At 73.2% G+C, this 56648-nt stretch carries 46 protein-coding genes (1 of these 46 running past the window's edge); 20 read left to right on the forward strand and 26 right to left on the reverse strand.

From position 1 onward, the window contains the following. Window positions 1-503 precede the first annotated feature (503 nt). Both ACFVGW_RS21400 and ptsP read left to right on the forward strand, forming a co-directional pair. A complete protein-coding gene (locus tag ACFVGW_RS21400) occupies window positions 504-953 on the forward strand; it encodes a PTS glucose transporter subunit IIA (protein ID WP_352191523.1) in 450 nt (149 codons plus the stop codon). 83 nt (window positions 954-1036) lie between these two features. Next, entirely contained in the window at window positions 1037-2707 is a 1671-nt protein-coding gene (ptsP, locus tag ACFVGW_RS21405; RefSeq protein WP_385853129.1) for a phosphoenolpyruvate--protein phosphotransferase, read from the forward strand. Between the two features lie 70 nt (window positions 2708-2777). Here ptsP and ACFVGW_RS21410 read toward each other — a convergent pair whose 3' ends face one another. Together ACFVGW_RS21410 and ACFVGW_RS21415 are read right to left on the reverse strand one after the other, a co-directional pair. Further along, entirely contained in the window at window positions 2778-3674 is an 897-nt protein-coding gene (locus ACFVGW_RS21410; RefSeq protein ID WP_385853130.1) for a hypothetical protein, read from the reverse strand. A 22-nt stretch (window positions 3675-3696) separates the two neighbouring features. Next, window positions 3697-4980, reverse strand: coding sequence for an MFS transporter (locus ACFVGW_RS21415; RefSeq protein WP_385853131.1), 1284 nt, complete (start codon window positions 4978-4980; stop codon window positions 3697-3699). Between the two features lie 47 nt (window positions 4981-5027). On the opposite strand from ACFVGW_RS21415, the gene ACFVGW_RS21420 reads away from it, so the two are divergent. Continuing rightward, the gene (locus ACFVGW_RS21420; protein ID WP_385853132.1) at window positions 5028-6347 is read left to right on the forward strand and encodes an aminotransferase class I/II-fold pyridoxal phosphate-dependent enzyme; all 1320 of its coding nucleotides are present in this window, start codon (window positions 5028-5030) and stop codon (window positions 6345-6347) included. A 73-nt stretch (window positions 6348-6420) separates the two neighbouring features. Here ACFVGW_RS21420 and ACFVGW_RS21425 read toward each other — a convergent pair whose 3' ends face one another. Next, on the reverse strand, window positions 6421-8394 hold the full coding sequence (locus tag ACFVGW_RS21425) for an acetoacetate--CoA ligase (protein WP_385853133.1): 1974 nt from the start codon (window positions 8392-8394) through the stop codon (window positions 6421-6423). A 217-nt stretch (window positions 8395-8611) separates the two neighbouring features. On the opposite strand from ACFVGW_RS21425, the gene ACFVGW_RS21430 reads away from it, so the two are divergent. Further along, window positions 8612-10966, forward strand: coding sequence for a TIM-barrel domain-containing protein (locus ACFVGW_RS21430; RefSeq protein ID WP_385853134.1), 2355 nt, complete (start codon window positions 8612-8614; stop codon window positions 10964-10966). A 132-nt stretch (window positions 10967-11098) separates the two neighbouring features. Here the strand turns inward: ACFVGW_RS21430 and ACFVGW_RS21435 are convergent, their stop codons facing one another. Beyond that, window positions 11099-11659: an NUDIX domain-containing protein gene (locus tag ACFVGW_RS21435; protein ID WP_385853135.1), complete on the reverse strand. Its 561-nt coding sequence runs from the start codon at window positions 11657-11659 to the stop codon at window positions 11099-11101. Between ACFVGW_RS21435 and ACFVGW_RS21440 the strand changes: the two genes are divergently transcribed. From ACFVGW_RS21440 to ACFVGW_RS21450, 3 genes are all read left to right on the forward strand, one after another. After that, window positions 11658-12467 carry a M15 family metallopeptidase gene (locus ACFVGW_RS21440; protein ID WP_385853136.1) on the forward strand — a complete coding sequence of 270 codons (810 nt, stop codon included), beginning with the start codon at window positions 11658-11660 and terminating at the stop codon, window positions 12465-12467. The genes ACFVGW_RS21435 and ACFVGW_RS21440 overlap by 2 nt on opposite strands. Before the next feature lie 167 nt (window positions 12468-12634). After that, on the forward strand, window positions 12635-13165 hold the full coding sequence (locus tag ACFVGW_RS21445; RefSeq protein ID WP_385853137.1) for a Zn-ribbon domain-containing OB-fold protein: 531 nt from the start codon (window positions 12635-12637) through the stop codon (window positions 13163-13165). Next, window positions 13162-14349 (forward strand): lipid-transfer protein, encoded by a 1188-nt coding sequence (locus ACFVGW_RS21450; protein ID WP_383225885.1) that lies wholly within the window; start codon window positions 13162-13164, stop codon window positions 14347-14349. The genes ACFVGW_RS21445 and ACFVGW_RS21450 overlap by 4 nt, the downstream gene beginning before the upstream one ends. A gap of 77 nt (window positions 14350-14426) precedes the next feature. Here the strand turns inward: ACFVGW_RS21450 and ACFVGW_RS21455 are convergent, their stop codons facing one another. Genes ACFVGW_RS21455 through ACFVGW_RS21470 form a run of 4 tightly spaced genes read right to left on the reverse strand, consistent with a single transcriptional unit; the run spans window position 14427 to window position 18900 of the window. Next, window positions 14427-15029, reverse strand: coding sequence for an ATP/GTP-binding protein (locus ACFVGW_RS21455; protein WP_352191512.1), 603 nt, complete (start codon window positions 15027-15029; stop codon window positions 14427-14429). After that, window positions 15010-15552: a DUF742 domain-containing protein gene (locus tag ACFVGW_RS21460; protein WP_385853138.1), complete on the reverse strand. Its 543-nt coding sequence runs from the start codon at window positions 15550-15552 to the stop codon at window positions 15010-15012. Before ACFVGW_RS21460 ends, ACFVGW_RS21455 begins: the two co-directional genes overlap by 20 nt. A 13-nt stretch (window positions 15553-15565) precedes the next feature. Next, the gene (locus ACFVGW_RS21465) at window positions 15566-16006 is read right to left on the reverse strand and encodes a roadblock/LC7 domain-containing protein (protein ID WP_383291348.1); all 441 of its coding nucleotides are present in this window, start codon (window positions 16004-16006) and stop codon (window positions 15566-15568) included. After that, on the reverse strand, window positions 16003-18900 hold the full coding sequence (locus ACFVGW_RS21470) for a nitrate- and nitrite sensing domain-containing protein (RefSeq protein ID WP_385853139.1): 2898 nt from the start codon (window positions 18898-18900) through the stop codon (window positions 16003-16005). Before ACFVGW_RS21470 ends, ACFVGW_RS21465 begins: the two co-directional genes overlap by 4 nt. 430 nt (window positions 18901-19330) lie before the next feature. Here ACFVGW_RS21470 and ACFVGW_RS21475 point away from each other — a divergent pair, with 430 nt between their 5' ends. After that, window positions 19331-19753, forward strand: a complete 423-nt coding sequence (locus ACFVGW_RS21475) for a hypothetical protein (RefSeq protein ID WP_352191524.1) — start codon at window positions 19331-19333, stop codon at window positions 19751-19753. A gap of 109 nt (window positions 19754-19862) precedes the next feature. Here the strand turns inward: ACFVGW_RS21475 and ACFVGW_RS21480 are convergent, their stop codons facing one another. The 5 genes from ACFVGW_RS21480 to ACFVGW_RS21500 form a co-directional block, all read right to left on the reverse strand. Next, window positions 19863-24635 carry a hypothetical protein gene (locus tag ACFVGW_RS21480; RefSeq protein ID WP_385853140.1) on the reverse strand — a complete coding sequence of 1591 codons (4773 nt, stop codon included), beginning with the start codon at window positions 24633-24635 and terminating at the stop codon, window positions 19863-19865. 45 nt (window positions 24636-24680) lie between these two features. After that, complete coding sequence (locus tag ACFVGW_RS21485; protein WP_385853141.1) at window positions 24681-25613, reverse strand: hypothetical protein; 933 nt, start codon at window positions 25611-25613, stop codon at window positions 24681-24683. Next, window positions 25610-26212, reverse strand: a complete 603-nt coding sequence (locus ACFVGW_RS21490; RefSeq protein WP_385853142.1) for a hypothetical protein — start codon at window positions 26210-26212, stop codon at window positions 25610-25612. Before ACFVGW_RS21490 ends, ACFVGW_RS21485 begins: the two co-directional genes overlap by 4 nt. Next, on the reverse strand, window positions 26209-27735 hold the full coding sequence (locus ACFVGW_RS21495; RefSeq protein ID WP_385853143.1) for a hypothetical protein: 1527 nt from the start codon (window positions 27733-27735) through the stop codon (window positions 26209-26211). Before ACFVGW_RS21495 ends, ACFVGW_RS21490 begins: the two co-directional genes overlap by 4 nt. A 110-nt stretch (window positions 27736-27845) precedes the next feature. Then, entirely contained in the window at window positions 27846-28550 is a 705-nt protein-coding gene (locus tag ACFVGW_RS21500; protein WP_385853144.1) for a GntR family transcriptional regulator, read from the reverse strand. Window positions 28551-28723: 173 nt separating this feature from the next. Here ACFVGW_RS21500 and ACFVGW_RS21505 point away from each other — a divergent pair, with 173 nt between their 5' ends. From ACFVGW_RS21505 to ACFVGW_RS21525, 5 genes are all read left to right on the forward strand, one after another. After that, window positions 28724-30004 (forward strand): MFS transporter, encoded by a 1281-nt coding sequence (locus ACFVGW_RS21505; protein ID WP_383225870.1) that lies wholly within the window; start codon window positions 28724-28726, stop codon window positions 30002-30004. Then, window positions 30001-30171, forward strand: a complete 171-nt coding sequence (locus ACFVGW_RS21510; protein ID WP_385853145.1) for a hypothetical protein — start codon at window positions 30001-30003, stop codon at window positions 30169-30171. The genes ACFVGW_RS21505 and ACFVGW_RS21510 overlap by 4 nt, the downstream gene beginning before the upstream one ends. A 79-nt stretch (window positions 30172-30250) precedes the next feature. Next, window positions 30251-31015: a LamB/YcsF family protein gene (locus ACFVGW_RS21515; protein ID WP_383291332.1), complete on the forward strand. Its 765-nt coding sequence runs from the start codon at window positions 30251-30253 to the stop codon at window positions 31013-31015. Further along, entirely contained in the window at window positions 31012-31638 is a 627-nt protein-coding gene (locus ACFVGW_RS21520; protein WP_352191501.1) for an allophanate hydrolase subunit 1, read from the forward strand. Before ACFVGW_RS21515 ends, ACFVGW_RS21520 begins: the two co-directional genes overlap by 4 nt. After that, window positions 31635-32498: a biotin-dependent carboxyltransferase family protein gene (locus tag ACFVGW_RS21525; protein ID WP_385853146.1), complete on the forward strand. Its 864-nt coding sequence runs from the start codon at window positions 31635-31637 to the stop codon at window positions 32496-32498. Before ACFVGW_RS21520 ends, ACFVGW_RS21525 begins: the two co-directional genes overlap by 4 nt. Window positions 32499-32515: 17 nt before the next feature. Here ACFVGW_RS21525 and ACFVGW_RS21530 read toward each other — a convergent pair whose 3' ends face one another. The 6 genes from ACFVGW_RS21530 to ACFVGW_RS21555 all read right to left on the reverse strand — a co-directional run bounded on the left by ACFVGW_RS21530 (window position 32516) and on the right by ACFVGW_RS21555 (window position 42181). Continuing rightward, complete coding sequence (locus ACFVGW_RS21530) at window positions 32516-36118, reverse strand: hydantoinase B/oxoprolinase family protein (RefSeq protein WP_385853147.1); 3603 nt, start codon at window positions 36116-36118, stop codon at window positions 32516-32518. Continuing rightward, window positions 36115-37074 carry an SGNH/GDSL hydrolase family protein gene (locus tag ACFVGW_RS21535; RefSeq protein ID WP_385853148.1) on the reverse strand — a complete coding sequence of 320 codons (960 nt, stop codon included), beginning with the start codon at window positions 37072-37074 and terminating at the stop codon, window positions 36115-36117. Before ACFVGW_RS21535 ends, ACFVGW_RS21530 begins: the two co-directional genes overlap by 4 nt. Before the next feature lie 254 nt (window positions 37075-37328). Next, window positions 37329-38507 carry a glycosyltransferase gene (locus tag ACFVGW_RS21540; protein WP_385853149.1) on the reverse strand — a complete coding sequence of 393 codons (1179 nt, stop codon included), beginning with the start codon at window positions 38505-38507 and terminating at the stop codon, window positions 37329-37331. Then, window positions 38504-39631 carry a glycosyltransferase family 4 protein gene (locus ACFVGW_RS21545; RefSeq protein ID WP_385853150.1) on the reverse strand — a complete coding sequence of 376 codons (1128 nt, stop codon included), beginning with the start codon at window positions 39629-39631 and terminating at the stop codon, window positions 38504-38506. Before ACFVGW_RS21545 ends, ACFVGW_RS21540 begins: the two co-directional genes overlap by 4 nt. 477 nt (window positions 39632-40108) lie before the next feature. Beyond that, window positions 40109-41524, reverse strand: a complete 1416-nt coding sequence (locus ACFVGW_RS21550; protein ID WP_385853151.1) for a HEAT repeat domain-containing protein — start codon at window positions 41522-41524, stop codon at window positions 40109-40111. A 264-nt stretch (window positions 41525-41788) separates the two neighbouring features. Then, a complete protein-coding gene (locus tag ACFVGW_RS21555) occupies window positions 41789-42181 on the reverse strand; it encodes an ankyrin repeat domain-containing protein (RefSeq protein ID WP_383573369.1) in 393 nt (130 codons plus the stop codon). A 320-nt stretch (window positions 42182-42501) separates the two neighbouring features. Between ACFVGW_RS21555 and ACFVGW_RS21560 the strand changes: the two genes are divergently transcribed. Continuing rightward, window positions 42502-42696, forward strand: a complete 195-nt coding sequence (locus tag ACFVGW_RS21560) for a hypothetical protein (RefSeq protein WP_046907412.1) — start codon at window positions 42502-42504, stop codon at window positions 42694-42696. Between the two features lie 37 nt (window positions 42697-42733). After that, entirely contained in the window at window positions 42734-44398 is a 1665-nt protein-coding gene (locus ACFVGW_RS21565; RefSeq protein ID WP_385853152.1) for a hypothetical protein, read from the forward strand. A gap of 141 nt (window positions 44399-44539) precedes the next feature. Here ACFVGW_RS21565 and ACFVGW_RS21570 read toward each other — a convergent pair whose 3' ends face one another. After that, the gene (locus ACFVGW_RS21570) at window positions 44540-46039 is read right to left on the reverse strand and encodes a PLP-dependent aminotransferase family protein (protein WP_383291316.1); all 1500 of its coding nucleotides are present in this window, start codon (window positions 46037-46039) and stop codon (window positions 44540-44542) included. Between the two features lie 101 nt (window positions 46040-46140). On the opposite strand from ACFVGW_RS21570, the gene ACFVGW_RS21575 reads away from it, so the two are divergent. The 4 genes from ACFVGW_RS21575 to ACFVGW_RS21590 all read left to right on the forward strand — a co-directional run bounded on the left by ACFVGW_RS21575 (window position 46141) and on the right by ACFVGW_RS21590 (window position 49609). Further along, window positions 46141-46821 (forward strand): YitT family protein, encoded by a 681-nt coding sequence (locus ACFVGW_RS21575; protein ID WP_385853153.1) that lies wholly within the window; start codon window positions 46141-46143, stop codon window positions 46819-46821. Next, window positions 46818-47582, forward strand: a complete 765-nt coding sequence (locus ACFVGW_RS21580; RefSeq protein WP_352186615.1) for a glycerophosphodiester phosphodiesterase family protein — start codon at window positions 46818-46820, stop codon at window positions 47580-47582. The genes ACFVGW_RS21575 and ACFVGW_RS21580 overlap by 4 nt, the downstream gene beginning before the upstream one ends. Window positions 47583-47623: 41 nt before the next feature. Beyond that, window positions 47624-48979, forward strand: coding sequence for an MFS transporter (locus ACFVGW_RS21585; RefSeq protein ID WP_383225846.1), 1356 nt, complete (start codon window positions 47624-47626; stop codon window positions 48977-48979). A gap of 255 nt (window positions 48980-49234) precedes the next feature. After that, window positions 49235-49609 carry an RNA polymerase-binding protein RbpA gene (locus ACFVGW_RS21590; protein WP_026278069.1) on the forward strand — a complete coding sequence of 125 codons (375 nt, stop codon included), beginning with the start codon at window positions 49235-49237 and terminating at the stop codon, window positions 49607-49609. A gap of 214 nt (window positions 49610-49823) precedes the next feature. Here ACFVGW_RS21590 and fxsA read toward each other — a convergent pair whose 3' ends face one another. The 4 genes from fxsA to ACFVGW_RS21610 form a co-directional block, all read right to left on the reverse strand. Continuing rightward, on the reverse strand, window positions 49824-50417 hold the full coding sequence (fxsA, locus tag ACFVGW_RS21595) for an FxsA family membrane protein (RefSeq protein ID WP_385853154.1): 594 nt from the start codon (window positions 50415-50417) through the stop codon (window positions 49824-49826). 67 nt (window positions 50418-50484) lie between these two features. Then, window positions 50485-51264: a polyprenol monophosphomannose synthase gene (locus ACFVGW_RS21600; protein WP_383225840.1), complete on the reverse strand. Its 780-nt coding sequence runs from the start codon at window positions 51262-51264 to the stop codon at window positions 50485-50487. A 452-nt stretch (window positions 51265-51716) separates the two neighbouring features. After that, entirely contained in the window at window positions 51717-53339 is a 1623-nt protein-coding gene (locus ACFVGW_RS21605) for an amidohydrolase (RefSeq protein WP_385853155.1), read from the reverse strand. A gap of 10 nt (window positions 53340-53349) precedes the next feature. After that, on the reverse strand, window positions 53350-53790 hold the full coding sequence (locus ACFVGW_RS21610) for an Lrp/AsnC family transcriptional regulator (RefSeq protein ID WP_260231077.1): 441 nt from the start codon (window positions 53788-53790) through the stop codon (window positions 53350-53352). A 227-nt stretch (window positions 53791-54017) separates the two neighbouring features. Between ACFVGW_RS21610 and ACFVGW_RS21615 the strand changes: the two genes are divergently transcribed. Next, window positions 54018-54386 (forward strand): hypothetical protein, encoded by a 369-nt coding sequence (locus tag ACFVGW_RS21615; RefSeq protein ID WP_352186610.1) that lies wholly within the window; start codon window positions 54018-54020, stop codon window positions 54384-54386. Between the two features lie 6 nt (window positions 54387-54392). Here ACFVGW_RS21615 and ACFVGW_RS21620 read toward each other — a convergent pair whose 3' ends face one another. Both ACFVGW_RS21620 and ACFVGW_RS21625 read right to left on the reverse strand, forming a co-directional pair. Beyond that, complete coding sequence (locus ACFVGW_RS21620; protein ID WP_385853156.1) at window positions 54393-55493, reverse strand: phosphotransferase family protein; 1101 nt, start codon at window positions 55491-55493, stop codon at window positions 54393-54395. A gap of 75 nt (window positions 55494-55568) precedes the next feature. Further along, a protein-coding gene (locus ACFVGW_RS21625; protein WP_385853157.1) for a hypothetical protein crosses the window boundary here: on the reverse strand, window positions 55569-56648 show its 3' portion. Its footprint extends 42 nt past the window's final position; the window shows 1080 of its 1122 coding nt (coding positions 43-1122); its start codon lies off the right edge, out of view; it ends in the stop codon at window positions 55569-55571.

A 56648-nucleotide genomic window follows, 5' to 3' on the forward strand; every position in this document is an offset into this window, starting at 1 on the left:
TTTGGCACGCTGTTGAGTTCTCAAGGAACGGACGCTTCCTTCGTACTCACCCTCTCGGGCTTTCCTCCGGGCTTTTCCCTTCGGTCTTTCGTGTTCCCAGCTTAGCAGATCCGTTTTCCGTTTCTGCCACCCGCTGGAGCGGGCTGCCGTTTCGGGAATTTGCTTTTCGCGCTTTCCCTTGCGGCGGGGTCAAACACTACCAGGCTTTTTCGCTCCCCCTGACCACTCCCCTGCGGGCATGCAGAGGTGTAGACCACTGGGGTTAGGATCTGGCTTGATAGGTGCTGCCGACCCACGACTCAAAGTCGCGTTGGGGTCAGGCAGGAGTACGACAGTACATCCCACCGTCAGTAGAGGCAAATCGTTTCCGGCTAGTCCTAGGTCCGCCAACTGGTACGTCTCGTGCGGAACCTGGACTTCTCATGACATACGCTTCTGAACAGTACGCCGTCCAGGACAGGCAGTGACGGCGCCACACCATCTCCGCCCCTGGGAGGCTTCCCATGACAACCGTGACGTCGCCGCTTGCTGGACGCGCCATCGGTCTCGCCGCAGTACCCGACCCCGTCTTCTCCGGCGCGATGGTCGGTCCCGGCACCGCCATCGACCCCGTACGTGAGCCGTCCGAAGCCGTGTCGCCGGTCGACGGCGTCATCGTCTCTCTGCACCCGCACGCGTTCGTCGTCGTCGACAGCGAGGGACACGGGGTGCTGACGCACCTCGGCATCGACACCGTTCAGCTCAACGGGCAGGGCTTCGAGCTGCTCGTGAGCAAGGGCGACACCGTGACGCGGGGACAGGCCGTCGTCCGTTGGAACCCCGCCGAGGTCGAGGCCGCCGGCAAGTCCCCGATCTGCCCCGTCGTGGCCCTGGAGGCCACGGCCGACTCCCTCTCCGATGTCGTCGACAGCGGCGACGTGAAGGCCGACGACCAGCTCTTCGGCTGGAACTGAGGTCGGCGTCGTCCTCGTGACGACCACGAGTTCGACATTCATCGCGGCGGCCGGGTGCCGCCGCTCTATCGGAGACGGGTGAGATGGAGACAACGCTGCGAGGCGTCGGCGTCAGCCACGGAGTGGCGATCGGCGAGGTCCGGCACATGGGTACGGCGGTTCTCGAGCCGCCGGCCAAGCAGATTTCCGCCGGGGAGGCGGAGCGCGAACAGGGGCGCGCCCGCCAGGCCGTGGAGGCTGTGGCCGCCGACCTCATCGCGCGCGGCAATCTGGCCGGCGGTGAGGCTCAGCATGTGCTGGAGGCCCAGGCGATGATCGCCCAGGACCCCGAGCTCATCGCCGACGTCGACCGCCGGATCGCGGTCGGCAGCACCGCGGAGCGCGGTATCTACGACGCGTTCTCCCACTACCGCGAGCTGCTCGCGGGTGCGGGTGAGTACATGGCCGGGCGTGTGGCCGACCTGGACGACGTGCGGAACCGTATCGTCGCGCGTCTGCTCGGTGTGCCGATGCCGGGTGTGCCGGACAGCGACGAGCCGTACGTGCTGATCGCGCGGGACCTGGCTCCCGCGGACACGGCGCTGCTCGACCCGGCGCTCGTGCTCGGCTTCGTGACCGAGGAGGGCGGGCCGACCAGCCACAGCGCGATCCTCGCGCGGGCGCTCGGTGTGCCGGCCGTGGTGGCCCTGCCGGGTGCGGGCGAGATCGGTGAGGGCACGGTCATCGCGGTGGACGGTTCCACCGGTGAGCTCTTCGTGGACCCCACGGAGGAGCGGAAGGCGCGGCTGACCGAGGCTGCCGCGGCGCGCAAGGCCGCGCTGGCCGCGTCCAGTGGTCCGGGCGCGACCTCGGACGGGCACAAGGTGCCGCTTCTCGCCAACGTCGGTGGTCCCGCGGACGTACCGGCCGCGGTGGAGGCCGGTGCGGAGGGTGTCGGTCTGTTCCGTACGGAGTTCCTCTTCCTGGATGACAGCAAGAAGGCTCCTTCGGAGGAGAAGCAGGTCGAGGCGTACCGCAAGGTGCTCGAGGCCTTCCCCGAGGGCCGGGTCGTCGTGCGGGTGCTGGACGCCGGTGCGGACAAGCCGCTCGACTTCCTGACGCCGGCGGACGAGCCGAACCCGGCGCTGGGCGTGCGGGGTCTGCGGTCGCTGCTGGACCACCCGGAGGTGCTGCGGACGCAGCTGACCGCGCTGGCGAAGGCCGTCGAGGGTCTGCCGGTGTACCTCGAGGTCATGGCGCCGATGGTGGCCGACCGTACGGATGCGAAGGCGTTCGCCGACGCGTGCCGTGAGGCGGGGCTGCAGGCGAAGTTCGGTGCGATGGTGGAGATCCCCTCCGCCGCTCTGCGGGCTCGTTCGATCCTGCAGGAGGTGGAGTTCCTGTCGCTCGGTACCAACGACCTGGCGCAGTACACCTTCGCCGCCGACCGTCAGGTCGGTGCGGTGTCGCGGCTGCAGGATCCGTGGCAGCCGGCGCTGCTCGACCTGGTGGCGCTGTCCGCCGAGGCGGCCAAGGCCGAGGGCAAGAGCTGTGGTGTCTGTGGTGAGGCCGCTTCGGATCCGCTGCTGGCCTGTGTGCTGACGGGTCTGGGTGTCACCTCTCTGTCGATGGGTGCCGCGTCCATCCCCTATGTGCGGGCGACGCTCGCGAAGTACACGCTGGCTCAGTGCGAGCGGGCCGCTGCCGCGGCTCGGGCCGCCGACACGGCCGAGGAGGCCCGGGTGGCCGCGCAGGCGGTGCTGTCCGGGGAGTGATCCCGGTTCGTTCGTAGGCAGCTGTTGGAGGGGCTTCCCGTCACGGATGTGGCGGGGAGCCCCTTCCGCGTCAGTGGTGGGAGGGCCAGTCGTCCTCGTCGGGGGTGAGGGCGAAGCCGGCTCGGTAGTCGACGCCGGGCTCCGGGGCGATCGGCTCCCCGGTGAGGGCGTCGGTGCAGTAGGCGCTGAAGACCTCGGCTTCGGTGAGGGGTTGGAGGCTCCCTGCGGTGAGGCGCCAGCCGTGAAGGCGGTCGGGCGTTCCCGGGCTCGTGGTGCGCAGGACCACTCCCCCGGAGCTGTCGAGGGCGATGCCGGCGGCGAGGACGGTGGCGAACTCGGCTGCTTCCCCGCTGTCGAGGTGGGCGGGTCCGTCTCCGTCGCGGGTCGCATGGACCACGGCGAGGAGGTGTTCGTCGTCCGCGGGAACGCTGCAGACGATGTGGTGGCTGCCGGGCCCTGCGGCGTCGAGGAGCCGGGTGAGGAGGCGTGCGGCGTGGGAGAACGCGGCACGGCCGATGTCCTTTCCGCAGGTGGCGCAGTCTCCGGCGTCGGCGAGGAGTGTGGAGGCGTACTCCCATGTGGCGTGGCGGAGGGTGGTGTCGATGAGGGTGGGGACGAGGGTGGTCATGGGTTGTCCGGTGTAGGCGACAAGGGCGCCTGCGGCGGCCAGTCCGGCGGTGTAGCGGCTGCGGCTGGCGGGGCGGTCGGGGTCGATGCCGGTGTCCTCGCAGTAGGCCGCGTACTCCTCGGGGTCGAAGAGGGCGACCGTGGTGTGTCCGCCCTGGGTGGCGAGGGCTTTGAGGAGGCCTTCGACCTGGCGGAGGTAGGCCGCGTGGTCGTCGAAGGCGAAGGTGGCGTACCGGCGCATGGCGGTGAAGTCGTCGGCGTCGGCGAGGAGGCCGACAGTGCTGGGGACTTCGCGGCGCAGGGCGCGGCGCATGGATGTGGTGGTGCCGAGTTTGGTCATGTCTCCCCCTGGGCGCTGTCGATCAGTGCTCACTCACCGTAGTCGTCGGCACTGACAGTGACGGCTTGGCGAGGCGTCGGCGGGTGACGCGGTGCTGTGCGGCGCCCGCGGCGACGAGGCCGAGGCCGAGGAGCGGCCAGGCGAGGGCGCCGACGGAGATGACGCCGGCGACGAGGAGGGGACCGGCGAAGCGCTGGCTGGACTGGGCGAGCCCGTGGACGCCGAGGTAGGCGCCCTGCGCTTCTGCCGGAGCGAGGGCGACGGAGAGTTCCCAGGAGGCGGTCGCGTGGATGATCTCGGCGAAGGTGAAGGCGATGACGGCGGCGACGAGTGCCGTGATGGCGAGGGCGCTGCCGCCGGCGGCCGAGGCGGCGAGGGCGAGGGTGCCGGCGAAGAGAAGGCCGGCGAGGGGGACGAGGAGGCGCCGGGCGGCCGGGGTGGTGGCGCCGAAGCGGGCGAGCGGGACCTGGAAGAGGACGACCAGGACGGTGTTGAGCACGAGCAGCAGCGGCGCCAGCCCGACGGGGGCGGTGGTGGCGTGGACGATCCAGAGGGGGACGGCGACCTGGAGGATCGTGTCGTCGAGGAAGAGGGCGGCGTCGGTGGCCGTGTAGGCGAGGAAGGTGCGGTCGCGCCACGGGCTCGCGGGCCGGGCGGGGGTGCGGTCTTCGGCGGCTCGGGAGGTGGCGGCGATGCGTGAGGGGGCGGGGGGTTCGGCGCAGCGCAGGGTGAGGGCGGCGATGACGAGGTAGGTGACGACGTTGCCGACGAGGAGCAGGGCGTAGGCGCGGGTGCTGCCGGTGGCGAGTGCGGCGGCGGCGCCGAGGCCGCCGATGGACCAGCCGATGTTGACGGTGGTGCGCTGGATGGCCTGGTAGCGGACGCGGTCGGGCCCGGCCTGGCGGGCCGCGTACAGCTTGATGAGGACGCTGCCGGCGCGGTCGGGGAGGGCGCCGAGGGCGGAGTAGAGCGTCAGCAGGAGGAAGTTGTCGGTGGTGAGGAGGGCGAGGAGGGCGCCGCCGCGCATGAGCTGGGCGCCGACGATGAGCCGGACGAGGGGGAAGCGGTCGGCGAGGCGGCCGGCGATCGGGGCGCCCGCGATGCCGACGCCGCCGGAGACGGTCATGAGGAGGCCGACCTGGCCGAGGCCGAGGCCGGAGACGTAGGTGAAGTAGAGGACGGTGCAGCCGGCCCAGAGGCCGGTGCCGGTCTTGTCGATGATGCTCACGAGGAGCATGCGGCGGCCGTCGCGGCCGCCGGGTATGCGCTTGAGAACGGTGTCGTGCCATGAAGTCCGGCGGCTCACTCGGTTCCCCCTTGACCAGAGTTTTGTATTGATACATAGTTCAGTACGTGGCAACACAATATTCGATTCAAGGGACGACGGCCAAGGGGATTGCCGCGTCCGTCGAGCGCGGCGTGACGGAGGGCGAGCTCGCTCCGGGCCTCGCGCTGCCTCCCGTACGGCGGCTCGCGGACGAGCTGGGGGTCAGCGCCGGCACGGTCGCGACGGCGTACAAGGAGCTGCGGCGGCGAGGCCTGGTGGTCACGCGCGGTCGGGGCGGCACGGTGGTCGCGGAGGCGGCCTCGGCCGCCTCGCGGCGACCGCCGAAGGTCCCGCCGGGCCTGGTGGACCTCGCCAGCGGCCTGCCCGACCCCGCCTTCCTGCCGGTCCTGCGCCCCCCTTCCGAGATCCGCCCGGTGTACGGCTCGCATCGCGCCGTTCCCCGGCTCACGGCCCTCGAAGAGCTGACCGGCGGCTGGTTCGCCCGCGACGGCGTGCCGGCGGAGCGGGTGACGTTCGCCCACGGGGCGCTCGACTGCATCGCCCGGCTGCTCTCCGTCGAGCTGCGGCCGGGGGACGCGGTGGCCGTGGAGGATCCCGGGTTCCACCATCTCCTCGACCTGGTGACGGCCTTGGGGCTGAGGATGGTGCCGGTCGCCGTGGACGAAGAGGGTGTGACGCCGGAGGCCCTTCGGACGGCGCTGCGGGCCGGGGTACGGGCGTTGGTCTGCAGCCCGCGCGCGCAGTGCCCGACCGGGGCGTCGTTCTCGATCGCGCGACGGGACGAACTGGCCGCGATGTTGCGGGAGTTCCCCGAGGTCCTGGTCGTCGAGGACGACTACGACGTGCAGATCGCCGGCCCTGAGGCGCCCACGCTGGCCGCCGCGGGACTGGAACGATGGGCGCAGGTGCGGACGGTCTCCAAGCGGCTGGGCATCGACCTGCGGTGGGCGGGGCTCGCAGGAGACCCGGTGACGCTCTCGCGGCACGACGGCCGGATGCTCATGACCTCGGGCTGGGTCAGCCACATCCTTCAGGAGACGGTCGTCGGACTGCTCTCCGACCCGGCGGTCGCCCGGCTGGTGGCGGCCGGGGAGGCCGCGTACACGGAGCGGCGGCGGGCGCTGATCGGGGCGCTCGGCTCGTACGGCATCCGGTCCGTCGGCGCGAACGGGCTCAATGTGTGGGTGCCCGTCCGGGACGAGTCGGCGGTGGTCAACGGGCTGCGGACGCGCGGGTGGTGGGTCGCCGCCGGGGCACGTTTCCGGATCGCGTCACCGACCGCGGTGCGGATCACGACGGCGGCCCTGGACGTGCCGGCCGCGCGGCGGCTGGCCTCCGACTTCGCGGAGGTGCTGGGAGAGGCACAGGCGACGTACGAGGGCTAGGGGCGCCGGGACGGGGGCACGGGGGCACGGCGGAGGGAGACGGGCCGCTGGGCCCCTCCCCCCGCCGGGCGTCTCACTCGGCGGCCCGCTTGCGGGCGACCTCCTCGTAGAAGTGCAGCAGGTCGAGGTTGTCGACCGAGCCCGGGTTGACCGCCTTGGCCATCGGGGTGCCCTGGAGGAGCCGCTTGACGGGGACCTCGATGCGCTTGCCCGTGAGGGTGTGGGGGACGCCGGGCACCTCGATGATGTCGTCGGGGACGTGGCGCGGGGAGAGTTCGGTGCGGATCGTCTGCTTGATGCGGCCGATGAGCGCCTCGTCCAGGGTCGCGCCGTCCGCGAGGTGGACGAAGAGCGGCATCCAGTAGCCGCCGTCGGGCTCTTCGAGGCCGATGACAAGGGATTCGCGGATCTCCGGGAGGCGTTCGACGGCCTCGTAGATGTCGGCGCTGCCCATCCGGACGCCCTGCCGGTTCAGGGTGGAGTCGGAACGGCCGTGGATGACGACCGAGCCGTGGTCGGTGATCGTGATCCAGTCGCCGTGGCGCCAGACGCCCGGGAACATCTCGAAGTAGCTGTCGCGGTAGCGGCTGCCGTCCGGGTCGTTCCAGAAGCGGATCGGCATGGAGGGCATCGGGTTGGTGACGACGAGTTCGCCGACCTCGCCGATCAGCGGCTTGCCGGAGGGGTCCCAGGACTGGAGGTCCGTGCCGAGGCCGGCCGCCTGGAGCTCGCCGATGTGCACCGGGAGGGTCGGGACCGCTCCCGCGAAGCAGGAGCAGACGTCCGTGCCGCCGCTCACCGAGGCGATCCAGAGGTCCTCGCGCACCTCGTCGTGGAGCCAGCGGAAGCCGTCGGGAGGGAGCGGGGAGCCGGTGGTCGCGACGCACTTGATCGCCGAGAGGTCGAAGTCGCGGCCCGGGTGGACGTCCGCCTTGGCGCACGCCATGACGTACGCGGCGGAGGTGCCGTACAGCGTCGCCCGGGTCCGCTCGGCGACGCGCCACTGGGCGCCGGTGTCGGGGTAGCCGGGGCTGCCGTCGTAGATGACGACCGTGGTGCCCGTGAGCAGGCCGGAGACGAGGAAGTTCCACATCATCCAGCCCGTGGAGGTGTACCAGAAGAACACATCCTCGGGGCCGAGGTCGCAGTGCAGCCCCAGCTGCTTCAGGTGCTCGACGAGGATGCCGCCCTGGGACTGCACGATGGCCTTGGGCAGACCGGTGGTGCCGGAGGAGTACAGCACCCACAGGGGGTGGGAGAAGTCGAGCTGTTCGAAGACCGGCTCCACATCGGCCGCCGTCAGGTCGGCCCAGGCCAGCGCCCCTTCGGGGGCCTCGGTGCCGAGGAGCGGGATGTGGACCACGGCGCGGAGCGTCGGAAGCTCGGCGCGCAGCTCGGCCACGGTGTCGCGCCGGTCGTGCTCCTTGCCGCCGTAGCGGTAGCCGTCGACGGTGAACAGGACGACCGGCTCGACCTGCTGGAAGCGGTCCAGGACGCTGCGCGCGCCGAAGTCGGGTGCGCAGGAGGTCCAGACACCGCCGACGGCGGCCGTGGCGAGGAGGGCGACGACGGCCTCGGGGATGTTGGGCAGGTATCCGCTGACGCGGTCGCCCGGCCGTACGCCGAGGGCGCGCAGCTCGGCGGCGAGGGAGCCGACCTGGCGGCGCAGCTCGGCCCAGGTGGTCGGGCGCGGTTCATGTGTCTCGTCCACATGAAGCAGGGCCGTGTCGTGGGGGCGCTCCTCGGCGGCGCGCAGGGCGTGCTCGGCGTAGTTGAGGGTGGCTCCGGGGAACCACTCGGCGCCGGGCATCGACCGGTCGCCCAGGACGCGCTCGTACGGCGTGGAGAAGCGGATGTCGAACCACTCGGCGACGGCCTGCCAGAACGACTCCAGCTCGTCGACCGACCACCGGTGCAGGGCCGGGTAACCGCCCTCCGACGGGGCTCCGTGGCGCTCGGCGGCCCAGGCCTGGAAACGGGTGACCGCGGCGGCGGCGATGCGTTCCTCGTCCGGCTGCCAGAGCGGCTCGGTGTGCGCTGATGTCATGGGGCGGCTCTCCCTGGGCGTTACGCGGGTCTGCGTGTGTCGCGCGCACGTGCTGGGGTGTGCGCGTGACGCGGCTGACAGGGACGATGCCATGTGATCGTCGTTCGCACCAGGGTTCCCCGCCCATGGTCGGACCACTGAATATGTGCTCCCACCACGGGTGAACGGCAGTTGAACGAACCGCGCACGGGCCCTGGCGAATGGCAGGGTGAGCTGCATGGACGGTCGTGAGCTGGTGCGTTCGGTGAGGGTGTTCGGATCGGTGCAGGGGTTGCGGGCGGTGCGTTCGGCGTGGCGGCAGCGTCGGACCGATGCGTGGGGGTTGCCGCCGAGAGGAGCGGAGCGGGCCCGGGTGCCGGGGCCGGTGGGCGAGGCGAAGCCCATGCCGGGCGGGGGGATCGTCCGGTTCGCCCGTTCGGAGCTGCGGATCCAGGTGTCGGCCGGGGGCACGGTCTTCTGGGGATGGGACGGGGCCGAGCCGCTTCCTTCGTACGCGTTGACCGGCGAGGCGCCGGAGCCGGACCCTCGGGCCGAGCTGGAGCCGGACACCGACGGCGGCTGGCGGGTGGTGTCGGAGCGGGTGACGGTCGCGGTGTCCCGGCACGGGGCGGTGGAGATCCGTACGCCCGGTGGGGTGGTGCTGCGCCGGGATCTGCCGCCGCGCTGGTGGGAGCCGGTGTCGGGGGGACCCGCGCGGTGGGTGCAGCGCAGTGAGGTGCCGGCGGACGCGCGGTTCTTCGGTCTCGGCGGGCGGGCGGCGGGGCCGCGCCTGCGGGACGGTACGTACCGGCTGTGGAACACCGATCCCAAGGGGAGCTTCCAGCCCGGCGACGATCCGCTGTACATCACGATGCCGGTGCAGTTCGTCGTCGCGGACGCGGGGACGCATCTGGCGTTCCACGACAACTCCTGGGACGGCCACGTGACCCTCACCGAAGGTGAGGAGGGGGCCGGGTCCGGACACGACCGGCCGGGGACGTGCGAGGTCCGGATGAGCGGCGGGCCGCTGCGCTGCTGGGTGGTGGTCGGTACCCCCGCGCGCGTGCTCCACGGCTGGGCGGCCCTGACGGGCGCTCCGGCGCTCCCGCCGTCCTGGGCGCTGGGTCCGCAGCACGCGAGGTGGGGGTTCGGCAGCGCGCGGGAGGTACGGCGGGTGGTGGACGGGTACCGCGAGCGGGGCCTGCCGCTGTCCGTGCTGCATCTGGACATCGACCACTACGACGCGCACCGGGTGTTCACGGTGGACCGCGAGAGGTTTCCCGATCTGCCGGGGCTCGCGGAGGAGCTGCGGGAGCGGGGCGTACGGCTGGTGTCGATCGTCGATCCGGCGGTGAAGGCGGAGCCGGGGAACGCCGTGTACGACTCCGGGGCGGCGGCCGGGGCGTTCGTCCGCGACGCCCGGGGCGACGAGGTCCACGGGGTGGTCTGGCCGGGTGAGTGCGTCTACCCCGACTTCACGGACGCGGCCGTACGGGAGTGGTGGGGCGGGCTGTACGAGGAGCGGCTCGCGCAGGGCTTCTCGGGCGTCTGGCACGACATGAACGAGCCGGTCTCCTTCTCCCCCTTCGGGGACCAGACGCTGCCGCGCTCGGCCCGGCACGTCCTCGACGGGCGGGGCGGGGACCACCGCGAGGCGCACAACGTGTACGGGCTGACCATGGCGCGGGCCGGCTACGAAGGGCTGCGCCGGCTGCGGCCACAGGAGCGGCCCTTCCTCTTCTCCCGTTCGGGGTGGGCGGGCATGCAGCGGTACGGCGGGACCTGGTCGGGCGACGTGTCGAGCGGGTGGCCCGGGCTGCGGGCGTCCCTCTCGCTGGTCCTGGGCCTCGGCCTGTGCGGGGTGCCGTACTCGGGGCCGGACGTGGGCGGCTTCGACGGCAGCCCGTCGCCCGAACTGTTCCTGCGCTGGTTCCAGCTGGGGGCGTGGATGCCGCTGTTCCGTACCCACGCGGCGATCGACGCGGGGCGCCGCGAGCCGTGGGAGTTCGGTCCGGAGACGCTGGAGCACGCGCGCGTGGCGCTCACGGAGCGGGAGCGGATGCGGCCCTACTTCGTCACCCTCTCCCAGCTCGCCCGGCTGACCGGGGCGCCGTACATCCGGCCCGTGTGGTGGGGCGCGCCGGAGGACCGGGCGCTGCGGGACTGCGAGGACGCCTTCCTGGTGGGCGACGCGCTGCTGGTCGCACCGGTGCTCTCGCGGGGCGCCGACCGGCGGGCGGTACGGCTGCCGCGCGGGCGCTGGTACGACACGTCGACGGGGCAGGCGTACGACGGGCCGGGGCAGGTCCTGCTCGATGCCCCGCTCTCCCGTATCCCGGTGCTCGCGCGAGCGGGGGCGGTGCTTCCCGTCCAGGGGGAGGACGGAGAGCTGGAGTTGGAGGTGTGGGCTCCGGCCGCCGGGCGGACCGGCGGTGGGCTCGTCGTACGGGACACCGGCGACGGGTGGGAGGCCGGCGAGATCGAGCGGTACGCGTCGCGGCTCGTGGGCGGCCGGGTGGTGGTGGAGCGGGTGACGGACGAGGGGTCGGTCGAGGTGGGGCTTCCGGTGCGGGTGCGGGGGCTGAAGGGGTAGGGACGGCGACCGGCGACCGGCGACCGGACCGGATTTCGGATCACGGATGTTGGATCACGGATATTGGATGTTGGATGTTGGATCCAACATCCGTGATCCGGTGTCCGGGATCCGATGCCCGGAGCCGCCCCGTCAGGCGTACGCCCCGGCGAACCAGCGCCGTACCGCCTCCGTGTGCAAGGGGAACGCCAACGCCGTCGGCGCGCGGAGGACGTGCCAGCCGGTCGTCTCGTCCGTGGGGGCCGAGGCCGGGAGTCCGGCGACCGGACGGGGCGGGAGGAGTCCGAAGAGCAGCAGATGCCCGCCCGGGGAGCTGAGCGCGTCGGCGAGCCGGACGTCCTCGGCCGCCGCCTCGATACCGGTCTCCTCGCGCAGTTCGCGGACGACGGCGGCCCGCCAGTCCTCGGCGTGGTCGATGAAGCCGCCGGGCAGGGCGACCCCGCCCCGGGCGGGCTCGATGGTGCGGGTGATGACGACGAGGCCGCCCTCCCGGTCGTCGGTCACGGGGAGCAGAGTGACGGCGACGGGCAGCGGGTTGCGGTAGGCGACGGCGCCGCACGCGGCGCAGGAGCGGGGCCAGCCGGCGGCCTCGGCGTATCGGGTGCCGCAGCTGGAGCAGTAGGAGTCCTTCACGTCAGGACCGTACGCGATCACCCTTTCCCGCGCCCCGTGAACCTGATAGACGGTGCACATGACAGGACTTGCTTCCGTTCTCCGTGGACTCGCCGTGTCGGCGGCCGCCGGTCTGCTGGCCGCCACCGCCGCCGTACCGTCCGCGCAGGCCAGACCGGAGCCGAAGGCGCCCGAGGAGTTCGTGGCGCTGAGTTCGGTGGACCGGACGATCATTCAGGAGATGCGCTACACCACGGAGCACAACTTCGTGGGCGAGCCGGTCGACGGCTATCGGCAGCCGCTCTGCATTCTGACGCGTCCCGCCGCCGAGGCGCTGCACCGCGCGCAGGTGGAACTCCTCGCGCGGGGCTATTCGCTGAAGGTCTACGACTGCTACCGGCCTCAGCGCGCTGTCGACCACTTCGTGCGGTGGGCTCAGGATCTGGCCGACGAGCGGATGAAGAAGGAGTTCTATCCACGAGTCGACAAGTCGAGGCTGTTCGAGGACGGTTACATCGCCGAGAAGTCCGGGCACAGCCGTGGTTCGACCCTCGACGTGACGATCGTACGGCTGCCTGCCGCGCGCACCCGCCCCTACGTGCCGGGCGAGAAGCTCGTGGACTGCGCCGCCCCACGGGACGAGCGGTTCCCCGACAACTCCGTCGACATGGGTACGGGCTTCGACTGCTTCGACACGCTCTCGCACACCGACGACCCGCGGATCCAAGGCGTCCAACGTGCCAACCGGCAGTTGCTGAAGGGGACGCTGGCCGAGCAGGGCTTCGTGAATCTGCCCGAGGAGTGGTGGCACTTCACCTTCAAGCCCGAGCCGTTCCCCGGCACCTTCTTCAACTTCCCGGTGGCGCGAAGGTCGGTGGCCGGGCACTGAGACCCCGAGGGTGACGGGCGGCCGGGACCACCCCCGTGGGTCCCGGCCGCCCGTTCCGTACGTAGGGACGCGATAAAGGTCCGTACGGTTCTCAGCGCGCGGCATCCATGGCAAACTTTCTGACGTTTCGTCAGATTAGGGTGGTCTCGGGGTCGGGGAGGACCGTCGTGGCACGGACGCGCAGGCCGGTGGTGGCCGGATGGTTCACGGACGACGTGGGCGGTGACGGCGGTGACGGCGGTGACGCACGCTGCCCTGACGGAACCGGCGGGGAGAGCGGGTTCCGGCTCCTCGGCACCCGATGCACGGCCTGCGCCTCGGTCTTCTTCCCGCGCGAGGACACCTGGTGCCGCAATCCCGGTTGCCCCGGCGGGGGCGAGCTCGTCGAGACCCCGCTCTCGCGGCGGGGCCGCGTGTGGTCGTTCACCGACGGCCGCTACCGCCCGCCGGCGCCCTATGTCTCCGACCCGGACGCGCCCTGGGACCCGTACACCCTGATCGCGGTCGAGCTGGAGGCCGAGGCGATGGTGGTGCTCGGTCAGGGTGCGCCGGGGGTGCGGACCGGCGATCTCGCCGTGGGCATGGAGGTCGAGCTGGTGCCGGGCGTTCTGGACGAGGACGACGAGCACACGTGGACCACCTGGCACTGGCGGCCGGTCCACGCGCGCGTGGCGGACGGGACGGAGGGGCGGTCATGAACGACATCGCCGTGCTGGGTGCCGGAATGCACCCCTGGGGCAAGTGGGGCCGCAGCTTCGTCGAGTACGGGACGGCGGCGGCGCGTGCCGCGCTCGCGGACGCCGGGCTCGACTGGCGGGACGTCGGTTCCGTGGTCGGCGCGAACACGATGCGATGCGGGTATCCGGGCTACGTGGCGGGAGCGACGTTCGCGCAGGCGCTCGGCTGGCAGGGGGCGCGCGTCACCAGTGTGTACGCGGCCTGTGCCTCCGGTGCACAGGCCGTCTCCACCGCACGCGCGCAGATCCTGGCCGGCCTGGCGGACGTCGTCCTCGTCGTCGGCGCGGACTCGGCCCCCAAGGGCTTCTTCGCCCCCGCGGGCGGTGAGCGGCCCGACGACCCCGACTGGCTCCGCTTCCGGGTCCTCGGGGCGACCAACCCCGCGTACTTCGCGCTCTATGCCCGCCGCCGCATGGCTCTGTACGGGGACACCGTCGACGACTTCGCCCAGGTGAAGGTGAAGAACGCGGCGGCGGGGGCCCTCAATCCGCTGGCGCGCTACCGCAAGGCGGTGAGCGTCGACGAGGTCGCGGCCTCGGCCGTCGTCGCCGATCCGCTGCGGCTGCTGGACATCTGCGCGACCTCGGACGGGGGCGCGGCGCTGGTGCTCTCCAGCATGGAATTCGCCCGCCGCCACGGGCACCGGGACCCCGTCCGTGTCCGGGCCGTCTCCACCGTCACACCGACGTACCCGAAGGCGGTGCTCGACCTTCCCGACATCGCCACCGACTCGGCGGCCACCGTCTCCCCCGCACCCCACTCGTTCCGCGCGTCGATCGCACGCGCCGCATACGAGGAGGCGGGGATCGGACCCGAGGACCTGTCCCTCGCGGAGGTGTACGACCTGTCCACGGCGCTGGAACTGGAGTGGTACGAGGACATCGGCCTGTGCGGGGCCGGCGAGGGCGCCAAGCTCGTACGGGAGGGGGTCACGGCCCTCGGTGGGCGCGTCCCGGTCAACACCAGCGGCGGTCTGGGGTCGTTCGGCGAGGCCGTTCCCGCCCAGGCCGTGGCACAGGTCTGCGAGCTGACCTGGCAGTTGCGCGGCACGGCGGGAGACCGGCAGGTACCCGGGGCGCGGGTCGGGATCACCGCGAACCAGGGCCTGTTCGGGCACGGATCGGCGGTCGTGGCGGTGCGCTGAGACAGCGGCACCGCCGCCCTGCCGCCAGGTGTGTCAGGTGCCAGGCGTGTCCGGTGCCAGGTGTCAGGTGGCAGGTGTCAGGTGGTCACGGGTGCTCCGTGGTCCGCGAGGACCAGGGCGTGCTGCACGACGGCCACGAGCACGTTCTTCACCGACTCCCGGTCGCGGGCGTCGCACATCAGGAGCTCGACCTCGGGGTCGAGGTCGAGAGCCCCGCGCACCGTCTCCGCGGGGAACCGCTGCGCGCCCTCGAAGCAGTTGACCGCGACCGTGAACGGGATGCCGCGCCGTTCGAAGTAGTCGATCGCCGCGAAGCTGTCCTCCAGGCGCCGGGTGTCCGCCAGCACGATCGCTCCGAGCGCGCCCTGGGCCAGTTCGTCCCAGAGGAACCAGAAGCGGTCCTGGCCGGGCGTGCCGAACAGGTAGAGGACGAGGTCCTCGCGGAGCGTGATCCGGCCGAAGTCCATGGCGACCGTGGTGGTCGACTTGTTCTCCACCCCGTGCAGATCGTCGACGGGCCGGCCGGCCTCGCTGAGGATCTCCTCGGTGCGCAGCGGACGGATCTCGCTGACTGCGCCGACCAGAGTCGTCTTGCCCACCCCGAAGCCGCCCGCGACCAGGATCTTCAAGGTCACCGGTTCGACGAACGGCTTGGTGCGGCTAGAGCGCCCGAAGGCCATTGATCACCTCGCGGAGAATGCTCACGTCCGGCAGCTCGGCCGGCGGAACGGGGCGGGTCACATGGACGAGTTCGTCCTCGACGAGGTCTCCGACGAGGACGCGGACGACACCGACCGGGAGGTCGAGTCCGGCGGCGAGTTCGGCGATCGACTGGGGCGTTTCCGAGCAGCGCTCGACGATCTCCACGTGTTCCGGGGAGAGCGTCTGGTCGCGGCCGGGGTCGTCGGCGGCCGGTTCGGGCACCACCACGGCGATCAGGTCGAGACGGTGCCGGGTGGCGGCGCTGGTCCGGCCGCGGGTCATCGCGTACGGACGGACCACCGGCCCGGCCTCGTCGTCGAACCAGTGGTGGGCCGGCTGCGGCGCCTGGTCCCAGGAGTCCGCGGCACGGGTGGCTTCGGCGGTGCCCCCGGCCGTGAGCTGCCCGGCGGTGTGCTGCCCGGCGGTGTGCTGCCCGGCCGGGCGCGCGGCCGCACCTTCGATCGCGCCCTCGGTCGTGCCCTCGGTCGTGCCCTCAGTCATGGAGTCCCCCCACTCACCCTCCGGTGGACAGCCCGGAGCGAGGCGCCGTCCCCAGATGGATGCCGACCCGCTTCACCATCAGCGTCATCTCGTAGGCGACCTGGCCGACGTCGGAGTCGGCGTCCGCCAGCACGGCCAGGCAGCTGCCGTCGCCCGCGGCCGTGACGAAGAGGAACGCCTCCTCCAGTTCCACGACGGTCTGGCGGACCTTGCCCGCCTCGAAGTGGCGGCCGACGCCCTTGGCGAGGCTGTGGAAGCCGGAGGCGACGGCGGCCAGGTGCTCGCCGTCCTCCCGGGTCAGGTCCGCGGAGGCGCCGGTGGAGAGTCCGTCGCTGGAGAGCACCAGGGCCTTGCGGATGGATCCGACCCGCTGGACCAGCTCGTCGAGGAGCCAGTTCAACTCGCCGTTGCCGTCTCCGGAGGTGTGGGTTGCTGCGGCGTTCGGTGCGGTCATCGACCGTCCCCCTCGGGTGTCGTTCCTGGTGCTGTGGTCTCGGCGTTCTGCTGTCGTCCGCGCTGCCAGCCGCGCTGCATCGATGCCATGCGGTTGCGCACTTCCTCTGCGTCTCGCTCGAAGTCTGTGGCTGCCGGGGCGGCGGAGCCCGCGGTCGCCTCGGTGTCGGTGCGGTCGCCCGTGCCGCGCAGCTGCGGCGCGAGGCTCGCCTGGCGGACCCGGCGGGGCAGCCCCCCGAACGGCGCGGGGCCGTCCGACGACACGGGCCCCACGGGCGGTACGGGACCGGCACCGGCACGGCCGGGCGGTATGGCACCGGCGGGCGGTACGGGACCCCCCGGCGGTACGGAGCCCGCACCGGCGGGCGGCACCTGACCGGCCGGCGGTACCGGGCCGGCGGGCGATACCGGGCCGGCGGGCGGCACGGGCACCAGGGTGGGCGGGGTGCCCGGGACCGGTGTCTCGCCGTCCTGGGCGGAGTTCGGGTGGGCCCGGCCCGGCTCGTCGACCCGGCGGCCGTGGTCCACGACCAGCGTGGGCGGACGGCGCCGGGGCAGCGGCACGGGGCCGCCCCGGTCATGGGCCCGGCCGGACGACTGGTCCGCGGCCTGCTGGTGCTGCTCGCCGCCCGGGGCGGGAGCGAGACCGCGACGCTGGCCACGGGGCCGGAAGAGGCCGCCGCGCTCGCTCTCGGTGTCCTCCAGGTCCGCGGCGGACGGGCCGATCAGGTCGTCGAAGCCGACGGTGCCCAGGGGCGCTTCGAGTTCGACGGGACCGTCGAGAGGCGCGTCCAGCGCGTCGTCGAGCGGCCCGTCGAGGAGCGAGGAGCCCGCGGAGCGCCGGGAGCCGCCGGCCGTGGACGCCCCGCCCGGCACCTTGGTGAGCGCGGGGCGGCGGCCCGGCTGGTCGGCCGTGCCGCTCGGCCGGCCCTGCGGTCCGCGCTCCAGGGACCGGGCCGTGGACGACCGGTCCAGACGGAAACCCGCGCCTTCGGTCTCGGGGGCGTCGGTGAGCAGGGCGGCCGGAATGAAGACGACCGCCGTGGTCCCTCCGTACGGCGACGGCTGGAGCGAGACCCGGACGTTCTGGCGCTGGGCGAGCCGGCTGACCACGAAGAGGCCGAGGCGGTCGGTGTCGGAGAGCTCGAACTCGGGGGTCTCGGCGAGGCGGAGATTGGCGTCGAGCAGCAGGTCGGGGTTCATGCCGAGGCCGCGGTCGTGGATCTCCAGGGTGAAGCCGTTGGCGACCCGCTCGCCGAGGACCTGCACGGCGGTGTGCGGGGGCGAGAACACGGTGGCGTTCTCGAGGAGTTCGGCGATGAGGTGGGTGAGGTCGGCTACGGCGGGGCCGCCGACGCCGAGCCGGGGCAGCCGGCGGACCTCGATCCGCTCGTAGTCCTCGACCTCGGCCACGGCTGCGCGCACCACGTCCATGAGCTGCACGGGCTTGCGCCACTGGCGGGAGGGCGCGGCGCCGGAGAGGATCACCAGGCCCTCGGCGTGACGGCGCATGCGGGTGGTCATGTGGTCGAGACGGAACAGATCGGCCAGTTCCTCGGTGTCCTCGGTGCGCCGTTCCATCGTGTCGAGCAGCGTCAACTGGCGGTGCAGCAGGACCTGGTTGCGGCGCGCGAGGTTGACGAACACCTCGGAGACACCGCGGCGGAGCTCGGACTGCTTGACGGCGGCCTCGACGGCGGCGCGCTGGAGGGTGTTGAGGGCCTGGCCGACCTGGCCGACCTCGTCGTCCTCGTACCGCAGATGCGGTACCTCGGTCTCGACGTCGACGAGTTCCCCGGCCGCGAGCCGGCGCATCACGCTGGGCAGGCGTACGCCGGAGACCTCCTGGGCCTCCTTGCGGAGCCGGCGCAGGTCGCGTACGAGGGCCCGGCCGATACGGACGGAGACGACGACGGAGACGAGCAGGGCGAGGAAGCCGAGGACGCCGGCGACACCGGCCTTGAGCAGCACGCTGTAGGCGGCGGGCTGGACGCGGTCCTGGTAGCGGTCGCCCGCGGCGGTGTTCTCACGCGCGAGGTCGTCGAGGACCGGGGTGGCCCACTGCTCCCACCTCTTGGCGGTGACGACGCGCGGGTCCTGGGTGGGTCCCGCCGCGATCAGGTCCTCCTCGGCCCGGCGCAGCGTCTGGGTACTGGGGCTCCCCCAGTACCTCTCGAACCTCTCGCGCTCGGCGGCGGGAAGGATCTCGAGGTTCATGTCGTAGAAGAGGTCGCGCTGGGCGATGAGATCGGCGACCCGCCGCAGCTCCTCTGCCGTGATGCGCTCGGAGATGAGTGCGGAGACGACGAGCGCGTCCTCGCGCGCGAGCATCTCGCGGCCGCGGGTGACGCCGACGAGGGCCCGGCCCTGCTTGTCCATCTCCACGTTCTCGAGCGCGTGGAGGGTGGTGAGGAAGCTGTAGCAGGGGTCGACCAGACGGTTGTAGAAGTCGAGCGCCTGGATGCGGCCGATGCTGCGGTTCTCCACGGAGCGGCGCAGCGCGTCGAGGCCGTCGAGCGCGGTGAGCAGGGAGTCGAGACGCTGCGCGGCGACGGGCCGCATCTCGCCCCGTACGCCGGAATCGGCGGCGTTCCGCCGGATCAGCTCGATCTGACGGTCGGTCGACTCCCGCTGGGTGCGCAGCGTGGTGAGGGCGTCCGAGGCACGGGGGTCGGCGAGGTAGACCAGCGACTGGCGGCGTTCCTTCTGGAGGACGCGCGCGGTGTCCTCGATCGGGTAGCCGACCTTGTCGACGATGTACCCGACGTCGAGGAGCTGGTCGGCCTCACGGCTGGTGAGGACGGTCGCGAAGCCCCAGAGCCCGGTGAGGGAGAGGAGCGGTACGAGCAGCAACGCCACGATCTTCCGGCGGATGGACTTCCCGCGAAAGCGCATGGCCTCCCCCAGTTCGGCCGGCCTCCGCCCGGCGCGGAGGTCCTCCCTTTGCGACGCGCGGCGTCAACACACAGCGTCAACACATGGCGTCAACCATCAGCTTCAACAAACGGCGGCGCGAGCCTACTACTGCATCACAGCCAACTCGAAGGCGCATCTGGGCGATTTTCAGCCTCCCGAGTGAGTGTTGATCAGGAGATGTCCTGGTATTCGGGGAGTTGGTCTTCGGGAGTGTGGCGCAGGACACTCGGCCGAGGGTGCGTACGGCCGTTATGGGGATGGCTGGAAGTGTTCGTTCCGGTACGGAGCTGGGGAAACCTTTTGCCCTCGTCGAGCGTCATTGTGTGCGGGGAGGGGTGTCTCCGTGTAAAGCCACTCAAGGCGGGCAGCCACCCCTGAGGGACGTTCAGCGGTGGGGAGTGACGACACGATGGAGCACGAGGCGCGGTCCGCGCGGCAGTTGTGGGTGGAGGACGAGAAGGGCCGGCGTCGTCTGCCGGATCCGGTGCGAACCGCCGCCGTACGAGCCGTGATGATCACGTCGGTGACACTGATACAGGCGATGGTGGCCTTCCTCTGCGCGGTCACGGGTTCGTGGCTCGCGTTTCCGATGCTGCTGACCACGGTCGGCAGCACCGTCGTGGCGACGTGGGGCGTCCTCGACGTGTGGGTGACGCGCCAGGTCTGGAAGCAGCGGAACGGCGTGGTGTCCGAGCCGAGCAGTACGGCTCGGACGTCGCGGCGCGAGCGGCGGCGGGCGGAGAAGGCCACACGGACGGCGGAGGCCGATCCGGGCCAGGGGGCCGCTTCGATACGGCGTGCGGAAGCACCGGCGCTGTCCGAGGCGGCCTGAGGTCACGGACCGTGAGCCTCGGGCCCGTTGACGCGGCTTGAGGCGACGGCGACGCAGCGCACGAGGAACGGCCCGGCACCCCACCTGGGGGCCGGGCCGTTCGTCGTACTCACGGGGCGACGGGCTCCTCGACCGGCGAACGGCGGAACATCCGGGTCGCTGTGATCTCGCCGTGGACGGCGCCGTCCTCCGCGGTGGGCTGCGGAAGGCCCGGGCGCAGGTGCTCCTCCACGCTGATGTACTTCAGTCCGGCCCGCAGGTCCGCGTCGTTGCGCAGCCGGATGACCAGGGGGAACTCCGCGAGCGCGGTGGTGTCGAACAGACCGGTCGTGTACAGCAGCTGGACACCGAGGGCGTCCGAGACGGCCCGCTGCAGTTCGAGGAGGTACGTGGCGTTGGCGCGGCCGATCGGGTTGTCCAGGAACAGCGTGCCCGCGTGACGGTGCTTGTCGCGGCCCCGGTCGTTCGAGCGCAGCGCGGCCATCGTGCAGTAGAGCGCGATGGCGGCGGTGAGGAGCTGGCCGCCGGAGAAGACGTCGCCCATCTGTCCGACCGGAACCCGCTCGGCCCGCAGCACGGCGTCCGGCTTGAGGATCTCCACCGCGATGCCCCGCGGTTCGAGCGCCGCCTGAACGCCCCGGAGGAGCAGGGACATGCCGTCGCGGCGCAGGTCGGAGTTCTTCTTGACGGCGGAGCGGGTCGCCTCGTCGATGACCTCGCCCAGCCGGTCGGTGAGGGTGGCCTGGTCCGGCTCCTCGAAGCGGATGCGCAGGAACTCCTGGCCCGACCACTCGCCGAGCCCCTCGGGCAGCCGGGACAGCCGCTGCGCGGAGCGGAGCGTGGTCAGCGCGGACTCCACCAGACCGCGCAGCCGGTCGACGATCGAGTCGCGGTTGCGCTCCAGCTGCTCCAGTTCGTCGGTGAGGACCCGCAGCCGGGGCGCGAAGGCCTCGGCCCACTTCGCGGCGTGCTCGGGGAGCGCGGCGGCGGGCAGCTCGCGGATCTGCTGGCGGGCGGGGGTGCGGACCTGCTCGTAGCGCGTCGAGTTGGCGTGCCGGACGAGGATGTCGCTCGCCTCGCGGACGGCCGCGTCGGCCGCGGAGAGCTCGGCGGAGCAGGCGCGCAGCGAACGGCGTGCCTCGGCGGCGGTCTGCCGGGCTTCCTCCAGCGTGCCGGGGTAGGTCTCGGGCCCGTCCTCGTCGTCCTCCGTGTGGTCTCGGAGGAGGTCGCGCAGGAGTCCCGCGGTCTCGTCGAAGCCGCTCGCGGCGTCCTCGGCGGCGCGGTGGGCGCGTAGGAGGCTCGCGTGCGCGGTGCGCGCGGCCTCCAGGGCGTCGCTGCGGGAGGCGAGTTCGGTGGTCGCGGTACGGAGCAGGGTCTGTGCCTGCTCCGCGTCGGCGGGGACCAGTTCGTCGGGGAGCTCGGTGTGCGACGCGCCGTCCTCGGGGGCCAGTCGCTCGGCCTCGCCACGGAGCCGGCCGAGCTTCTCGCTCGCCTCGGAGGCGCGGGTCTCCAGCATCTGGACCAGGGCCTCGGCGCGGGCGGCCGCGGCCTGGCGGGACGGGCCGTCGGCGCCGTCGGTCGACTCCAGGAGCTGTTCGGCGCGGGTGCGGACCTTGTTGGTCAGGCGGTCCAGCTCGGCGAGCGCCGCCGACTCGTCGCTCTCCGCGCGCGCCTGCTCGGCGCGGAGGTCCGCTCCGACGCCGACCTTCTCGTACAGCTGGGACGCGGCGCGGTACGCCTCGCGGAGGGTGGGGAGCGCGGTGCGTGGCGCGGCCGGGTCCTCCTCGGGCAGCTGGTCGGGTGCGCCGGCGATCTCGGCGCGCTCGGCACGCAGGGCGCGGGCGGTGCGGTGGGCGTCGTCGGCGGCACGCTGGGCGGCCCGGCGGTCCTCGTCGGCAGCGCGGGCGCGCTCCAGACAGGTCTGGGCGCGGGCTTCGGACTCGGCCGCGTCGTCGGCCAGTTCACGGAGCTTGGCCTGCCAGGCGGAGCGCTCGCGCAGCCGGAACGCGAGGCCGGCCAGGGCGTCTGCGGCGCGGCGGGCGCGCTGGGCGGCCTCCTGCCGCTCGTCCCGTACGCGAGCGGCGTCGGCGGCTGCCTCGTCAGCCTCGGCCCGTACCGTACGGGCTTCGGCGAGGGTCTCCGCCGCGGCTTCGGCGGTCTCGCGGGCGGTGGCGGCGACGGCGGCCAGCTCGGCGAGCATGCCGGGCGGGCAGTCGGACCGCCAGGAGCCGATCCGGGCGGCGAGGGAGCGGTCGCCGGTGAGCCGGGCGGCGAGGTTGCGGATCTCCTCGTCGCGCGCGGCGGCGCGGGCGCGCAGGGCGTGCCGCTCCTCGTCGGCGGCGTGCTCGTCGTGCATGGCGGGGTTCGGCGGGACGAGGAAGACGCCCTGGTCCTCGCCGGACTCCGGGCTCGGTACGGGGGCGAGGAGCGCGGCGGCCGTGCCGACGGCGACGGTGGAGCGCGGCAGAAGGGCGGCCGTGCTCAGCACCTCGCGGGCGCGGGTGTACGAGACGGGGTCGGTGATCACGACGCCGTCGACCAGCTCGGGGCGGGCGGCGAGGACGGCGGCGTGGTCGGCGGGGTCGACGGCCTGGGCGAGGTAGCGCCAGCCGGGGAGGGCGGGGATGCCCTGCTCGCCGAGGTACTCGACGGTGGCCAGGACGTCCGGGCCGGGCGGAAGAAGTCCGCCGTCGCCGAGCGCGCCGAGGATGCGGGAGTCGTCGGCGGCCGCGGTGCGCAGGTCGAAGAGCTGGCGTTCGGCGGAGGCGATGGACTGGTCGAGGAGCCGGCGCAGTTCGTCGGCGTTCCGGTCGAACTCGGTGACGGTGAGCGGGCCGTGGTCCGTCAGGGAACCGGTCGTGCCGGCGGGGCCGAAGGCGGCACCCGGGGCGGTCTCCGCGTCCGGTCCGGTCTCGCTCGGGCCGTCCGCGCCGTCCGCGGCCTGTGCGGCCTGCGAACGGCCCGCTGCCGGGCCCTCGCTGGCCGGCGCCGTGCCGCTCTCCGCCGCGCGCTGGCCCGGCAGCGGGGACGTCGGCCGGGGCGGCAGGCTCAGGAGTTCGGCGAGACGGTCGTCGGTCGCGAGGGACTCGGCGGCGCGGCGCTCCGCGTCGTAGGCGTTCTCGGCGGCCTCGGCGGCGTCCGTGGCGCGGGCCGCGGCGAGTTCGGCGCGGGACTCGGCGGCGGCGGCCTCGCGGGCGCGGTCGGCCGCGGCGCGGGCGGCGTCGCGGGCCGCGTCCCAGGCGGCGACCGTGGTCTTCTCGGCGTCGCTCGCGGCGAGGGCCGCCCGGGCCGGGTCGGCGTCGGGGGCGGTGTCGTCGAGCCAGCCGGCCCGTACCGCCTCGGCGGTCTCCTGCTCGACCTCGGCGAGGCGCTGGCGCAGGTGTCCGGCCTCGCTGCGGGCGCGCTGGGCCTCGGTGGCGGCGACGGTGGCGTCGCGGTGGGCGGTCTCGCCGGTCTCCTGGAGGGCCGCCGAGCGCTCCTCCTCCTCGGCCGCGTGGCGCTCGCCGTCCTCCGCGGCGGCGTGCAGGGCCCGTACGAGATCGGCGGCGGCCTTGGCTCGGGCGGCGAGCGCGGGGGCGGCGTCGCGCTCGGCCTCGCGGATGGCGGCGGCCACGCGCGCGGAGCGGTCGCCCGCCGCCCGGTGGCGGAGCACGGCCTCCGCGGCCTGCCAGGCGGAGTGCAGCGTACGGGCATCGGTGAGCTCGCGCCGCTGGGAGGCGGCGCCCTTCTCGGCGACGGTCAGGGCCAGGGAGGCGTGCCGGTAGGCCAGTTCGGCCGCGATGAGCGAGCTGCGGCCACGGCCCGTCTCGGCCTCGGAGACGGCGTGGGCCGCCGAGGTGACCTGCTGGGCGAGCTCGGCGGCGCGGGCGCGTTCCTCGGTGGCGCGGGCGGAGAGCCGGCGGGCGAGCGTACGGGTGCGGCGCTCGGCTCCGGCGTGGATGTCACGCGCGCGTGCCCGGGTCTCGGCGGACTCCACGATGCGGCCGAGGAGGTCGACGGAACCGGCGGTGAAGTCGCGTTCCGCGGTGAGTTCGGCGCGCCGTCCGAGCTTGTTGCCGAAGCCGCTGACGAGATCGGCGAGCCCGTCGGTGTCACGGGTGTCCGTGACGGCCCGCAGGAGCAGATCGGTGAAGTCGGAGTCCTTCTTGACCGCGAAGAGGCCGGCGGCCTCGCCCTCGTCGGCGTTCATCTCACGCTGGTAGCGGAAGAGTTCGGGGTCGAGGCCCAGGTCGCCGAGGTGCTCGTTCCAGCGGTCGTGGATCTCTTCCCAGTAGACCTCCAGATGCGGGTACGCCTTGCCCGCGTCCGTGAGGGCGTCCCGGAAGCCCTTCATGGTGCGGCGGCGGCCCTGGGCACCGGAAGCGCCCTCGGCCGGCGGGCGGACGGACGTGGCCTCGGCGACCGGCAGGTTGTCGAGGCTGAGGCCCGGGCCGGGGCGGAAGGAGTACCAGGCCTCGGCGAACTTCCGCGGGTCGTTGGAGACCTGGCGCCCGCGCCACTCGCTGGCCTTGCCGACGACGACCAGTTCACCGGTCAGGGTGTGCTGCCACTCCAGGGCGACGTGGCCGCAGTCGTCGGCGAGCAGGAACTTGCGCAGCACGCCGGAGCTGGCGCCGCCGAGGGTGTTGCGGTGGCCGGGGAGCATGACCGAGAAGATCAGCTTGAGGAGTACGGACTTGCCGCCGCCGTTCTCCAGGAAGAGCACGCCCGCGGGGGCGGGTCGGCGCGGCGGGCCGACCGGCTCCTCCTCGAAGAACTCCGCCTGGGTGGGTGCGGGGTGGGGCACGGGGGCGCCGACTCCGCGCAGGTCCAGGACGGTGTCGGCGTAACGCGCACCGGCGGGACCGATGGAGTAGAGGCGGACCCGGGACAACTCGTACATGGCGGCGGACTCTCGTCGACTGGTTCTGTGATTTACGCGGGGCGGTTACGCATGGAACGGGAGGCCGGCGTCGGCGGCGAGCTCCAGGTCGTCGCCGTCGGGCGGCGGCAGGAGGGTCGCGGAGCCGTCGCTGACCGGGACGACGCCCAGGTCGAGGAGCTCCGCCATGGCGGCGCTGCCGGCCATGTCGCGTACCTGGAGCTGGTAGCGGGCGGTGGTGCGGTAGGCACCGCCCGAATCGTCGCCGGTGCGCTGCAGGAAGCCCGAGTCGGTGAGGAAGGCGACGGCCTTGCCGACGATGCCGGTGGTGGAGCCCGCGAGGCGGCGGGCGTCCTTGGTGGCGCCGGTGGAGCTGCGGCGGGCGTAGATCCGCCAGGCGGCCTCCAGGCCGGGGGCGTCGGAGGCGGGGTCGGTGTTCTCGCCCTGCTGCTCGGCGCGCTCCTCGAGGCGGCGGCAGGCCTGACGTACGAACGCGTCGACGCCGTTCACGGTGAGGCGGCCGATGTACCCGTCGTCGGCGAGGTCCTCGGGTCGGGGGAACGCCATGGCGGCGACGGCGAGGTGGGCGAGGCCGTGCAGGAAGCGGTCGGCGGAGTCGGTGGAGGCGCGGCGGGCGTAGTCGCCCATGCGGACGGCGAAGACGGAGTCCTCGCCGGCGGTGACGGCCATGCCCGCGCGCGGGGAGACCTCCAGGACGACGAGTCCGAGCCCGGTCGCGACGGCGTCGGCGAGGCGCGCGAAGGCGGGGTCCTCGCGGTAGCGCCGCAGCAGCTCGGTGTACTCGGCGTCCCGGGCGGGCAGCAGCTTGGGCTGCAGGCCGAACGACACGAGCCGCGCGGCGTCGGCCGCGTCGGCGGGCGTGACGGGCGTGGTGGCGGGGCTGTGCGGCGCGGCGGCGGGGCTGTGCGGTGCGGCGGCGGTGTGCGGGGGCTCCGGCTCGCTCCACGCGTCGGCGTGCTCGGCGTGGTGTTCGCTCACGGCTGGGGCTCCTCGGGAGGGCTGGTGGTCGGCGGCGCGGTGGGTTCGGGGCGGGGCAGCGGGAGACGGACCGGCGTCACGCTCACGGCGCGCCGCCGGGGCGGGGTCTGGGCACCCGGCTCGGGCGCGCGGGCCGGGGTGAGCCGGACGGCGCGCACGTACGGGGCGGGGCTCCGCCGGGCGGGCGCGGCGGGGCGCGCCGCCGGAGCGGGCTCAGGGGCGGGCGCAGGGGCCGCGGCCGTGGCCGGTACCGGGGCGGGCGCGGGCGGGCGCCCCGCGGGGGCCGGTGGCGGGGCGGGCTCGAGCGGGCCCGCCGCCGGGGCCGGGGCGGGCTCCGGTGCCGAGGCCGGGGCGGCGGCCGATGCCGGGGCGGGCGGGCCCGCCGCCGCGGCCGGGGCGGATGCCGGGGCGGGCGCGGGGGCCGCGGCCGCGGTCGGCTCCGCCTCCGCTTCCGCCTCGGGAGCCTCTGCCGTGGGCGCGCCCTCGGAGCGCGCCGGCGGAACCGGCAGCGGCTCGGGCGCCACGTCCGGCGTCGCGTCGGGCATCGCGCCGGACGTGGCGTCGGACGTGGCGTCGGGCGACGCCTGGTCGGTGGTCATGAGGCCTCCGTGCGGTCCGCTGCCATGCCCAGCGCGTCCAGGAGCGCTGTGCCCACTATCAGGTCGGCGCCGCCGAACTCCGGGTCGTCGAGCTGCGTGCCGTCGTCGACGGCGAAGAGCAGGCGCTCCTCGCCCTGGCGGTACGCCGTACCGACCGGCGGGCTCGCCGCGTGGACGGCGAGCAGAGCGACCAGGTAGGGAAGGTCGGGGTCGCGCAGGCGGGCCTCGGCGAGCAGGCCGGAGAGCCGGCGCGGGGCGTCGTGCTCCAGGTCGAGCAGCTCCATCGCGCTCGCCAGCTGCTCCTCGCTGAAGCGGCTGTCGTCGGGCGTGGCGATCAGGTCCGGCTCGGGCATCTCCGCGCCGAGGTGCTCACGCTCGACGGGCGGCGTGAGAAGCATCTCGACCAGGTCGCCGACGCGCACGGAGGCCGGGGTGCGCAGTCCCGTGCCGCGCGCGAAGAACGCGTCCGTGACCTTGATCGCCTGCTCGACGGGGAGCGGCAGGATCGGTGCGACGAGCTGCCCGTACAGGTCTATGCCGGTGTACGAGGTGGGGGCGGCGAACGCCTGCCGGTCCTGCTCCGCGCGGAAGAGCGGGCCCGCCTCCAGGAGGCGGGACTGGAGCTGGGTGTGGCGGCGGATGCAGTCCTTGACGATGTCGACGAGCTCGGCGGCGCGGCGCTTGTGCTCCGGGTCCTCGGCCTCGTCACGGGCCTTGCGGATGTTGGTGAGGATCGCGTTCTCGTGGCGGTAGCGGTCGGCGACGTGGTCGAGCGCCTCGGCGATCATGTCCGGGACGGCCTGCAGCCAGTCCACCGCGCGCACGTTGCGCCGGGTCGCCTCCAGGGTCTTGCGGAGGGTCTCGGCGTACTGCACGGTCCGGTACCGCGCCTGCTCGGCGGCGAGCTGGGCGTCGGCCAGCCTGCCGCGGCTGATCAGGACCTCCAGCTTGACCTCGGCGGCGATCTGGGCGCTGGTGACGTCGGTGTCGAGCGCGCCGACCAGGACGTTGACCGCTTCGTCCGTCGTACGGAGGTAGACGCCGCCGCCGTAGCCGGGGACCTCTTCGATCAGCTTGAAGTCGTAGTCGCGGCGGGTGTAGACGCCGTCGGCACCGAACGTGCCGTACACCGCCCGGAAGCCGCGGTCCACGCTGCCGACGTTGATCAGGTTCTCCAGGACCCAGCGGGCCACGCGCTCGTGCTCGGCGGCGGGGCGGGCGGGGGCCTGGGCGGCGACGCGGGGCAGGAGGCGGGCGACGATCTGCTCGTGGTCGGCGCCCGTGTCGAAGTCCATGTTGAGTGTGACGAGGTCGATGGCGGCGAGGGCGACCTCGGCCATCGCGTAGACCGAGTACTCACCGGCCAGGTTCGCCTTGCGCGTGTCCAGGTCGTGCAGCGGGGCGGTGCACGCGAGCGCGCGAAGCCGCCGCGCGAGCCCTTCGTCGGCGGCCGGGCCCTGCGCGGGCCGCGGCCCCGCGCTGAGCTGGGGCGGAACGAAGTCCGTCGAGGCAGGCGAAGTCACGGTGCACAGATTAGGTCCTCGAACTGACAACGGTCGAAACGGCGCAGATGCGACCCCGCAGGGTGACGGGTCGTGGTAGCGCGGCGGCGAGCCGTCCGGACGCGCGCCGCTCAGGCCTCGGGGGCCTCCGGCTGCTCGACCGCCTTCGCGTACGCCTCGACGATCCGGGTGCGGGAGTCGTCGAGATAGCGGGCCAGCAGGTGTTCCGCCGTTGCACGGTCACCAGCGAGCAGCGCGTCCAGAATTTCCCGGTTTCGCACGAGATAAGGCTCATGGAGGCCGCGCGGGTCGTCCACAGTGTGGAAGGCGAGACGGAGTTCGGCGAGGACGCCCCGCATCAGCTCGTCCGTACGCGCGCTGCCGGCCAGGGCGACCAGTTCGCGGTGGAAGTGGATGTTGGCGGTGGAGACGCCCTTCCAGTCCTCCGTGCGCGCCGCCTCCACACCCTCCCCGACCGCGGCGGCGAGACCGTCCAGGGCGAACGGCGGCTCCCCGAGACCTCGGACGACGGCGCATTCGACCAGGCGGCGGGTGCGGTAGATGTCGGCGACGTCGTCGACGGCCAGGACCCGGACGAAAACGCCCCGGTTGAGTTCGTGGACGAGCAGCCGTTCATGGGTGAGCAGGCGGAACGCCTCGCGCAGTGTGTTCCGGGACACGCCGAGCGCGCCGCCGATGCTGTCCTCGGAGAGCCGGGTGCCGGGCGGAAAGAAGCCCTCGGCGATCCGGGTGCGCAGGATGTCCGCCACCCGTTCCGCCGTACTGGTCCGTCCGAGCAGCGCCCGGTCGTCCGCGAGTTCGCCGATTCCGCCCACCGTGCCCCGATCCTTTCGTCGTCCGCGGCCGAGTCAATACCAGGTCCCTCAGGGACACAAGAACGTGACGACATACCTCTTGTCGGATCGTTGAACGATCCTCTACGTTGACGACACCGCACGGTCCTCCAGCACGTCACTCAGCACGCCTCCTCCCCCTCTGCGAGGTGCACATGAGCACGACACAGACCAAGCAGCAGATCCAGGGCGAACGGCCCGACGACACGGGCGCGTTCGCCTGGCTGCGCGCCCTCGGGCCCCGCGGGCGGCGCGCCTTCGGCGGCGCGTTCGGCGGATACGCCCTGGATTCGTACGACTTCTTCACGCTGCCGCTCTCGATGGTGGCCATCGCCGCCTACTTCAGCCTCGACAAGGGCCAGACCGGTCTGCTGACCACCGTCACCCTGGTCGTCTCGGCGATCGGCGGTGCGCTGGCCGGCATCCTGGCCGACCGCATCGGGCGCGTGAAGGCGCTGATGATCACCGTCGTCACCTACGCGCTCTTCACCGTCCTGTGCGGCTTCGCGCCCAACTACGAGACGCTGATGCTCTTCCGCGCCCTGCAGGGCCTGGGCTTCGGCGGCGAGTGGGCGGTCGGCGCGATCCTGGTCGCCGAGTACGCCTCGGCCAAGCACCGGGGCCGTACCCTCGGCGGCATCCAGAGCGCGTGGGCGGCCGGCTGGGCGCTGGCGGTGATCGTGTACACGCTCGTCTTCGCGTTCGTCGACGCCGACCTGGCCTGGCGGGTCATGTTCTGGACGGGCGCCCTGCCCGCGCTGCTCGTGGTGTACGTCCGGCGGAACGTCGAGGACGCGCCGCAGGCCGCCGAGATCCGGCGCACCGCCACCGAACGCGGCTCCTTCACCGCCATCTTCAAGCCGTCCCTGCTGCGCACGACGCTCTTCGCGGTGCTGCTCTCCACCGGCGTCCAGGGCGGCTACTACACCCTCGCCACCTGGGTCCCGACCTTCCTGAAGACCGAGCGGGGGCTGACGGTCGTCGGCACCGGCGGCTATCTGGCGTTCCTGATCTCCGGGGCGTTCATCGGCTATCTGACCGGGGGCTACCTCACGGACGTGCTCGGCAGGAAGAAGAACATCGCGCTCTTCGCCGCCCTGTCGGCGCTCTCCGTCCTCGCGTACACGAACATCCCGTCCGGAGCGAACACGCTCCTCCTCGTGCTCGGCTTCCCGCTCGGCTTCTGCATGTCGGCCATCTTCAGCGGGTTCGGCTCCTTCCTCGCCGAGCTGTACCCGACGGCGGTGCGGGGCACGGGTCAGGGCTTCACCTACAACACCGGCCGGGCGGTGGGCGCGGTCTTCCCGACCCTGGTGGGCTTCCTCGCCGAGAGCTGGGGCGTCGGCGGCGCACTGATCTTCGGGGCCGTCGGCTACGGCCTGGCGGTCCTCGCCCTGCTCGGTCTGCCGGAGACCCGCGGAAGGGAACTCGTATGACGACGACGGCGGTTCCCGACCCCCGGACGGCACGCGCGCGTGCGGCACGCGGGTTCGCGCCGCAGGCCGCCGTGACGGACTCGCGTCCCCCGTTCGCGATCACCCGCTCACCGGGCCGGATGCTCGTCACCGAGGTCCGCGACTCCGCGTACCGGGTCACCGCCTGACACCGGTCTCAAGGCCGCACACACCGCACCACGCGCACCGCACGCACCACCACCGCCGTACGACCGGAAGGAAGGGACCATGACGGGGGCCTCGATCGACCTCAACGCCGACCTCGGAGAGGGCTTCGGCCGCTGGACGCTCACCGACGACGAGGAGCTGCTCTCCGTCGTCACCAGCGCCAATGTGGCCTGCGGCTTCCACGCCGGAGACGCGGTCACCATGCGCCGCGTCTGCGAGCTCGCGGCCGCGCGGGGCGTGCGGATCGGGGCCCAGGTCTCGTACCGCGACCTGGCCGGCTTCGGGCGCCGCTCGATGGACGTCCCGGCGGACGAGCTGGCGGCCGAGGTCGCGTACCAGATCGGCGCGCTGGACGTCTTCGCCCGCGCCGCCGGTTCGCGGGTCTCGTACGTCAAGCCCCACGGCGCGCTCTACAACCGCGTGGTCCGCGACGAGGAGCAGGCGGCGGCGGTCGTCGACGGAGTGCTTCTCGCGGGCGGCGGGCTGCCGGTCCTGGGGCTGCCCGGCTCCCGGCTCCACGACGCCGCGGGGAAGGCGGGCCTGCCGGTGGTCGCCGAGGCCTTCGGCGACCGGGCGTACACGGCCGACGGTTCCCTGCTGCCACGGGGGCAGGAGGGGGCCGTCGTCACCGACCCGGCGGAGGTCGTCGAACGCTCGGTGTCCATGGCCCGGTTCGGCGTCGTGACCGCGCACTGCGGGACGTCGGTCGCCGTGCGGGCGCGCTCGCTCTGCCTGCACGGGGACACCCCGGGCGCAGTGGGTCTCGCCCGGCGGGTGCGCGCCGAGCTGGAGGCGAGCGGCGTCGGGGTGGAGGCGTTCGCGTGAAGGCGCGTCGGGTGTTCCGGGTGGGCGAGCGGGCGCTGCTCGTCGAGCTGGGGAGCGGCACGGAGACGGAGGCGTTCCACGCCGAGCTGCTGCGCCGGCGCGCGGGCGGTGCGCTGCCGTCCGTACGGGAGATCGTGCCGGCGGCGCGGACGGTGCTGCTCGACGGGGTCGACGCGCCGGACCTCCTTGCCGGCCAGTTGCGGGAGTGGACGATTCCGCCGCTCCACGCGCGCGTGGAGCGGGCCGTGGAGGTCCCGGTCCGCTACGACGGTCCCGATCTGGCCGAGGTGGCCGCGCTGTGGGGCGTGTCCGTGGAGACGGCGGTACGGATCCACTCGGCGACCGAGTTCCGGGTCGCGTTCTGCGGGTTCGCCCCCGGCTTCGGCTATCTGACCGGTCTCGGCGATCCGTACCAGGTGCCGCGCCGGGCCACCCCGCGTACGTCCGTCCCGGCCGGTTCGGTCGCGCTCGCCGGGCCGTACACGGGCGTGTATCCCCGTTCCTCCCCCGGCGGCTGGCAGTTGATCGGCTCCACGGACGCGGTCCTCTGGGACGCGGGGCGCGAGCCCGCCGCGCTCCTGACGCCCGGTGCCCTGGTGCGTTTCGTGGTGGAGAGCCGGTGACCGATCGTGCGTTCGCCGTCGTACGGTCCGGAGCGCTGGCTACCGTGCAGGACCTCGGACGGACCGGGTACGCGCATCTGGGCGTACCCCGCTCGGGGGCGCTGGATCCGGGCGCTGCGCGGCTGGTGAACCGGCTGGTGGGCAATCCGGAGGGCGCGGCGGTCCTGGAGACCACGGTCGACGGGTGCGCGGTGCGGCCCCGGTGCGCGGTCACCGTCGCCGTGGGCGGCGCGCCGTGCCCAGTCACCGTCGACGGCAGGCCGGTCGCCTGGGGCTCGGCGGTACGGGTGCCTGCAGGCGCTGTCCTCGACATCGGCCGGGCCGTCCGTGGGCTACGGGCGTACGTGGGGTTCGGTGGGGGGATCTCCGTCGAACCCGTCCTCGGCAGCCGCTCGACCGATCTGCTGTCCGGGCTCGGCCCGGCGCCGCTGGCGGACGGGACCGTGCTGCCGCTGGGGGCGGAATCGGCCGTACGGGGGGCGGTCGACGCTCCTCCGTGGCCGGGCCCCCCTGACGAACTCGTCCTGCGGGTGCGGCTGGGGCCGCGCGACGACTGGTTCACCCGTGAGGCGCTGCGCACCCTGGCCACGCGCGCGTACCGGGTGTCCAGCGCGTCCAACCGCATCGGCCTGCGCACCGAGGGACCGCCTCTGGAGCGGGCGATCACCTCCGAACTCCCCAGTGAGGGCATGGTCCTGGGCGCGGTGCAGGTGCCTCCGGACGGACGTCCGGTGGTCTTCCTCGCCGACCATCCGACGACCGGCGGCTACCCGGTGGTCGCGGTGGCCCGCGAAGCCGACCTCGCCGCGGCGGGGCAGGCTGCGCCGGGGACGGTGGTCCGGTTCGTGCCGACGGGTTGAATGCGGGCGGCGAGCCGTCAGCGTGGGGGACCGTAGCCTCCGCCGCCGGGGGTGCGGAGGATCAGGACGTCGTCCGGGCCGACGTCGGTGGTGTCGACACCGGCGAGGTGCTCGACGGTGCCGTCGGCGCGTTCCACGAGGTTGTCGCCGCGTGTGCCCGGCTCTCCGCCCGCCATGCCGTACGGAGGGATCCTGCGGTGGCCCGTCAGCAGGGCGACCGTCATCGGTTCGAGGAAGCGGATCCGGCGTTCGACGCCCTCTCCTCCGTGCCATCGGCCGCGCCCGCCGCTCTCCTTCCGTAGCGCGAAGGAGTCCACGCGGACCGGGTAGCGCCACTCCAGGATCTCGGGGTCCGTGAGCCGGGAGTTGGTCATGTGGGTCTGGACGGCGTCGGCGCCCTCGAAGCCGTCGCCGGCGCCCGAGCCGCTCGCCACCGTCTCGTAGTACTGCACGCGCGCGTTGCCGAAGGTGACGTTGTTCATCGTGCCCGAGCCCTCGGCCTGGACGCCCAGGGCCGCGTAGAGGGCGCCGGTGACCGCCTGGGAGGTCTCCACGTTCCCGGCGACGGTCGCGGCCGGGTAGGAGGGCGCGAGCATGCAGTCGGCCGGTACACGGACGTCCAGGGGCTCCAGGCAGCCGCTGTTGAGCGGGATGTCGTCGTCGACGAGGGTGCGGAAGACGTACAGCACCGCGGCCATGACGACGGAGGTGGGCGCGTTGGCGTTGCCCTCCTGCTGCGGCGAGGTCCCGGCGAAGTCGATGACGGCGGAGCGCCGTTCGCGGTCGACGCGGACCGCCACCTGGATGACGGCGCCGCTGTCGGTCTCGTAGCGGTACGAGCCGTCGCTCAGCCCGGCCACGATCCGCCGTACGGACTCCTCGGCGTTGGCGCGTACGTGCCGCATGTACGCGTGGACGACGTCCAGGCCGAACTGGTCGACCATTCTCCGCAGTTCCTCGATGCCCTTCTCGTTGGCGGCGATCTGCGCGCGGAGGTCGGCGAGGTTGGTGTCCGGGTCGCGGGACGGGTGCGGGGCGCCGGTGAGCAGCGCCCGCGTCTCCCCCTCGCGCAGCCGCCCGTCCCGTACGAGCAGCCAGTTGTCGAAGAGGACGCCCTCCTCGTCGACGGTCCGGCTGAAGGCCGGCATGGAGCCGGGGGTGATGCCGCCGATCTCCGCGTGGTGGCCGCGCGAGGCGACGAGGAAGAGCAGCCGGTCGCCGGCGTCGGCGAAGACCGGGGTCACCACGGTCACGTCGGGCAGGTGGGTGCCGCCGTGGTACGGGTCGTTGATCGCGTAGACGTCGCCGGGGCGCAGGGAGTCGCCGCCGCGCCGCAGGACCTCCTTGATGGACTCGCCCATGGAGCCGAGGTGGACGGGGATGTGGGGTGCGTTGGCGATGAGGTTGCCCTCGGGGTCGAACAGGGCGCAGGAGAAGTCGAGCCGCTCCTTGATGTTGACGGAGTGGGCGGTGTTCTCCAGTCGTACGCCCATCTGCTCGGCGATCGCCATGAAGAGGTTGTTGAAGACCTCCAGGAGGACCGGGTCGACGTCGGTGCCGACCGCCACGCGCGCGGGGCGGGGTGTCGCGCGGGTGAGGACGAGGTGTCCGCCGTCGCCCGCGGTGGCCTGCCAGCCCGGGTCGACGACGGTGGTGGCGTCGGCCTCGGCGAGGATCGCGGGCCCCGTGACGGTGTCGCCCGGGCGCAGGTCCTCGCGGTGGTGGAGGGGGGTGTCGGCGGCGGCGAGGCCGCTGTGCATCCGTACGGTCGCCCGGGGCGCGGGCTCCGCGGACCGGTCCCCGCCGCGCTCCCCCGCCTCGACGGCCACGGGACCGTGCGGTCCGGCGAGTCCCACGGCCTCGACGGAGACGGCCTCGACGACCAGGGGCCGGTCCATGGTGAAGGCGTACCGCGCGCGGTGGACGGCCGTGAACGTCTCGCTCATCTCCTCCGCGGGGGCGAGGTCGACCTGCAGGCTCGCGTCGGTTCCGGCGTAGCGCAGCAGCACGCGCGCGTGGGTGGTGATCGCGGAGTCGGGCAGCCCGTCGGCGCGCAGCTCCTCCGTGGTGCGCTCGGCGAGTTCGTCGCAGAGTCCCGTCACGCGCGCGTGCGTCCCCTCCGCGTCGAGTTCGGCCTCGACCGACTGTTCGCGCATGGCCGTGGCGTCGGCGAGCCCGATGCCGTACGCCGAGAGGACGCCGGCCAGCGGCGGTACGAGGACCGTGTCGACGCCCAGGGCGTCGGCGACGGCGCAGGCGTGCTGGCCGCCCGCGCCGCCGAAGCTGGTGAGGGCGTAGCGGGTGACGTCGTGACCGCGCTGGACGGAGATCTTCTTGACCGCGTTGGCCATGTTGAGGACGGCGATCTCCAGGAAGCCGGCGGCCACCTCTTCGGGAGTGCGGCCGCCTCCGATCTCCTGGGCGAGGGCGGTGAACTTCTCCCGCACGACGGTGTCGTCCAGCGGCTGGTCGCCGCCGGGTCCGAAGACGGCGGGGAAGTGGGCGGGCTGGACGCGGCCGAGCATCACGTTGGCGTCGGTGACGGTCAGCGGGCCGCCTCGGCGATAACAGGCGGGGCCGGGGACGGCGCCCGCGGAGTCCGGGCCGACCCGGTAGCGCTGTCCGTCGTAGTGGAGGACGGAGCCGCCGCCCGCGGCGACGGTGTGGATGTTCATCATCGGCGCGCGCATCCGTACACCCGCAACCTGTGTACCCAGTTCACGCTCGAACTCGCCCGCATAGTGCGACACATCGGTGGAGGTGCCGCCCATGTCGAAGCCGATGACCCGGTCGAACCCCGCCTGTCCGGCGGTTCGGGCCATGCCGACGACGCCGCCGGCGGGGCCGGACAGGACGGCGTCCTTGCCCCGGAAGTGGGCGGCCTCGCGCAGCCCTCCGTTGGACTGCATGAACATCAGCCGGATCCCGGCGAGTTCGCGGGCCATCTCGTCGACGTAGCGGCGCAGGATCGGCGAGAGGTAGGCGTCGATGACGGTGGTGTCGCCACGGGGTACGAGTTTGATGAGCGGGCTGACCTCGTGGGAGCAGCTGACCTGGGTGAAGCCGAGGGCGCGGGCGCGGTCGGCGATCCGGCGCTCGTGGTCGGGGCTGCGGTAGCCGTGCGTCAGGACGACGGCGGCGGAGCGGTAGCCGTCGCGGTGGGCGGACCGCAGCTCCTCGGCGACGGCGTCCTCGTCGAGCGGCCGCACCACCCGGCCCTGGGCGTCGACCCGCTCGGGCACCTCGACGACGCGCTCGTAGACGGCCTCGGGGAGCACGATGCGGCGGTCGAAGAGCCGGGGCCGGTTCTGGTAGGCGATCCGCAGGGCGTCGCGGAAGCCCTGGGTGACGAGGAGGACGGTCGGCTCGCCACGCCGCTCCAGGAGTGCGTTGGTGGCGACGGTCGTCCCCATCTTCACGACGGCGACCCGGTCGGCGGGCACCGGCTCGTCGGGGCCGAGTCCGAGGAGGAGACGGATTCCGGCGACGGCCGCGTCGTGGGGGCGGGCGGGGTCGTGGGAGAGGATCTTGCGGGTGACCAGCCGCCCGTCGGGCCGCCGTCCCACGACGTCGGTGAACGTGCCGCCACGGTCGATCCAGAACTCCCAGCGCCCTGTCATTTCCCCATTGTCGCCACCGGCGCGTCCAGGGACACGGCGGCGAGCGCGGCGGCCAGGGCGTGTTCGGCCCGCCGGTCGAGCCGAACGTCGGTGCCGCCCGCCCAGTGCCGCAGCTCTGAGCCCGCCAGGTGCAGCAGCTGGGGCAGGAGGTCGTGGCAGCGCCGCAGCACCCATCCGGTGCCGGCGGTGGCGAGCCAGACCAGCGCCTCCGTGCGGGTGGGCGGCGGTTGCTCGGGATCGGGCGAGGGCGCCGTGCCGTGGGCGAGGCCGCGGGCGGCGAGGAGCGCGTGGAACCGCGCGGCGATCGCCCGGTGGCCGCGTTCGCCGGGGTGGAGCCGGTCGGCGCTCCACAGGGCCCGGTCGTCGGTCCAGGTGCGGTCGGCGAGGTGGAGGTGGACGGTGTCGTAGCGGGCGGAGAGGGCGTGGACGAGCGTGTTGACGGCCTTCTGGCGCCGGGCGAGCGGGCGGGCGAGCGGCGGGGGGAGGCCGAGCATCCGGCCGGGGTCGGGCAGGCAGGCGGTGAGGAGGACGGCTCCGCTGGCGCCGAGGTCCGCGCAGACCCGGTCGAGCCGACGGGCGAGCTGTTCGATGTCGAAGGTGTGGCGCAGGGTGTCGTTGACGCCGACGACGACGGAGGCGAGGTGGGGGCGGAACGCCACGGCCTCGGGTGCCTGCTGTTCGGCCACTTCCCTGCTCTGGGCGCCGCTGATCGCGAGGTTACGGAATTCGAGGTGCTGCCCGGGTCCCGCGAGCCCGGCGGCGAGCAGCGCGGCCCAGCCGCGCCAGGTGCCGTCGACGCGGTCGCCGACGCCCTCGCTGAGGGAGTCCCCGAGGACGGCGAAACGGAGCGGGGCGGGCGGGGCGGGCGGTGTCGGAGGGGCACCGGGTTCGCGACGGGGGGCGGGGATGGCGTGTACGCGCGTGTGGCCGCTCTGGGGCTGGAGGACGGTGCCCATCTCGGAGATCGGATCCGATGTCCGGGTGATCGGATCCGGCGCGGGAGCGATGGGATCCAATGCCGGAGCGATTGGATCCAATATCCAGGTGGCGGGATCCGATGCCAGGGCGGTGGGATCCGATGTCCGGGCAGCCGAGTCCGACGCCTGGGTGATCGGATCCGATGTCCGCGCGGCGTCGGACGCCGAAGCGCCCGGCCCCGCAGGCTCGTCCCTGCACTCCGGGCTGTTCGCCGACGCAGGAAGTGCGGTCGTCATGTCCGCGCCCCCTGCGTCGGGACGCGGATCGTGGCCGGGGCCGCGTCGTGGGCTTCGAGGAACGCGGCGATGGAGCTGTCCCAGCCGAAGAGTTCGGCACGCGCGCGTGCCGCCGCGCGGCGGGACGGCTCCGGACCGTCGAGCACCGAGCGGACGGCTTCCGCGAAGGAGGCCGCGTCGTCCGTGGCACAGGCGCCCGCGTCACCGATGACCTCGGGGAGCGCGGAGGAGGCGCTCGCGACGACCGGGGTCCCGCAGGCGAGAGCTTCCAGGGCCGACAGACCGAACGTTTCGGCAGGCCCGGGGGCCAGGCAGAGGTCGGCGGAGGCCTGGAGGTCGGCGAGCGCCTCGCGGTCGTCGATGTGCCCCAGGAAGCGCACCGGGAGCCGCTCCTCCCGCGCCCGCCGCTCCAGGGCGACCCGCAGCGGCCCCTCGCCCGCCACGGCGAGCGCCGCCCGCACCCCCTGGCCGCGCAGGTGCGCGAGCGCGTCCAGGGCGGTTCCGGGCCGCTTCTCCACGGAGAGCCGCGAGCACATCAGCAGCAGCACCCGCTCGCCGTCCGCGTGCTTGGCCCGCAGGACGGTGCTGCGCCGCCCCGGCCGGCACCGGTCCAGGTCCACGCCGAGCGGCGCGCGCAGCACGTTGCGCGCCCCGATCCGTACGAACTCCCGCTCCGCCCACTCGGTCGTGCAGACGATCCGCGAGTACGCCCACGCCGTACGGCGGTTGAGCCGGTCGGCGGCCCGGGCCGCGGCGGCCGGGGGCACGCCCCAGGTCCGCAGGACGCCGTCGGCCGTCTCGTGGGAGACCATCACCGAAGGCACCCTGGCGCGTCGCGCCCACTCCCCCGTCCAGCGCAGGGTCGTGCGGTCGGAGACCTCGATGCGGTCCGGGGCGAGCTCCTCCAGGAGCCGGCGGACGCGGCGCCGGTCGGCGAGGACGCGGTAGCCGCCCGTGGCGGGGAGCACGGGTCCGGGGAGGGTGATGATCCGTCCCTGATCGGTGAGACGGTCGCTCTCCACGTCTCCGGGGACGATCAGGACGGGTTCGTGCCCGGCTGCGAGGTAGCCGCGACCGAGCTGCTCAAGGGCGGTGCGCAGGCCTCCCGAGGTGGGGGTGACGAAGTTGGCGAGCCGCACGATGCGCAGCGGCCGGGGTATCGCGGGGCCTCTCATGCCGCCACCGCCGTCCGCTCGCGCAGGACCTCCAGGTAGTGGCCTATCAGCTCGTCGCCGACGGCCTCCCAGGTCCGGCCTTCGACGGCCGCCCGGCCCGCCCGCCCGTAGGCGGCGCGCAGGGCCGGCGCCTGGGCGAGCGAGGCGACGGCGTCCCGTAGCGCGGTGGTGTCGTCCGGCGGGACGAGGAGACCGGTCCGGCGGTGGTCGACGAGGTCCAGCGGCCCGCCGGCGGCCGGGGCGACGACGGGGACGCCGCTCGCCATCGCCTCCTGCACGGTCTGGCAGAAGGTCTCGTACGGGCCGGTGTGCGCGAACACGTCCAGCGAGGCGAAGATCCGTGCCAGGTCGTCACCCGTGCGACGGCCGAGGAACCGGGCACCGGGTAGGGCGGCGCGCAGTGCCGGCTCACTGGGACCGTCGCCGACGACCACGACCCGTACACCGGGCAGTCCGCACACACCGGAGAGCAGCTCGACCCGCTTCTCGGGGGCGAGGCGGCCGATGTAGCCGACGACGAGTTCGCCGTCGGGGGCGAGTTCGCGGCGCAGGCCCTCGTCGCGCAGCTCGGGCCGGAAACGGACGGTGTCGACGCCGCGCCGCCAGAGCCGGACGCGGCCTATGCCGTGCGTCTCCAGGTCGCGCGCGGCGGCGGTGGACGGCGCGAGGGTGCGGTCGGCGGCGCCGTGGACGGCCCGCAGCCTGCGCCAGGCGGCGCCTTCCCCGGCGCCCATGTAGGTGCGGGCGTACCCGGCGAGGTCGGTCTGGTAGACGGCGACGGCGGGCAGACCGAGCCGGGTCGCGGCCGCCATGCCGCGTACGCCGAGCACGAAGGGGCCGGCGAGGTGGACGACGTCGGCACGATGGGCGGCGATGGCCGTGGCGAGGCGGCGGCTGGGGAGGGCGACGCGCACCTGGGGGTAGCCGGGCAGGGGCAGGGACGGTACGCGCACGACCGGGCAGGGCGCGTCGGTGTCGGGGGTGTCGGTGGCTCCGGCGACGGCCGGAGCGATGACGAGCGGGTCATGACCGCGGCGGACGAGGTGGCGCGCGGTCTGCTGGGCGCAGTGCGCCACACCATTGACATCGGGTGGGAAGGATTCGGTGACGATGACGACACGCATACCGGTGTTGTCGTCGCGCCCGGCGTGTTCCCGCCGACATGCATCTGGACGCCCGGGGAACGTCCCATGAGCGTTTGCCCCTCGGGCCGGGCGGCGCCGTACGGCCGCCGCCGGGATCCGTCGCCCCGCCTCACGGCCCCGCGAGCCCGCTCCTCTCGGCGCCCCACGTCAGGGGGCCGAGGCCGTGATCGGTGCGCCTGGGGCCGCGGCCGTACCCGCGCACCGGAACGGGCACCGAGGCCCGGGGTCGGACCCGAGGCCCGAGGCCGGACCCGAGGCCCGAGGCCGGCCCCACGGCCGCGGCTCCGGACCCTGGGTCCGGACCCCGGGTCCGGAGCCGAACCCCGGGGCCCAGCCCCGAAGCCGGACCCAAGGCCGTGCCAGCGCCCCGGCCCCAAGGCGGTACCCGCATTCCGGACCGAAGGCCGTACCCGCATCCCGGACCCGAGGGCGTACCCCCGGGCCCCTCGGCCGGGATCAGACCTGGAGGTCCGGGCCTATCCGGTTGCGGACCGCCGTCTGGACCTCGGCCTCCTCGGCCGGGTCGACCGCGAGCCGCCGCAGTCGCTCCGCGACACGGACGTCGCCGGTCTCGGCGTGCAGCGCCGCGACTTCGCGGGTGGTCTCCTCGCAGTCCCAGAGGCATTCGACGGCGAAGCCCGTCGGGAAGGTCGGGTCGGTGGCCGCGAGGGCACGGGCGGTCCGGCCGCGGAGCTGGGAGGAGGCGGTCTCCCGGTAGACGTGGCGCAGTACGGGGGCGGCGCAGGCGATGCCGAGGCGCCCGGCGCCGTCGACCAGGGTGTAGAGGGCTGTCGCGTCGGGACCCGCGGACCTGACGGTCTCACGCAGGGCTCCGAGGACGAGCGTGGCGTCGTTGGCCACGCCCCGGCAGGCGAGGACGCCCGCGGCGGCGGTGCCGAGCGCGTCGGGCCGGTGGACCCAGCCGCGGGCACGGTCGACGGCGGACTCGCCGCACATCCGCTCGAAGGCGGCGACGGCGGCCTCGGCGACGGTACGGGAGTCACTGCCGGCCGCGGCCTCGATCAGGTCGAGGACGGCGGGGTCGCACGACTCGGCGAGGTAGTGCAGGGCGGCGCAGCGCGCCCCGTCGGGACCGCTGCGGGCGGCCTCGACGATCAGCGGCCGGTCCTCGGGTCCCGCGACGGCGGTGAGGCAGCGCGCGGCGGGCCCGTGCAGCACGGCGCCGCGCTCCAGACCCTCCTGGGCCCAGTCGAAGACCGCCTGGACGCTCCAGCCGGGGCGGGGCCCGCTCGGCCGCATCTGGCGCTGCCAGCGGTCGAAGGAGCCTCGTTCCTGGGCGGCCCTGACCCGGGCGCCGACGGCCTCGCGCCGGTCCTCGGCCCACAGCCGCCACGGGCGGGGCTCGAAGGCGTCCCGTACGGCGCTCGACAGCTCGGCGTCGCCCTCCGGGCCGGCCGGGAAGCGGGCGAGGACGGGCAGGGCGAGGGAGCGGAGGCCCGCGTCGTCGTCGCGCAGGGCCAGCTCGTCGAGGGCCCACGCCCAGTTGGTGCCGGTCGCGGCGTACCGCCGCAGCAGCACCAGGGCGTCCTGGCGGCCGTAGGAGGCGAGGTGCCCGAGGACGGCGAGCGCGAGCCCGGTCCGGTTCTCCTCGGTGTCGAACTGGTCCTCGGCGCCGAAGAGGTGGGCCTCGATCTCCTCGAGCCCGCCGGCGAGGTCGAGGTAGAGCCGTGCGTAGTAGAGGGACCGGTTCTCGACCTGCCAGTCGTGGCGGGGGTCGCTGAGAACGCAGTGGTTCAGGGCCGCGAGGGCCTCGGCACGGGGGGCGGCGAGCGCGTGCAGGGTGCCGTCGCCGCGGCCCCTCTGCAGCAGGCCGAGCAGGGTGCCGCTCGGCGCTATGACTGGATCGAACATGGAAGACGCCTCACATCAAGCTGTCGACACGACCGGAAGTACGGGGCACTGGTGATCGCCTAGGCCACGCAGCAACATGTCGAGCCGCTCGTCGTCCTTCGCTTGGTGTTGACCATCTTCCTCTGCCTCTCGTCGGTGGCCCCTTGCGGGCCCGTCGTCATGATGACCCAGCCATTTCGCCACCGCGACCACATTTACGACACGGCTCTCACCTGGGGTTCAGTGTCCGTTCACCCGGATCGCGCCCCGATCTTCACCGGGACCTCACCGGGCGCCGAACAGCTCCAGGAGTTCTGCCTTCCCAAACATCCGAGCAGTATCCACGGCGGACGGAGTCCCCGCTTCCGGATTTGCCCCGCCGGCCAGCAGCGCGCGGACGACGGCGTCCTCGCCCTTGAAGACCGCGCCCGCGAGCGGGGTCTGTCCGCGGTCGTTGGCACGGTCGCCGTCGGCACCCCGCGCCAGCAGGGCGGTGACCGCGTCGGCGTGCCCGTGGTAGGCGGCGAGCATGACGAGCGAGTCGCCCCGGTCGTTGGTGAGGTCCGCGGGGACCCCCGCGTCGAGGTACGCGGCCAGCGTCTCGGCGTCCCCTGTGCGCGCCAGGTCGAAGACCTTGCCCGCCAGCTCGACGACCTCGGGGTCCGGAGTCTCGCTCATCGGACGTACCCGCCTCTCTCTCCACGGAACTGTGACGCCCGCACGGCATCCGCGGCCGTACGAGTGAATCGACAGGGTACTGCCCGTCCGGCGACATGACGCGGGGCGTCCACGGCAAAGATCACCGCAGCTCATCCGGGACGCGAGCGCCTCCCGCGCTAGCGCGCCCGGCGCGTTTCGCCACCCGGGCGACACCTCCGCATCCGCCAGTCAAGTGAAATCGCCCGACATTCACCCATATGCACCTTTAATCGCATAGATACTTGCTGTGAACCTGGAAGGACTCATGGTGACTGTCCCCTCAACCAGGAGAACACCTCATGATCCTGTCCATCTCAGGCGTGGTCCTGCTCGGCATCATCTGCTTCCTGTTCTTCAAGAAGGACGGGATGAAGGCGTCCCACGCCCTCGTCAGCGCGCTGTTCGGCTTCTACCTCGCGGGCACCGCCATCGCCCCGAGCATCACCGCAGGCGGCCAGAGCCTCGCCAGCCTCTTGGGCGGGATCAAGTTCTGACGCCCGACAGTCCCTTCCACAACTCCAGGAGTACGACGTGGCCCGGCGACCACTCCCCCGCATTCTGAGCAGCGGCAGCGACCGGATCGCTCGCAGTCGAGAGATCGCGCGCACGGCCGCCGACAGCGCCACCGATGTGCTCCATCCGCTGATCACGATCACTCGTGGTCTGCGGAGGCTGGCCGCGACCGCGCGTGCCAGGTGGGCCGCGACCCCCAAGGAGCGGCGCGGTCCCACGCTGCTCCTGGTCGCGGCCTGCGTCCTCGTCGTCGCGCTCGTCCCCTACGGTCCGCTGCTCGCCCTCGTCACGGTGATGGGGGCGGCCGCGTGGACGGGCCGTGAGCGCCCGGTCGTCAAGACCGGGCCCGACGACTCGGAGATCGAACGCCTCAAGGGCCTCTACGAGGCCCTGGTGCCCTACTTCTCGGTCCCCGAGGACCCCGCTCCCCTCTTCGCCCACGGGGGCGACTGGAGCGGCGCCTTCGGGGACCACGCCTTCGACGAGAGCGGACGCCTGACGCGCCTGCGGATCAGGTACCCCGCGTACTTCACCGACGGCGAGGCCGCCTCGCGCGCCCGGATCGAGCAGCTGCTGCACGCCAAGTCGGGCCGCGGCCGCGAGTACCTCTTCGACTGGGACGAGGAGGGCAACCAGCTCGTCATGAGCGTGCTGTCCGCCCTGCCGACGACGATCGCCGCCCAGCGGTTCGTCACCGTGCCCGGCGAGACCGTCCTCGGCTTCACCGACGCCGATGCCGTCCAGCGGACCGTTCCGGTCCTCGCCGCCGACGGGGAGGAGGACGCGCCCTCCGTGGTCTGGCGCACGGGCCCGCGCTCCACCGAACCGCACCTGCTGGCCGTCGGTCAGCCCGGCAGCGGCACGACCTCGCTGCTGCGCTCCGTCGCCCTGCAGGCCCTGCCGCACGGCGACGTCCTGATCATCGAGGGCAGCGGAACCGGCGAGTACGCCTGTCTGACCGGCCGCGCCGGTGTCCTGGCCGTCGAGTGCGGTCTCGCGGGCGCGCTGGCGAGCCTGGAGTGGGCGGCGCACGAGACGGAGCGGCGGCTCATCGCGGCGAACCGGGCCCGACAGGCGGGCCGTCCGGCCCCCGACGACACCCGGCGCCCGCTGTGGATCCTGCTCGACCGGCCGAGCATCCTCGGTCACCTGGCGGCGGCCGACGGGCGGTGCGACCCCCAGGAGCTCCTCCAGGTGCCGCTGCGGCACGGCCGGGCCGCGCAGGTCACGGTGGTGGTGGCGGAGCAGTTCGACAGCGTGGACACGCTGAGCGAGACGGTACGGACGCACACCCGCGCCCGGGTCGTGCTCGGCCCCGCGTCGCCGGACCAGATCGAGTGGGTCCTCGGCACCACCCCGCACACGACACCGGTCCCGGTCGTTCCCCCGGGCCGCGGCTACGCCCGCCTCGGTACGGGGCCGGTCCTGCGCCTTCAGGTGCCGGCCACGCCGGACCCGTACGACGACGCGACGAGCGAGGCGCACCGCCAGGCCGTCCTGGCGCTGCTGCCGGAACGGCTGGACGCGACGGCGACGGCGGTCCCGGCGGCACCCGGCTCGGCACCGGAACCGGAACCGCAACCGGACTCGCAACCGGCGCCGCCGGCGACGACGAAGCCGTCGGCCCCTGGCCCCGCCCTGGACCTCGGCCCGACGCCGAGCCCGGTTCCGGCCGAGGGCTGACCGCACACCGGGCCCCTGAGGGCATCGGTTCCGCTGGGGCGGTGGGGGTCTCCCACCGCCCCAGCGGCACGAGTGCCCCCACACGCAGGCACCCCGCGCGCAGGCACCCCACACGCCGGTCTCCCCCGCGCGGGGTGGTCCCTACGCCACGAACGCCCGGGGCTGTTCGTTGCCCGTGCCCGCGCCCGACTCCACCAGCCGGGCCGCGGCCGCCAGACGGGACGCCGCCTCCACGGCGACCGGGCCGCCGACGGTGAACGGCAGCCGCACGTACCCCTCGAAGGCGCCGTCGACACCGAACCGCGGCCCCGAGGGGACCCGCACGCCCACGCGCTCACCGACCTCCGCGAGCCGCGAGCCGGAGAGTCCGCCCGTGCGGACCCAGAGCGTCAGGCCGCCGGCCGGGACGTCGAACTCCCACTCCGGCAGCTGCGCACGCACCGCGGAGACCAGCGCGTCCCGGTTCTCGCGGGCCTGCGTACGGCGGATGGTGACCGCCTGCTCCCAGCCGCCCGTCCTCATCAGCCAGTTGACGCCGAGCTGCTCCAGGACCGGGGTCCCGAGGTCCGCGTAGGCCCGGGCCGCCACCAGGGAACGGATCACGTCGGGGGCGGCGCGGACCCAGCCGATCCGCATGCCCGCCCAGAACGCCTTGCTCGCGGAGCCGACCGTGAGCACGGTCGCGCCGGCCGGGTCGAAGGCACAGACCGGCCGGGGCATCTCCGTACGCTCGTCCAGATACAGCTCGGACATCGTCTCGTCGACGACGAGCACCGTGCCCGCCGAGCGCGCCGCGTCCACGAGCTGTCGACGCTGGTCCTCGTCGGCCAGCGCGCCGGTCGGGTTGTGGAAGTCGGCCACGACGTACGCGAGGCGGGGGGCCGCGTCCCGCAGCACCTGGCGCCAGCGGTTCAGGTCCCAGCCGGCCAGCCCCTCGGCCATGGCCACCGGCACGAGCCGGGCGCCCGCCTCCCGCATGAGCTGGAGGATGTTGGCGTACGACGGAGACTCGACGGCGATCCGCTCGCCGCGTCCGGCGAAGAGGTGGCAGATGGCGTCGATCGCGCCCATCGCGCCGGTGGTGACCATGATCTGCTCGGGCATGGTCGGGATGCCGCGCTCGGTGTACCGGTCGGCGAGCATCTGCCGCAGCGCGGGGAGCCCCGCCGGGTAGTCGCCGTGCGTGTGGGCGTACGGCGCCAGTTCCTCCAGCGCGCCCTGGACGCTCCGGGTGAGCCAGGGCTCGGGCGCGGGCAGCGCCGCGCAGCCGAGGTCGATCATCGAGCCGAGCGACTCCGGCGGCAGCGGTTCGAGGCCGCGCGCGGGCAGCGGATTCCCGGCCGGTACGGCGGTCCAGCTGCCGGCCCCCCGCCGGGACTCCAGGAACCCTTCGGCGCGCAGCGCCTCGTAGGCGGCCGCCACCGTCGTACGGCTCACGGTCAGCGCGACCGCGAGCTCGCGCTCGGCGGGCAGCCGGGCCGCGACCGGCACCCGGCCCTCCAGGACGAGGAGCCGGATCCCGTCGGCCAGCGCACGGTAGGCGGGCGGCTTGCGCGTGCCCGGCCCGGCCGGCCTGGGCTGCTGCGCCTGGAGCTGCCGAGCGAGCTGAGCCGGCCCGACGGCAGAAGTCCACTGAGCCATGGAATTCAGTCCACCTTCCTCGAATTGGCCATGGTTGGCATCCGATCCCCCGCCACAGAGTGTCATGAGTCAGTCCACCACCACCACACAGGGGGCACCACTTGTCCATCGCCTCCGGCCTCCGCGGCCGGCTCACCGGCCGTCATGTGCCCCGCCGGCTCACGCAGCTGTACATCGGACTCGCGCTGTACGGAATCAGCTCGGCGCTCCTGGTGCGCGGCGGCCTCGGCCTGGAGCCCTGGGGCGTCCTCCATCAGGGCCTGGCCGAAAGGACCGGACTGACCATCGGCGTCGTCTCGATCATCGTCGGGGCGGCCGTTCTGCTGCTCTGGATCCCGATCCGGCAGAGGCCGGGTCTCGGCACCGTCTCGAACGTCTTCGTCATCGGTGTGGCCATGGACGGCACCCTCGCCCTGGCCCCGGAGATCGACGGGCTCGCCCCGCGGATCGCCCTGCTCGTCCTCGGCATCGTCCTCAACGGAGCGGCGACCGGGCTGTACATCGCCGCCCGCTTCGGGCCGGGGCCGCGCGACGGCCTGATGACCGGCCTGCACCGGCTCACCGGCCGTTCGATCCGCCTGGTGCGCACGGCGATCGAGATCGCCGTCGTCGCCACCGGCTTCCTGCTCGGCGGCTCGGTCGGCGCCGGCACGGTCCTCTACGCCCTGGCCATCGGCCCCCTCGCCCAGTTCTTCCTGCGCCGCTTCGCCATCCCCGAGCAGGACACGAGCAGCACCGTGGTCGCCTCCGGGACACCGAAACAGGCCATACTGCGGCCGTGACTCGCGTACGCCACCCCTACCTGGACCATCCGTCCCCCATCCCGTTCGCCCATCGCGGCGGCACGGCGGACGGCCTCGAGAACACCGCGGCGGCGTTCCGCCGGGCCGCGGCGGCCGGATACCGCTACTTCGAGACCGACGTGCACACCACCGCGGACGGCGCGCTGGTCGCCTTCCACGACTCGACGCTCGACCGGGTGACGGACACCGGCGGGCGGATCCGCGACCTCCCGTGGGACGCCGTCCGCGAGGCGCGCGTGGCCGGGAAGGAGCCGCTGCCGCTCTTCGAGGAGCTGCTCGAGGAGTTCCCCGAGGCCCGCTGGAACGTGGACCTCAAGGCCGAGTCCTCCCTGGTCCCGCTGGTCGACCTGATCCGCAGGACCGGCGCGTGGGACCGGATCTGCGTCGGCTCCTTCACCGAGAGCAGGGTGGCCCGGGCGCAGCGCCTGGCCGGACCCCGTCTCGCGACCTCGTACGGCGTCAAGGGCGTCGCCGCCCTGCGCCTGCGCTCCCTCGGCATCCCGGCGGCACTGCGCGCGGGCGCGGTCGCGGCGCAGGTACCGGAGCGCCAGGGCGGCGTCACGGTCGTGGACCGCCGTTTCGTGCGCGAGGCCCACGCCCGGGGGCTCCAGGTGCACGTGTGGACGGTCAACGAGCCGGAGCGGATGAACTCTCTCCTGGACCTGGGAGTGGATGGCATCATGACCGATCATCTGGAGACGCTGCGCGCAGTGCTGACCGACCGGGGCGTGTGGGTCTGAGCGCGCATCCCGCCACGGGGACGAACGAGGGGGCCGCGGTCTTGACTGCCGACACCACAGAGCCGGAGCTGCCCGCCGCAGATCCGGCCGAACGCAGACGCGAGCAGCGCGGCTGGTACTTCTACGACTTCGCCTGCTCGGTGTACTCGACGAGCGTGGTCACGGTCTTCCTCGGCCCCTACCTGACGGCGGTCGCCGAGTCGGCGGCGGACGGGGACGGCTTCGTCCATCCGCTGGGCATACCGGTGCGGGCCGGCTCGCTGTTCGCGTACGCCGTCTCGGCCTCGATCCTGCTGGCCGTCGTGGTGATGCCGCTGGTGGGCGCGGTGGCGGACCGTACGGGCCGCAAGAAGCCGCTGCTCGCCGCCGCCGCGTACACCGGCGCGGCCGCCACGCTGGGCATGTTCTTCCTGAGCGGCGACCGCTATCTGCTGGGCGCGTTCCTGCTCATCGTGGCGAACGCCTCGCTCGCGGTCTCGATGGTGCTCTACAACGCCTATCTGCCGCAGATCGCCGAGCCGGACGAGCGGGACGCGGTCTCCTCGCGCGGCTGGGCGTTCGGCTACACCTCGGGGGCGCTCGTCCTCGTCCTCAATCTCGTCCTGTACTCGGGCCACGAGTCCTTCGGGCTCTCCGAGGGAGCGGCGGTGCGGATCTGTCTCGCCTCGGCCGGACTCTGGTGGGGGGCCTTCACCCTCGTACCGCTGCGGCGGCTGCGCGACCGGCACGTCCAGCCGCAGGGCGAGGGGACGGTCGGCGGGGGCTGGCGGCAGCTGGTGGCCACGCTGAAGGACATGCGCCGGTATCCGCTCACGCTGTCGTTCCTGCTGGCCTACCTCGTCTACAACGACGGGGTGCAGACCGTGATCTCCCAGGCGTCGATCTACGGCTCCAAGGAACTGGGGCTCGACCAGACGACGCTGATCACCGCGGTGCTGCTGGTCCAGGTGCTCGCGGTCGCGGGCGCCCTCGGCATGGGGCGGCTGGCCCGCTCGTACGGCGCCAAGCGCACGATCCTGGGTTCGCTCGCGATCTGGACACTCATCCTGGGCGCGGGGTACTTCCTGCCGGCCGGCGCGCCGGTGGCGTTCTTCTGCCTGGCGGCGGCGATCGGTCTGGTGCTCGGCGGGAGCCAGGCGCTGTCGCGGTCGCTGTTCTCCCACCTCGTCCCGCGCGGCAAGGAGGCGGAGTACTTTTCGGCCTACGAGATGAGCGACCGGGGCCTGAGCTGGCTGGGCCCACTGGTGTTCGGGCTCGCGTATCAGCTGACCGGGAGCTACCGAGATGCCATCATCTCTCTGGTGATCTTCTTCGCGGCCGGTTTTGTCCTGCTCGCGCGGGTACCGGTACGGCGTGCCGTGGCCGCCGCGGGCAACCCGGTGCCGGAGCGGATTTAGACGCGGCAGTGAAAGGCCGGTAGTGTACGCCTTTGGCCTGCCAGGCGGACCGTTACTGCGTGCTGCTTTGGTGAAGACGCTGGGTGACATCTGCTGTCAGATGTGACAAACCGGGCACTGGTGGGTAGAACAAGGGGCGGCACGACGGGCGACGCATGACCCGGAACGGGAATCTTTACCGCCGACCGGACGTTGACCGGATGACGACGACAGCGACACCTGTCCTGTGGGCGACAAGCCCGGGAGGCACGATTCATGAGTGAGCGAGCTCTTCGCGGCACGCGCCTCGTGGTGACCAGCTACGAGACCGACCGCGGCATCGATCTGGCCCCGCGCCAGGCCGTGGAGTACGCATGCGAGAAGGGCCATCGTTTTGAGATGCCCTTCTCGGTGGAAGCGGAAATTCCGCCGGAGTGGGAGTGCAAGGTCTGCGGCAGCCAGGCACTCCTGGTGGACGGGGACGGCCCCGAGGAGAAGAAGGGCAAGCCGGCGCGAACGCACTGGGACATGCTCATGGAGCGGCGCACCCGCGAGGAGCTGGAGGAGGTCCTGGCCGAGAGGCTGGCGGTCCTTCGTTCCGGCGCCATGAACATCGCCGTGCATCCGCGCGACAGCCGGAAGTCCGCCTGACGGACGGCACGGCCCGAGCAACGCCGCGGGGCCCGGTACACCTTGTGTGTACCGGGCCCCGCGGCGTTTTTGCCGTTCGTCCCCGTTGACGTTCGTCCCCGTTGACGTTCGTCCCCGTTGACGTTCGTCCCCGTTGACGTACGCCCCCGCTGCCCTGCGGACTGCGGGGACGTACGTCACGGTGGGGACGGCGGGCGTCACGGTGGGCACGGCGTCACTGCGTCAGCGGCGGATTGGGCTCCTGGGCCCGCCGGGGGCCCTGGGGGGCGTCGTCGCGGATGACCTCACCCTGCACGACCTTCCCGTCGGGCCGGTGGATCCGGGCCTGCTGGAAGGCGTCCTGGAGGCTGCCCGGCGATGCGGCGCTCATCCTGCGCTCGGCGACCTTGTCGGCGTACCTGCCGAGGAGGGAGCGGACCGGCGGCACGAGCAGCAGCAGACCGACCGCGTCGGAGATCAGGCCGGGGATCATCAGCAGCAGGCCCCCGAGCATCAGGAAGCCGTTGCGGTCGCCCGCGCCGACGCGCTCGGCACCGGTCGGCGGGACGCCGGACTGTGCCGCCGCCTGGGCCTGCTGGAAGGTCTCGGTGAGGTTCCTGAAGGCCCGCCGGCCGGCCCGCTTGATCACCACGGCGCCGAGAACGGCTCCGCCGACCAGCAGGCCGAAGACGGCGAGCCCGCCCACAGCGTCCGCCACCGCGATGAGCAGCCAGATCTCGAGGACCAGCCAGGCGGCGAGGGCCAGGGGGAGAAACGTACGCGCGCGTGAGCGCTTGGGGGCGAGGGAAGGCGTGGCGCCGGTCGTCATGTCCCCCAGTGTGCCTGGACCGTCGCAGGAACGTCGTAAAGGGGAGATCAGCCCCGGTCGGCGGTCCTCAGCCCGCGGACTTGCGGCCGAGCAGCTTGCCGACCTTGTTCGCACGGGCCGTCAGACCCCAGCCGGTGACCCGCCACAGCGCCTCGACGACGATGTTGCGGCTCATCTTCGAGTCGCCGATCTCGCGCTCCACGAAGGTGATCGGGACCTCGACGACATGGAAGCCTGCGGCGACGGCGCGGCGGGCCAGGTCGACCTGGAAGCAGTAGCCGGCCGAGGCGACGTCCTCCAGGCCCAGGCCCTCCAGGGTCTCCTTGCGGAAGGCCCGGTAGCCGCCCGTGACGTCGCGGATCGGGACGTCGAGCATGACGCGCGAGTAGAGGCTGCCGCCGCGGGAGATGAACTCGCGGGACTTGGGCCAGTTCACGATGCGGCCGCCGGGGACCCAGCGGGAGCCGAGCACGAGGTCGGCGCCCTTGAGGGCGGTCAGCAGCCGGGGCAGCTCCTCGGGCTGGTGCGAGCCGTCGGCGTCCATCTCGACGAGGACGCCGTAGCCGTGCTCGATGCCCCAGCGGAAGCCGGCGAGGTACGCGGCCCCGAGCCCCTCCTTGCCCTTGCGGTGCAGGACGTGGACGTGGTCGTCCTCGGCGGCGATCTCGTCGGCGAACTTGCCCGTGCCGTCGGGGCTGTTGTCGTCGGCGACGAGGATGTGCGCCTCCGGTACGGCCGCCCGTACGCGCGAGACGATCGGCTTGATGTTCTCCGCCTCGTTGTAGGTCGGAATGATCACCAAGGCTCTGCCGAGCGGGCCGTACCGCCTCTGGCCACCGTCGTTCACTGCTGCCCCTTCGGATACATACGCGAACCCCCACCATAGCGAGCCCCGCGCACGACTCCGTCGCGGCGGGGCAGATTGTGGGCGGGACGTCGCGCGGGACACCGCGCATGGCGTGCGGATCGGGGCCCGGCGCCCTTCGGGCCGACCTGGAACCCGCTGGCTGCGGGTCGACCGAGAGCCGTTGTCTACTGAACGTCCGGGCCCCACCCGGGTCGCACCTTCCGCCGGGAAAAAACCTTCCCTCGCCCCCGAGGCACGGGCGCTGAACCTGAGGTTTGGAACCGGTCGGACGTCCTGTGGTGGACGCGGGAGAACCTACCCGCCCCTGGAGGTTCGCTGTCAACACTCGTTTGACCTGCGGAGATGACCGATACTGCCAGGTCAGTGGGGAGGATCCGCAGGCCGTGGACGAGCCGGTTGATCATCGATCGGCGGTACGGAATGTCCCTACGTCACCCGTTCAGCCGGTCGAAGACCGTTTGTCCGAACACCACCGTGCGCAGACAGACGGGAAGGTCGCCGCCGGGTGTCAGATCGGGCAGACCGGGCGTTCCGGAGCGGGGGTCGGTCGACCAGCGGGCCACCCGGTCGTCCGGGGCCTGGACGACCAGTTCCTCGGCGCGCCAGATCGCGTAGTCGGCCGGTGCGCCCGGGACGAGCGTGCCGGCGTCGTCGCGCCCGACGGCCCGCCAGCCGCCCCGCGTGTGGGCGGTGAAGGCGGCACGGACCGAGATCCGGTGCTCGGGGGTGCGGTGGAAGGCGGCGGCGCGGACGGTGCCCCAGGGGTCGAGCGGGGTGACCGGGCTGTCGGAGCCGAAGGCCAGCGGGACGCCGGCGCGGAGCAGAGCGGCGTACGGGTTGAGCGTGCGGGCGCGCTCGGCGCCGAGGCGATCGGCGTACATGCCGTCCTCACCGCCCCAGGCCGCGTCGAAGGCCGGCTGGACGGAGGCGGTCAGCCCGAGTTCGGCGAAGGCGGCGATCGTCTCGGGGGTGAGCATCTCGGCGTGCTCGACGCGATGGCGCGCGGCACGGATCCGGGCGAGGCCCAGCTTCTCCGAGGCGGCCCGGACGCCGTCGGTCACGGCCGTGACGGCCGCGTCGCCGATGGCGTGGAATCCGGCCTGGAGGCCCGCTTCGGTGGCGGCGACGACATGGGCGGCGACGGTGGCGGCGTCGAGGTGGGAGACGCCGTGGTGCGCGGCGTCCGCGTACACGTCGTGGAGGCAGGCCGTGTGGGAGCCGAGCGAGCCGTCGGCGAAGAGGTCGCCGGCCGCGCCGACGGCGCCGAGGGCGCGGGCCCGGTCGACGTCGAGGTCGGCCCAGTAGCCGACGACGCGCGGACCGGCCTCCGCGCGGGCGAGGTCGAGCAGGCCGGTGAAGTCGTCCTCGGAGGAGATCTCCGGTCCGCCGCACTCGTGCAGGGTGCCGATCCCGAGGGAGGCGGCGTGCCGGCGGGCCTCGCGCTGGGCCTCGGTCCGCTGCCGGGGCGAGAGGGCCGCGTAGGCGGCGGCGCGGACGGCGTGGTGGGCGTCGCCGGTCAGCGGCTCGCCGTCGCGGAAGCCGGTGAGGTCGCGGATGCCGGGGACGAGGTCGAGCAGGGCCGTGGTGACGACGGCGGAGTGGACGTCGATCCGCGTGAGGTAGAGCGGCCGGCCGCCGGTCAGTTCGTCGAGTTCGTCGCGGCGCGGTGCGCGGCGCTCGGGCCAGCGCGCGGCGTCCCAGCCGTGCCCGATGAGGATGCGGTCGTCGGGGCGGGCGGCGGCGTGGCCCCGGATCAGCTCCGCCGCCTCGGCGAGCGAGGAGGCGGAGGTCAGGTCGAGGCCGGTGAGCGCGAGACCGGTCGCCGTGGTGTGGACGTGGGCGTCGACGAACGCGGGGGTGACGAGCGCGCCTTCGAGGTCGACGACCTCGTCCACGCCGGAGGTGAAGGCGTCGGCCGCCCCCTCGGAGCCCACCCAGGCGACGTGCCCCCGTTCGACCACCATGGCGGTGGCGAACGGGTCGGCCGGGCTGTGGACGTCTCCACCGCGCAGCAGGACGGTGCGGTGCTCGCTGTCGATACGGGTCTCGCTCATGGTGACCAGGCTAGATGCGCGGCGGCCTGGCTTCGTACGGGGTCGACAGGACGACCGTGGTGCGGCTGGAGACGCCCGCCTGGGTACGGATGCGGGTGAGCAGGTGTTCCAGCTCCAGCGGGGTCGCGACGCGCACCTTGAGGATGTAGTTCTCGTCGCCCGCGACGCTGTGACAGGCCTCGATCTCCGGGATGTCGGCGAGCCGGTCCGGGGTGTCGTCGGGCGCGCTGGGGTCGAAGGGTTTGACCGAGATGAAGGCGGTCAACGGCAGTCCGACGGCCTCCGGGTCGACGACGGCGGCATAGCCGCGGATGACCCCACGCTGCTCCAGCCGGCGGACGCGCTGATGTACGGCCGAGGTGGACAGGCCCGTGGCCTTGCCCAGGTCGGTGTAGCTCATGCGCCCGTCCCTGACGAGCAACTCGACGATCTGACGATCCAGCTCCTCCATGCGGTCAACCTATTGCCCCGGGAGACCATCGGCACAGCCGGGGGGCCTGTCGCTATAGACGTCTATGGGCACCCGCGAGGCACCTGCGAGGAGCATGTGACGAACGCCACAGGTTTGTGGGCAGCTCGATCGAGACCTCACGGTTATGCGGGTGGCCGTATGGGAATTGCTTGCTGTGGTCGAGGCCATACGTACTTCGGTCGACCCACCCGAGGGGGAGATTCACCATGCAGGAGCCTGTCGATTCGGTCGAGACGACCGACGAGCTCGACGCCTACGACACCTTCGAGATGTACCGGGTGATCTGCCCGGACTGCGTCCAGCCGATCGCGCTGCTCGCGGACGAGGACGTGCTGCCGGAGCACGCGCTGTGCCCGACGCCGTGGAACCCGTTCGTGCTGACGGTCTGCCCCGGCACCGGCCGTGCCGCGTCCGACGCGCGCCCCGCGGACGAGACGCTGGAGGTCCAGGAACAGGACACCGCGCTCCTGCTGACGCTGCCCCAGGGTCTCGACTGGCGGACACAGCCCTTCTCGCACGTCGGCGGTCCGGGCTCGCGTCCGATCAAGGTGCCGCAGATGCGGCGCGCGGCGTAACGACGCCTACCAGTAGCTTCCCCGCACCATCGCCGCGAGCGTGGCGTGGTGCAGGATCAGGCTGTCGACATTCTCGCCGGTCCCCGGCACCTGTACCTCTCCGAAGTGCGCCTGGCGGTACGCGACCCTGAGCATCACGATCGCGTGCCGCAGCGCCGCGTAGAGGGTGTGGAACTCCATGTCGCGCGGTGTGTGGCCGGTGAGGGCCGCGTACCGCCGTTCGACCGCGTCGCGGCGGAGGAACCCGGGCAGCCCCGGCTGGCCGAAGCTCACGGTCAGGTCCTGGAAGAAGCGGTGCAGGTAGACGGTCCAGCCGAGGTCGACCTCGCGGGGGGCGTAGCCGGCCATCTCCCAGTCGAGCACGGCCGCGGGTTCGAAACCGTCGTAGACGATGTTCCCGATGCGTGCGTCGCCCCAGTTCAGGACGGCGGGGCCCTCGTCGGCGGGCCAGTGCGCCTCCAGCCAGTCGAAGGCCGACTCGATGAGCGGGGAGGGCGCGAGTCCTTTCACGACCCATGTGTAGTAGGCGCGTTGGGCGTCGACATGGCGCCGCAGCGGGCTCCCCGTCCCCTCGGGGAGCAGGAACTCCGCCTCCTTCGCCGGGAACTGGTCGTGCAGCCTGGCCAGGACGGAGACGGACTCGGCTTCCAGCCGCGCCCGTTCGGCGTCGGTGGCCGAGTGCAGCCAGTTCCCCTCGTACGTGTAGGGCATGACGTCCGGCGGGACGCGGCCCTCGGCGCGGGCCATCACGAAGAACGCGGCGCCGAGCGGTCCCGGGTCGCTCTCCAGCCAGAGGACGCGCGGGACGGGGACGTCGGTGTGCTCCCCCACCAGGCGCATCACCCGGTGCTGCCGCTCCATGTCGTAGACCGGGAAGATCGTGTACGCGGCGGGGTCGGCGGCCAGCCTCAGCGCGCAGCCCCGCACCGGGGCTTCGGGGTGCTCGATGTCGAAGAGCAGGGTCTCGCTGGACATGCCGTTGGATCCGGGCACGGCGAGCCCGGTGACCCGGGCGCCCGGAAGGCGGTGGTCGAGCCAGCCGGTGAGCCGGCGGCCCAGCTCCTCGGGGTCACGGGTGGTGGTGCGCGGGCGGGGGGCGGTCGCCATGAACTCACTCCTCTTGTCGGGGCCCGGTTCACCTCCGGGCGCTTGCTGCCGCGCTCTTCGGCTCACATTCCTCGGTCAGTCGGCCGTGGAGGTGTGGTCGGCGAAACCGCTGGGGTCGTGGCGGCCGAAGGAGCCGTGCTCGAAGATCCCGTAGCCGGTACGCCCTTCGAGCGTGAAGCGGGCCGCGTGGTCGGTGACGCCGAACGCGGCCATGGGGTGCGCCGCCGGGTCGGAGAGGTCGTAGACCCTGCGGTCGGTCCAGTCGCGGCCCTGCCAGGTGCCGTGCTGCCAGTCGGCGGCGGGCGGGTAGCCGGCACCGACGGCGAGCGGGGAGGAGGCCAGGATCTCGACGTCGACCTCCAGGGGCTTGCCGGCCGGGTCGGTGAGATGGACGACGGCCCGCTCGGGGTGGCGGGTGCCCGTGCGGTACGTGATGTCGGTGCGGGGCCAGCCGAGTTGGACGTCGCGCCGTCCTTCGCGTACGAGCAGCGCCTCGCTGAGGGTGCGGAAGCCGTCGGCGTCCTCCTGGGCGATGACCATGAGGAAGCGGTCGTCGAAGCGCATGGGTATCCAGAGCCAGTGGAAGCCCTCCGGCCGGAACTCGTCGGCGCGGCCGGCCTCCTCCCCCGGTATCGGCCGTACGCCCCAACTGCGGTCGCGGGTGCCGGTCCACTCCCCCGCGGTGACGGTGAACTCCTCGCCCCCGGCCCGGATGGTGCCCGCGCAGTGGCCGGCCTGGACGAAGCGGCGCCCTTCGAGGGTGAGCCGGTCGCCGCGGCGCTGGGTGTGGTGCGGCTCCCAGACGGCCGGGAAGTCGCCGGTCCAGGTCAGGTCGAAGGAGAGCCCTTCGGGACCGCACGGGTCGGCGTCGCAGTGCAGGGTGAGCGCCTTCAGAGGTTCGTCGACGACGATGCGGAGCGGGCCGACGGCGAGGTTCGTCCGGTCGTCGCCGAGCGCGTCGGAGGCCCGGACGGCGTGCAGCCGGTCGCCGACGCGGAGGGTGGCGTAGGCGTCGACGACCCCGGTGTTGGGGTAGACGCCGAGCCCGGCGATGAGCAGGGCGCGGCCCACGTGGTCGAAGACGTGGAAGATGCAGCGGTCGTAGACGTTGCGGTCGCCGCTGACGTGGTGCTTCATCGAGAGGGGCGCCTGGTG

Source organism: Streptomyces sp. NPDC127129 (assembly GCF_042671585.1).
GTDB lineage: Bacteria > Actinomycetota > Actinomycetes > Streptomycetales > Streptomycetaceae > Streptomyces.

Excerpts from the sequence above, each read along its gene's own strand:
- ACFVGW_RS21400 (WP_352191523.1), top strand. The coding sequence starts at position 504 with ATGACAACCGTGACGTCGCCGCTTGCTGGACGCGCCATCGGTCTCGCC.
- ptsP (WP_385853129.1), top strand. The coding sequence starts at position 1,037 with ATGGAGACAACGCTGCGAGGCGTCGGCGTCAGCCACGGAGTGGCGATC.
- ACFVGW_RS21410 (WP_385853130.1), bottom strand. The coding sequence starts at position 3,674 with ATGACCAAACTCGGCACCACCACATCCATGCGCCGCGCCCTGCGCCGC.
- ACFVGW_RS21425 (WP_385853133.1), bottom strand. The coding sequence starts at position 8,394 with ATGACATCAGCGCACACCGAGCCGCTCTGGCAGCCGGACGAGGAACGC.
- ACFVGW_RS21430 (WP_385853134.1), top strand. The coding sequence starts at position 8,612 with ATGGACGGTCGTGAGCTGGTGCGTTCGGTGAGGGTGTTCGGATCGGTG.
- ACFVGW_RS21440 (WP_385853136.1), top strand. The coding sequence starts at position 11,658 with ATGACAGGACTTGCTTCCGTTCTCCGTGGACTCGCCGTGTCGGCGGCC.
- ACFVGW_RS21435 (WP_385853135.1), bottom strand. The coding sequence starts at position 11,659 with ATGTGCACCGTCTATCAGGTTCACGGGGCGCGGGAAAGGGTGATCGCG.
- ACFVGW_RS21450 (WP_383225885.1), top strand. The coding sequence starts at position 13,162 with ATGAACGACATCGCCGTGCTGGGTGCCGGAATGCACCCCTGGGGCAAG.
- ACFVGW_RS21455 (WP_352191512.1), bottom strand. The coding sequence starts at position 15,029 with ATGGCCTTCGGGCGCTCTAGCCGCACCAAGCCGTTCGTCGAACCGGTG.
- ACFVGW_RS21460 (WP_385853138.1), bottom strand. The coding sequence starts at position 15,552 with ATGACTGAGGGCACGACCGAGGGCACGACCGAGGGCGCGATCGAAGGT.
- ACFVGW_RS21465 (WP_383291348.1), bottom strand. The coding sequence starts at position 16,006 with ATGACCGCACCGAACGCCGCAGCAACCCACACCTCCGGAGACGGCAAC.
- ACFVGW_RS21470 (WP_385853139.1), bottom strand. The coding sequence starts at position 18,900 with ATGCGCTTTCGCGGGAAGTCCATCCGCCGGAAGATCGTGGCGTTGCTG.
- ACFVGW_RS21475 (WP_352191524.1), top strand. The coding sequence starts at position 19,331 with ATGGAGCACGAGGCGCGGTCCGCGCGGCAGTTGTGGGTGGAGGACGAG.
- ACFVGW_RS21480 (WP_385853140.1), bottom strand. The coding sequence starts at position 24,635 with ATGTACGAGTTGTCCCGGGTCCGCCTCTACTCCATCGGTCCCGCCGGT.
- ACFVGW_RS21490 (WP_385853142.1), bottom strand. The coding sequence starts at position 26,212 with ATGACCACCGACCAGGCGTCGCCCGACGCCACGTCCGACGCCACGTCC.
- ACFVGW_RS21505 (WP_383225870.1), top strand. The coding sequence starts at position 28,724 with ATGAGCACGACACAGACCAAGCAGCAGATCCAGGGCGAACGGCCCGAC.
- ACFVGW_RS21510 (WP_385853145.1), top strand. The coding sequence starts at position 30,001 with ATGACGACGACGGCGGTTCCCGACCCCCGGACGGCACGCGCGCGTGCG.
- ACFVGW_RS21515 (WP_383291332.1), top strand. The coding sequence starts at position 30,251 with ATGACGGGGGCCTCGATCGACCTCAACGCCGACCTCGGAGAGGGCTTC.
- ACFVGW_RS21530 (WP_385853147.1), bottom strand. The coding sequence starts at position 36,118 with ATGACAGGGCGCTGGGAGTTCTGGATCGACCGTGGCGGCACGTTCACC.
- ACFVGW_RS21535 (WP_385853148.1), bottom strand. The coding sequence starts at position 37,074 with ATGGGCACCGTCCTCCAGCCCCAGAGCGGCCACACGCGCGTACACGCC.
- ACFVGW_RS21540 (WP_385853149.1), bottom strand. The coding sequence starts at position 38,507 with ATGAGAGGCCCCGCGATACCCCGGCCGCTGCGCATCGTGCGGCTCGCC.
- ACFVGW_RS21545 (WP_385853150.1), bottom strand. The coding sequence starts at position 39,631 with ATGCGTGTCGTCATCGTCACCGAATCCTTCCCACCCGATGTCAATGGT.
- ACFVGW_RS21550 (WP_385853151.1), bottom strand. The coding sequence starts at position 41,524 with ATGTTCGATCCAGTCATAGCGCCGAGCGGCACCCTGCTCGGCCTGCTG.
- ACFVGW_RS21555 (WP_383573369.1), bottom strand. The coding sequence starts at position 42,181 with ATGAGCGAGACTCCGGACCCCGAGGTCGTCGAGCTGGCGGGCAAGGTC.
- ACFVGW_RS21560 (WP_046907412.1), top strand. The coding sequence starts at position 42,502 with ATGATCCTGTCCATCTCAGGCGTGGTCCTGCTCGGCATCATCTGCTTC.
- ACFVGW_RS21570 (WP_383291316.1), bottom strand. The coding sequence starts at position 46,039 with ATGGCTCAGTGGACTTCTGCCGTCGGGCCGGCTCAGCTCGCTCGGCAG.
- ACFVGW_RS21590 (WP_026278069.1), top strand. The coding sequence starts at position 49,235 with ATGAGTGAGCGAGCTCTTCGCGGCACGCGCCTCGTGGTGACCAGCTAC.
- fxsA (WP_385853154.1), bottom strand. The coding sequence starts at position 50,417 with ATGACGACCGGCGCCACGCCTTCCCTCGCCCCCAAGCGCTCACGCGCG.
- ACFVGW_RS21605 (WP_385853155.1), bottom strand. The coding sequence starts at position 53,339 with ATGAGCGAGACCCGTATCGACAGCGAGCACCGCACCGTCCTGCTGCGC.
- ACFVGW_RS21610 (WP_260231077.1), bottom strand. The coding sequence starts at position 53,790 with ATGGAGGAGCTGGATCGTCAGATCGTCGAGTTGCTCGTCAGGGACGGG.
- ACFVGW_RS21615 (WP_352186610.1), top strand. The coding sequence starts at position 54,018 with ATGCAGGAGCCTGTCGATTCGGTCGAGACGACCGACGAGCTCGACGCC.
- ACFVGW_RS21620 (WP_385853156.1), bottom strand. The coding sequence starts at position 55,493 with ATGGCGACCGCCCCCCGCCCGCGCACCACCACCCGTGACCCCGAGGAG.